A 57,671-nucleotide genomic window follows, 5' to 3' on the forward strand; every position below is an offset into this window, starting at 1 on the left:
CCCCCCCCCCCCCCCCCCCCCCCCCCCCCCCCCCCCCCCCCCCCCCCCCCCCCCCCCCCCCCCCCCCCCCCCCCCCCCCCCCCCCCCCCCCCCCCGCGTCCGCAAGCATGTCGTCCGTGGCGAGGCCCCACCCCAACCCCTCCCCTGAAGGGGAGGGGCTCGCCCTGACTATCGAAATGTCATCGCGGTCCGACCGCAGCACCCATGCGCAAGGTGACGCGCAGGCCGGACCGGGTATTCACGATCTCCACTGCCGCATCGAGGCGTGACGCGGCCGAGCGGACGATGGCGAGGCCCAGCCCGCTGCCCTCGCTGTCGCGTGCGGTCGACAAGCGGGTGAAGCGCTCGCCAAGCCGGGCCAGTTCCGCATCGGGCAGACCCGGGCCGTCATCGGCCACGTCGATCCTGACCGCCTGCCCCGCTTCGTCCGACACCGTCAGCATCACCTGACCGCCGCGCCGATTGTAGCGGATCGCATTGTCGAGCAGGTTGGACAGGATTTCGAACAGCAAGGTGCGGTGGCTGGCGATCGCGATGTCGGCGGGCGCGTCGAGATGGATTTCGACGCCCGCCTCAATTGCTTGCGCGATACGGCGGTTGATGACCGCGACCGCCACTTCGCGCAGGTCGACCCGTTCGCGCGGCGGCGCGACGCCCGCCTCCTCGGCGCGCGCCAGGGCCAGCAACTGCTTCACCAGATGTTCCAGCCGGTCAGCGGCGTCGGCAATCTCGCCCAGCGCCGCCGGGCTGCCGCGCCGCGCCAGCGCCACCTGCACCTTCAACACCGCCAGCGGCGTGCGCATCTGGTGCGAGGCATCCGCGGTAAAACGCCGCATTCCGGCGGTCGCGCTGTCCAGCCGGGCGAGCAGATGGTTGAACGCATCGGCCAGCGGGCGAAGCTCGACCGGCAGCGGCCCGGTGTCGAGCGGCGACAGGTCCGGCGTCGCGCGCGTGTCCCGCGCCGCCACCGCCCCGCGCAGCCCCGCCAGCGGCCGCAGGCTCCAGGCGAGTGCCGGGCGGATCAGCAGCATGGCCACGCCCACCAGCAGCAACTCGCCCAGCACCAGCGCGATCACCAGCCGTCGTTGCAGCGCGCGGCGACCGTCCAGCGTCTCGGCCACCTGCACGATCACCGGCGCGTCGATCCGCGGCAGCGCGCGGCGCACCTCGGCGATGCGAATATCCTGGTCGCGGTAGCGCGCGAAGCGGAAGCGCGGCGTGTCGAGCGCCAGTTCGGCGATGTTCGGCGCGGACAAGTCGGCATAGCCGGTCAGCAGACGCCCGCCCACCGCGATCCGGTAATAGACATTGTCGCGCTCGCTATTCTCGAGCATCCCGAAGGCGGCGGCGGGCAGGTCCAGCGTCACCTCGCCGCGCTCTACCTGCACCGTCTCGGCCACCGCGCCCAGCGCGCCGCCGAGCACGCGGTCGTTGGTCCGGCGGACCACATCGGCGATCAGCGTCGCCCCCGCCAGTCCCAGCAGCACCGCGATCGCCAGCATCGGCGCCAGCATCGCGGCAAGCAGCCGGGTGCGCAGCGCTACGGCACGCCCGCGCGACGGCTTAATGGGCATCGAGCATATAGCCGACCCCGCGCACGGTGCGGATCGCCGGGCCGTCGGGGGACAGCTTGCCGCGCAGCCGGGTGATGTTCACCTCGATCGCATTGGGCCCGACCGGCTCGTCATAGCCGAACACCTCGGATTGCAGCGTCTCGCGCGGCACGATCTGCCCCGCGCGGGTCGCCAGCGCGTCGAGCACCGCCCATTCGCGGCGACGCAGGTCGAGCGGCCGCTCCCCCACCCGCGCCGCGCCGCGCGAACGATCGAGGACCAGCGCCCCGACGACCAGCTCAGGCGTAGGATCGCCGCCGCGTCGCCGCCCCAGCGCCCGGATGCGCGCCTCCAATTCCTCCGGCGCGAAGGGCTTGCGCAGATAATCGTCCGCGCCCAGGTCCAGCCCGCGCACCCGATCGTCCAGCGCATCGCGCGCGGTCAGCATCATCACCGGCACCCGGTTGCCCTGCCGCCGCAGCGTCTGGAGCACCGAAAAACCGTCGATATCCGGCAGCCCGACATCCAGGACGACCAGCGCATAGGCCTCGTCCGCCGCGACCATCAGCGCATCCTCGCCGGTCGCGACATGATCGACCGCATGTCCCGCCGCGCGGAGCAGCGCGACGATCCCGCGTGCCAGCGCCGCATCATCCTCGACGATCAGAATCCGCATGACGCAGCCTTTCCGTGAAAGGCGGATGACAGCTTGCCGGGATAGTCCATGGCATTGAGCTTACCCGAACTCAGAGGCGGGAAGCGAGAGGACCTGAACGATGCGAATGGTAATTCTATCGATGCTGATGCTGGGTGCCGTCGTGCCCGCTCGCGCCGATGCGCAGCGCCCGGCCGGTTATCCCCGCTCCTATGACACGCTGGTCGCCAATGCGCGCGGCGAGCGTTTGGTGCGCATCTATGGCAATGCCGACACCGCCGCGATGCAGCCGCTGATCGCGGCCTTTCGCGGCACCTATCCCGGCGTCCAGGTCCGCTATGACGATCTGGAATCGAGCATCATCTACGACCGCGTCGTGGCCGAGGCGCGGGGCAAGGCACCAGGGGCCGATGTCGTCTGGTCGTCGGCGATGGACCTTCAGGCCAAGCTGATCAACGACGGATATGCGCAAGCCTATCTCAGCCCCGAAAAGCCAGCGCTCCCCGCCACGGCGGTGTGGAAGAATATGGGTTATGGCGTCACCGCCGAACCGGTCGCCTTCGTCGTCAACCGCCGCCTGATCCCCGCCGGACAGGTTCCGCGCACGCACGAGGCGTTCGAACGACTGCTCCGCACCCGTCGAGCCCAGTTGATGGGCAAGGTCGCCACCTATGACCCCGCCCGGTCCAATGTCGGTTATCTCTACCTGACCGAGGATCACGCGATCACCCGCGACACCCGCTCGCTGGTGCAGGCGATCGCGGCGACCCGGCCGATGCTGTCGCGCACCACCGAGCCGATGCTGGACGCGGTGTCGGCAGGGCGGATCGCCATCGCGTACAATGTCGTCGGCCCCTATGCGCTGACCCGTGCGATGCGCGACCCGAACATCCGGGTGGTCTTCCCGCGCGACTATACGATTGTCGCCTCGCGTGTCGCCTTCATTGCCCGCGATGCCCGGCATCCGGCGGCGGCGCGGCTGTTCCTGGACTTCCTGCTGTCGCGCACCGGGCAGACGCTGCTCGCCCGCCAATGGCTGCTCCCGGTGCGCGGCGATGTCCGCGCACCCCGCCTGTCCGCCGAACAGCAGCGCCCGATCCGGGTCGGCCCACAGCTTCTCGTCAATCTCGACACGATCAAGCGCCGCCGCTTCCTGGCCGACTGGCGCGCCACTCTTGCTCAAGAGGCCCCCAAATGATGACCCCGATCCGAACCGCCACCGCGCTGGTCGCCCTGTTGGCCGCCACCCCCGCGCTCGCCCAGACACCGAGCAACGACGACCTCGCAGCGCTGGTCCGCCAGCAGGCCGCCGAGATCGCGACCCTGCGCGCCCGGCTCGACCGGCTGGAGGGCACGACCGCCGCCGCGCCCGCTCCGGTCACCGCCCCTGCCCCGACCACCCCGCCCGCGCCGCAACTGGCGCAAAGCGACACGATCGGCCGCGATACCGTGACCCGCCCCTTCGCGCCGCAGCTGGTACCCCCCGGCCCCGCTGAACGCGACGTCGCGCAGGCACGCCAGGCCAATGCGGCGGGGGTCACCACCGAATGGGGTGCAGGCCTGCCCGTCTTCCACTCGGCGGACGGAATCTACACTTTCAAGCCGCGCGGCCGCATCCTGACCGATGTCAGCTCGACCTTCGGATCGGCCTATGACGGGCGCAACATCACGACGACCGGCATGCGTGCGCTGCGCCTGGGTCTGGAAGGCGGGGTCGGCACCCATTTCTTCTACCAGTTCGAATCCGACTTTTCCGAGAACGAAGTCGATATCGTCACCGCCTTTATCGGCTGGCGCAACCGCATCCGGCCGGGCCTGGATTACGACCTGCGCGCGGGGCATCTGTTCAACGATCGCGGGTTCGAGGGCTCGACGGGATCGGACTCGACGCCGTTCATGGAGCGCACCGTCGTCTCCACCGCGATCATCCCGCAGCGCGGCTTTTACGGCGTCGGCATCATGCCGCGCCTGTTCTGGAAGACCGGCCACGCCTCGCTGACGCTGACCGGCGACCGGATCGACGGCAACCAGGGCGGCAATGACAGCCGCACGGTGCTGGGCCGCGCGCATTGGAACCCGATCAAGAGCGACCATTCGGTCCTGCATGTCGGCCTCTGGGGCTTCGACGAGGCGTTGTCCGCCAACGCGACCACGCTGACCCGCAATACGGTGATCGGCGGCCGCTTCAACGGCGCGCTGCGCGTGTCGACCGGCGCGCTGCTGGGCGGGCGCAGCACCACCGGTTACGGCGCGGAGCTGGGCGGCTATGTCGGCCCGGTCTGGGTCATGGCGGAAGCGGGCGAGCGCCGCGCGCGCCTGACCGGCGGACGCCCCGATTTCCTCAGCAAGGCGTGGAGCCTGTCGGGCGGCTGGTTCGTCACCGGCGACCTGCCCCCCTATAACCCCCGCCTCGGCAGCTTCGGCCAGCCGCGCGTCCTGAAGCCGATCTTCGAGGGCGGACCGGGCGCGATCGAGCTGACCGCACGCTACGAAAATCTCGACTATACCAGCCTGTTGACCGGCGGGCGCGGCTGGGCCGCGACGGCGGGCGTGAACTGGTATCTCAACAGCTTCACCCGGCTCCAGTTCAACTGGGTCCATTGGGACACCGACAATCGCGCAGGGACCTATACCGGCCCCGACAGCGGCGAGACGATCGGCACCCGCATCGCCGTCACCTTCTAAACACCCCTTTCTCCTCTCACGGAGCATCCTTCGATGGATCTTGCCCTGCTTGGCTTCCTGATGGTCGCCACCTTCATGACGCTCATCATGACGAAGCGGATGACCCCGCTGGTCGCGCTGATCGTCGTGCCCACCGCCTTCGCGCTGATCGCCGGTTTCGCCTCGGGCCTGGGCGACATGATGATCGACGGCATCAAGAACCTCGCGCCGACCGGCGTGATGCTGCTGTTCGCAATCCTGTTCTTCTCGATCATGACCGATACCGGGCTGTTCGATCCTTTGGTCAACCGGCTGTTGCGAGTCGTGCACGGCGATCCGATGGCGATCCTGATCGGCACGGTCGTGCTGTGCGCGATCGTCAGCCTGGATGGCGACGGATCGACGACTTACATCATCACCATCGCCGCGCTGCTGCCGCTCTACAAGCGGTACGACATGAACCGGCTGTACCTGTGCTGCCTGCTCATGAGCACCAGCGGCATCATGAACCTGACGCCCTGGGGCGGTCCGACCGCCCGCGCCGCCAGCGCGCTGAAGCTCGATCCCGCCACGCTGTTCCTGCCGCTGATCCCCGGCATGATCGCGGGCCTCGCCTTCCTAATCGGCCTGGCGATCTGGTTCGGCCGCAAGGAGCGTCGCCGCATCGGCCATGTGAAGTCGAACGAGCCGACCGCCTTCACCGGCATGGCCGTGTCGCAATTCCCCGAAGCGCGCCGCCCGCATCTGCGCTGGTTCAACGGTGCGCTGACCCTGACGCTGATCGCGGGGCTGGTCTCGGGCATCCTGCCGCTGTCGGTGCTGATGATGCTGGCCTTCGCCATCGCCATGATCGTCAACTATCCGCAGGTCGCCGAGCAGAAGGAGCGGATCGCCGCCCATGCCGGTAACGTCCTGTCGGTCGTCTCGCTGATCTTCGCCGCCGGTATCTTCACCGGCATCCTGTCGGGCACCGGCATGGTCGAGGCGATGAGCAAGGAAGTCGTCGGCTTCATCCCGCCGGTCCTGGGGCCCTATATGGCGCCGATCAGCGCAATGCTCAGCCTGCCCTTCACCTTCTTCATCTCCAACGACGCCTTCTATTTCGGAATGCTCCCGATCCTGGCGGAGGCGGGCGCGCATTACGGCGTGTCGCCGATGGCGATCGCGCGTGCCTCGCTGATGGGCCAGCCGGTCCATCTGCTCAGCCCTCTGGTGCCGTCGACCTATCTACTGGTCAGCCTGGCGGGCATCGACCTCGCCGATCACCAGCGCTTCACGCTGGTTCCGGCCGCCATGGTGTGCGTGGTGATGACGCTGGTCGGGATGGCAGTCCTCGCCTTCCCGCTGGTGGGCTGATCCGATGGCAACGCTCTGGCAGCATATCGTCGCCGACTTCGCCGCAATCGGCTCTCCGGCCGCGCTCGCCGCCTTTGCCCAGGTCGTCATGATCGACGTGTTGCTGGCCGCCGACAACGCCATCGTCGTCGGCGCGCTCGCGGCCGGGCTGCCCCCGGCGATGCGGCGCAAGGTGATCCTGGTCGGGGTCATCGCCGCGCTCGTCCTGCGTATCGGTTTCGCGCTGGTGGTGACGCAACTGCTCCAGATCGTCGGGCTGGTGCTGGCGGGCGGGTTGCTGCTGGTCTGGGTCGCCTGGAAGATGTGGCGCGAGCTGCGCGGCGGCGCGGGCGAGGACGATCCCCTGACCGAACAAGCGCCGCGCCGCTTCTGGGCCGCCGCCTGGGCAGTGGCGGTCGCCGACATCTCGATGAGCCTTGACAATGTCCTGGCGGTCGCGGGCGCGGCGCGCGATCATCCCGGCATCCTTGCCATCGGCCTGATCCTGTCGGTCGCTCTGATGGGCCTCGCCGCCAATGTCCTGGCCCGCGTGATCGAGCGCTATCGCTGGCTCGCCTATGTCGGACTGCTCGTTATCCTGTGGGTCGCGGGCAAGATGATCTGGGAAGGGCTTACCGACCCGTCACGCGGCCTCCTGACCCTGTTCGCCTGACGCCTCGACGCAACCTCATTCTTCGGGAGACATAGCCATGATCCGCAATGCGCCGCCCCTCGTGCTCTTGCCCGCCATGGGATGCGACGGCCAGCTTTGGGCTCGGCAGGTCGTCGACCTCAGCGACATCACCCATCCGATGCTGGGCGACCTGACCGTCGACGACACGCTGGAGGCGATGGCGGCGCGTGTGCTGGCCCATGCCCCGCCGCGCTTCACGGTCGCGGGAGTCAGCCTGGGCGGCTATGTCGCGCTGGAGATCATTCGGCAGGCCCCCGAGCGGGTGCAGCGGGTGGCGCTGTTCGGCACCCGCGCCTCGATGCAGATGCGTCCCCGCACCGTCGCCGATCAGGGCCTGCTCGCCACCGCACCGCATGCCGACCCGGCCCTCACCCCGATCGTCAGCGGCCCGGTGCAGGCCATGGCCGAGCGCGTCGGTACGGCGGTGTTCGAGCGGCAGCAGCGCGCCCTGCTCGCCCGGCCCGATATCGGCCCGGCCATCGCGGCGGTCCGGGTGCCGACACTGGTCGCGGTGGGCGATCGCGACCGCATCTGCCTGCCCGCCGATGCGCGCGAATTGGCCGATCGCATCACGGGTGCGCGCTTTCATGAAATCCGCAATTGCGGCCATCTGGCCCCGATCGAGCGCCCCGGCGAGGTGACCATGTTGCTGCGCGACTGGTTGCAAGGCTGACCAGCACTTCGCTGCGCCACCGCAAACCATGGTTGCACCCCCAAGCTATAGACGTTACTGCGAGTCGATAGCGATAAGGGGGTTGAGCCATGAATGTCTTGAACGGTGCGGCCAGCCTGGCCGCCTTGCTGGTCTGTGCCCCCGCCATGGCGGCCACGACGGACCCCATCGGAGACATCCCTCCGCCTGCCGAGGACATCGTTGTGACCGGGCGGGCGCAGCATCTCTACCGCGTTGATACGACGACCGTCGGCAAGACGGCCGAAGACCCGCTGAATATTCCGCAGGCCCTTCAGGTCATCAACGAGGAGCTGTTCACCGATCAGGGCGCGCGCGACGCGACCGATATCTATCGCAACATCTCGGGCGTCAGCGCCTTCAGCTATGCGGGCATCACCTTTCGCGGCTTTCGGCAGGACCAGTCCTTCTATGACGGTCAGCGCGGCAATCCCTTTATCGGCTTTTCGGTGCCGCAATTGTTCACCGTCAGCCGGGTCGAAGTGCTGAAGGGACCGGCGGGCCTGTTCTTCGGCCCCGGTTCGCCCGGCGGCATCATCAACTACGTCTCGAAGACGCCCAGCGAGGTCAGTGCGCTACGCACGGTCGCCACGCTGGGCAATTACGGTCGCGCGGGCATCTCGTCCGAGGCGACGGGCAAGGTCGATGCGAACGACGTCGTCACCTATCGGCTCGGCGGCTTCTATGAGGCGATGACGCCCTTCCGCTACAACACGAAGAACAGGTCGCTGATCGGCGATGGCGGCCTGTCCTTCCGCACCAACCAGGGCGGCAAGCTGACCGTGCAGGCCACGGTCTACGACAATTTCCTGCGCGGCAATCGGCTGCGCGGCGTGCCGGTCGACAATGACGGCAATTTCCTGAGCGATATCCGCTGGAACGCCAACGAACCCACCGACTTCCTCCATTTGAAGTCGCAAGCCTATCAGGCACGTTACGTCACTGACATCGGTGACGCGATCACCTTCGACGCGGGCGCGCGCTACTTCAAGGCGACGGAAACGCAGCAATATCACGAGGCACGCGGTTTCGTGAGCGGCAGTTCCGACCTGATCGCGCGCGAGTTCCGCGACCAGATCCGCGACGTCGACGGTCTGTCCTTCATGGCCAACGCCACCGCCAAGGTGCCGCTGTTCGGCATGGTCCATAAATTCCAGGCGGGCGCCGACTGGTATGACGAGACCAGCATCCTCAACTCGCGCATCCTGCGTTCGGGCGTGACACCACTGAGCCTCAGCAAGCCGGTCTATACCATGACCGGTCGCGACGTGGCTCGCGCTGCCGCCCTGCCCTTCGAAACGTCGAATACGCGTAGCCGACGTACGGGTGCCTATCTGCAAGACCAGATCACCGTCACCGACGCGCTGCTGCTGGTCGGTGGGGTCCGTTACGACCGATTTGACGACACCGTGGCGACCAACCGTCGCCGCGGCGGGCCGCCCACAAACGACTCTTACAGCGATGGCCGCTTCACCTATCGCGCCGGGGCGATCGCCAAGCCGCGCAAGGACGTGTCGCTTTACGCCAGTTGGTCGGGCAGTTTCGAGCCGCAGAGCCCGGCCAGCCAGAATCCCGATGCGGGCGGCCCCTTCGCCCCGGTCACGGGCGGGCAGGTCGAAGGCGGCGTCAAGTCGGTGCTGATGGGCGGGCGGCTTCAGGCCAATGCGGCCGTCTATCGGATCGTCCGCCGCAACATGCTTCAGGTCGACCCCAGCCTGGCCCCCATCAACGGGCAGGACCAGCTCCGCCCGATCGGCCAGGTGACGAGCAAGGGGTTCGAGATCGATCTGGCGACCGACATCACGCCCGACTGGGTGCTGATGGCCAATTACGGCTATAACGACACCCGGATCACCGGCACCGTTCCGGGCCAGTCGCTGACCAACGCGGTCGGCAACCGCTTCGCCAATGCGCCGCAGCACCAGCTCGGCTTCTGGACCCGGTATCAGATCGCGCCGATCGGCACCGCCATCGGCTTTGGCGGCGAATATCTGTCGAGCCGGATCAGCCTCTCTGGCCAGGCGGTGCAGCCCTATACGATCTTCGATGCCTCGATCACCAAGTCGCTGGGCATCATGGAGCTGATGCTGCGCGTCGATAACCTGTTCGACAAGCGCTACGCTGCCTCCGGTTTCTCGCTGCAAAGCGGCAGCTTTCCGGGCGAACCACGGACCCTGCTGGCGGAATTGCGGTTTCGGTTCTGATCGAGCTCCGGTCGGGTCGACCGATGGCCGACTAGAAGCTGTAGGCGAGCCCCAGCGCCCCCAGCCATTGACCGCGAGACCCCGCCTCCGCGACGATCGGGCTGTTGCCGATACTGCCCGTCATCCTTCCGAAGGTGCCGAGCGCGACGAGTTGGACGCCGTGCAGAAGATTGCCGCGTACCGTGCGCACGCCGATCAGGCCGATGGTCCAGTTCTTCAGCCCTCCTCTTGCATCATAGGCGGCAAGGCCGCTTCGGCTGCTGGCGGCGGGTGAGACGCTGTAATAGGTTCGTGCATAGCGATCTTCGGCAATGTCGGCCGATGCGGTGATCGCCACCGCCGCATGGAGCGATAGCGGCGTGAAATAGGTGACGCCGGGCTGCCAGAGCCCTGCGTCATGCACGCCGGTGACATCATGCCGATAAGAGACCGTGATGGTCAGCCTGTCATAGGGGCTGGTCAGCACGCCCGTCTTCTGAACACCTACATAGCCGCCCAGTTCGACCGCGAGGCCCAAGGCCCCCAGCGCCCGGACGCGGGGATCGTGGGTACCGCCGACGGTGGCGCGGTTGAAATTGATCAGGGCGACTGGCCCCGCCTGCACTTCCCAGACCGGCCCCGATCGGTCGCGGAGCAGGTTGAGGCTGGCCTGGTTACCGGCAACGACGAAGCTGTGGCCCTCGACCGATCCGATCGCGGCAGGCGCGACGACCGGGCTGTAATGGTTCGCGCCCTCATAATCGGGAACGACCGCCAGCCCCGCACCGACCGCGACGATGTCACGGTCGAGAGGATCGGTATCCTGGTGGGACTGGGCCATGGCGTGCGCGGGAAACAGGCTCGCGACCGACCATGCCATGGCGGCGGCCATATGGCGTTTCAACATAGGATCGTCCTTTTCGATCAGCCGCCCAGGGCGACGTACAGCTGGATACGGGCCAGCGCGCCCGCGATGGTCTGGCGCAGAAGCGCCCGTTCGGCGGCGACCTGCGCGGCCTGTGCCTCGATCAGCGGAGTCGCGGCGATATCGCCGCGCCGATACCGGGCATCGATCGCCGTTACCGTCTGCATCCGGGCAAGACTGCCCGCCTTTGCCAGGGCGCGCCGTTGGTCGAGCGCACGGATGTTGGTCAGCGCATCGTCCACCTCGCGCCAGGCGTCCCGCACCGTCTTTTGATAGGCGAGCGCGGCGCTCCGCTCTTCCGAGCGGCGAAGCGACAATTGGCGTTGCAGTCGCCCACCCGCAAAGATCGGAATGGACAGCACCGGACCGGCACTGGTGGTGCGTGCATCCCAACCGAAATCGGCCAGGTTCAGGACGTCGATGCCAAACAGGCCGGACAGGTTGAGGCTGGGATAGAAGTCCGCCTGCGCCGCCCCGATTGCCGCGGTGGCGGCATGAAGCGCGGCTTCGGCGGCCAGAATATCCGGGCGTCGCCGGGCGAGATCGCTGGGCAGACCCGGCGCGGGTTCGGCCAGTAAGGGCATGGCGGGTCGCTCGGCGGCCTCGATCGGCGGCGTATCGGGATTGCCGCCCACCAGCACCGCCAGCGCATGGGCGGCATTGGCGATATCGGCGTCGAGCATAAGCAGCGCATCCTGTCGCGCCCGCTGCTCCTGTTCCACCGCGCGGACATCGATGCCCGTGGCCAGCCCGCGCACCTGGAGCGCGGCGGCGATGGCGAGCGTGCGTTGGCCCAGGGCCTGGTCCCGAAGGGCAAGGCGGCGTTCCTCGACCAGCCCGCGCCATTGCCAATAGGTCTGTGCGACCGCCGCCTCGACCGACAAGCGCGCGCCCCGCGTGGCGGCCTCCGCCTGCGCGATCCCGGCGGTGGCCGCCTCGGTCTCGCGCCGGTTCTTGCCCCACAGGTCGATCGCCCAGCTCATGCTGATGTCGCTCTGGTAGAGATCGAACGCATAGGCCTTGGGAATGGCGGCGTCGGCGGCCTCCGGTGACTGGCCCAACAGGGGTGCAAGCACGCCGGCCAGCCCGGCGGTACTGATGCGGTTGCGGCTATAGCCGAGCTGCCCGCCGACCTGCGGCAGGCTGTCGGCGTGCCTGGCGTCGCGGGCGATCCGGGCCGCGACCAGCCGCTCCTCGGCGATACGTAGATCGAGATTGGCCGCCAGCGCCTGGGCTTCCAGCCGGTCGAGCACCGGATCGCCGAAGCCGCGCCACCAGTCCTGGTTCGGTGGAGCCGACGCCTGGGCACTGCCCGGCCACCGCGCAGGCAGGTCGGCGACGGGCGGATGAAAATCCGGACCGACCGTACAGCCGCCCAGCAGCAGCGCCAGCAAGCCCGCGCCGACGATATGACGATCAATCATGCGCGGTCTCCTTGGCGGCGTCCTCGCGCCCGAACAGCAACAGATAGAAGGCGGGCAGTGCGACCAGCGTCAGGATGGTCGCGCCGATCAGGCCGCCGATCATCACGATCGCCATCGGTCCCCAGAAGATGTTGAAGCACAGGGGGATGAAGGCGAGCACTGCGGCCAGTGCGGTCAACACCACCGGGCGGGCGCGGCCGACCGTCGCTTCCGTGACGGCGGCACGTACCGCCATCCCCTCGGCCCGGTGCGCCTCGACCTGGTCGACGAGGATGATGGTGTTGCGCATGATCATCCCCGCCAGCGCGATCAGCCCCAACAGCGCGACGAAACCGAACGGCGCGCCGGTCAGCAGCAGCGCCGTCACCGCACCGATGACACCCAGCGGCGCGGTTGCCAGCACGAGCAATGTTCGGGACAGGCTCTGCAACTGAATCATCAGCAGCACGAGCATGATCCCGATCGTCACCGGCAACAGGTGATAGATCGCCCGGTTGGCATCGGCCGACAATTCGCCATCGCCGCCATCCTCCACGCCATATCCGGGCGGCAGCGCGGCGCGGATCGCATCGATGCGGGGCGCGGCGGCATCGACGATCTCGGACGCCTGGACGTCGCCGATCATGTCGGCCTGCACCGTCATGGTCCGTGCGGCATTGCGCGTCCAGACGATCGGCTGCTCGGTAGCTGGCGACAATGTGGCCACCTCGCCCAGCGGCACCATGCCGTGTGGCGTCGAGACGGGCATGTCGATCAGGCCGCCCAGATCGTGGCGATCCTCGGCCCGTCCGCGCACGATGATGCCGATCTGCTTCGTCCCGCGCAGGACCGCGCCACCGGGCGCACCCGACAGGGTGGCGGCCAGATCGCTCGCCACCTGTGCCCGGTCCACCCCCAGGGCCGCCGCCCGCGCCGGATCGATCCGGTAGCGCGCGACGGGCGCGGCAATGCCCCAGTTGATCTGCACCGCCGTCGTCGCTGGAATGCCGCGCAGCACGGCGGCGATCCGCTCCGCGATCGCGCGCAGGCGCGCCGGATCCTTCCCCGTCACCCGATATTGCACCGGCGAGCCCAGGCTAGGCCCCAGCGACAGGCGACGCACATGCAGGCTGGCGCCCGGAATGCCGGGCATGTGCTCCAGCTTTTCGATCAGGGCGTCACGCGCCGCCAGATCGCGGGTCACCAGCATCACCGTGGCGGTCGCCGAATTGGGCAAGGCCGGACCATAGGGCAGGTAGAAGCGCGGCGCGCCGCGACCGACAAAGCTGTCCATGCTGCGGATGCGCGGATCGCCGTGCAGCAGGCGTTCGAGCCGCTTCGCCGCGGCTGCGGTCGCCTCGATCGAGCTGCCCGGTCGCATGGCGAGGTCGACCATCACCTCGGGCCGGTCGGAATAGGGAAAGAATTGCTGCCGCACGAGGGTCGCGCCCAGCAGGCCCGCCGCCAGCAGCGTGATCGTAATGCCGACGACCAGCCAGGCCCGGTCCAGCGCCCAGTCGATGGCGGTGCGAAGCTGCCGGTAGAGCCGGGACGGCCCGGCGTCATGGCCATGGCTCCGCGCCATGTCCGGCAACAGCTTGACGCCCAGGAACGGGGTGAAGACCACCGCGACGATCCAGCTGACCAGCAGCGCCGATCCCGTCACCCAGAAAATCCCGCCCGCATATTCGCTGGTCGTCGACTGGGCGAGACCGACCGGCAGGAACCCGACGACGGTAATCAACGTGCCGGTCAGCATGGGAAATGCGGTGTGCGTCCAGGCATAGGCCGCGGCCTCATGCCGGTCGACGCCCTGCTCCATCTGGACCACCATCGCCTCGACGCTGATGATCGCATCGTCGACCAGCAAGCCCAGCGACAGGATCAGCGCACCGAGTGAAATCCGCTCCAGCCCGATCCCCGCCACCCCCATATACAGCGCGACGATGGCCAGGGTCAGCGGCACCGACAGCGCGACGACGATCCCGGTCCGCCAGCCGAGCGTGACGAAGGCGACGACGAGCACCACGGTCAGCGCGCAGAAGAACTTGACGAGGAAGGTGTTCACCGCCTCGCGGATATTGGCGCTCTGATCCTCGATCTGGGTCAGATGCGCACCGGCGGGCAATGTGCGCCGCACCTGGTCGGCCGCCGCGCGGATCGCCTCGCCGAAGCCCAGCCCGTCCGCGCCCGGCCGCATCGACACCGCGAGGATGACCGCCGACCGGCCGTCATGCCGCACCACGGCCTCGGGCGGATCGGCATAACCACGCGCGACCGTCGCCACGTCGCCCAGTCGGACCACACCCGCCGACGTGGGAATCGACGCGCCTTCCAGATCGCGAACCTCATCGACCTCACCGTCCAGCCGGACGGGTGTCTGCATCGCGGCCCGTACCCCACCCGCCGGACCGATGGCCTGACGCTGTGCCAATGCCTGGGCGAGACGACCGGCCGACAGGCCCATGCTGGCCAACCGCCGGGGATCGACATCGACGAACAGGCGCTGGGGCAATTCGCCGATGATCTCGGCCTTGCCCGCGCCGGGCACGCGCAACATGGCGTCGCGCGCCTGCTCCGCCAACTGGACCAGCCGGGCATTGTCCGCGCCGGTCAGGGCGAAGACGTAACCATAGACATCGGCATTGTCCTCGCTCGCCGCCAGCGACGCACCGCTAGGCAGCGCGGGCGCGATGTCCGTCAGCTTGCGCCGGACCTGCTGCCACACATCCTTGACCTCACCGGGGGGTGCGGCATCCTTCAGCTCGACGGTGATGACGCAGGCGCCCTCCAGGCAATAGGTCTGGAGATAGTCGAGATGGTCGATGCCGCGCAGCGTGCGTTCGACCGGATCGGCGATCTGGGCCTGCATCTGCGCTGGACTGGCCCCGTCCCAACGAGCGGAGACGATCATCTCCTTCAGGGTGAAGCCGGGGTCCTCGTTGCGCCCCAGCGCCAGGAACTGCGCCGCCCCCGCGACGAAAAGCAGGGCGATCAGGAAACCGACCAGCGCGGGGTGACGGATGGCCCATCGGGACAGGTTGAAGCGGTCCATGGATCAATGGAATCCCGGCTCGATACCGGCATCGACGACACTCTGCCCATCGACCAGCGTGTCGGCGGCGGTGGCGACGATCGACTGGCCGTCGCGCAAACCCGTGACCAGCGCATCCTGCCCGAGCCATGTGGCGATCCGCACCGGCTGGCGCCGGATGCGGCTGTCGGCCCGAAGCGTCCAGACATAAGGTCGGTCGCCCCGTTCCGCGATGGCGGACAGGGGAACGCGGATGGCCTGGTCCGGCATGGCCGTGCGCAGCGTGAGCGTGACCATGCTGTTATAGGGCGGCGGCGATCCCGTTCCGTTCAAAACGAAACGGGCATTGCGCAGGTGCAAGCCCGGGTCCCCTTCCGGCGAGACGAGGCGCAGCCGGGCGGTGAGCGCCGTGCCCCGGTCGGACATACGGACATCGGCCAGCATGCCCGACGGCAGGGAAAGAGCGGCCGGTGCGTGGATTTCGACCTCGGGCGGGCCGCTCGCCAGCTTCAGCACGGGGCCACCCGCATCGATGACGCTGCCCGGTTCGGCCAGCCTTGCGGTGACGATCCCGTCCTGCGGCGCGACCAGCACGGCGTCGGACAGCATGTCGCGACTGCGCCGGACCGCAGCGGCGGCGGCGGCGACCTTGGCCTCGGCGGCACGGGCCGTCAGCGCCCGCTGGCGGACCTCGGCACTCGACAACGCGCCGACCCCATCCAGCCCGCGCGAACGGTCAGCCGCATCTTGCGCCGCCCGTGCGTCGGCCCTTGCGGCGGCCAGCTCGGCCTCGGCCTGTGCCGCCCCGGCATTGGCCTCTGCCTTGCCCAGGCGACCCAGCACCTGTCCGGCGCGCACCATGTCGCCGACCTGGGCGGTCAGCGTCAGCAAACGTCCGGGCCGTTTGAACGCCAGCATCGTCTCGCGATAGGGCCGCACGACGCCGCTGAACTGGCGGAGCGTGCCGCCTGCGGCGTGGACGGGGACGATATCGACGATCGCCACGTTGCGATCGGGCTGACGCGGCGGCGGCGACGAGCAGGCGGTCAGGGTCATGCCCAGCGCGGACACGGGCGACAGGATAGCAAAGAGGTGACGGCGGCGAGGAAACGGCATGACGGCCCCCAGAAATCGGAATGGGCGCGCCATGGGGGGTGATGCGCCCCGCGCCTCCCCTATTTCCGATTTCGACCGATCGATTTCGGAATCGATCAGTCCATGGGGGGCGAAATCTCCAGATGGCGGCGGCGATAGGCGCTGGGCGTCTCGCCCTGCCGCGCCTTGAAGCTACGGTTGAAGACCGCCAGGCTGCCGAAGCCCGCATCCATCGCGATGGTCAGGATCGGCACCTGGGCCTGTTCGGGATCGGCGAGCGCGGCGCAGACCTCGGCCACGCGCAGGCCGTTCAGATAGTCGCTGATATTGCGATGCCCGAAGCGGCCGTTGACCAGCCGACGCACACGATATTCCGGCACGCCCAGCCGCATGGCGATCGCACCGATGGTCAGCTCCGGGTCGCGATACAGGCGCTCCTGCGTCATCGCCACGTCCAGGGCGCTGGCAAGCGGCTCGTCCGCATCGGGCATCGGGGCGGGATCGACGACCGCCGCCGGGGACGGTACGCCGACAGGCGGGGCGGATGCGAACATCTCCCGATGCCTCAGCCCGAATAGCAGCAACGCCAGGCCGAATGTCCCCATCAACATGCCGATCGTGCCGACGATACCGGCCAGCACAAAGCCGCCAAAGGCCCGCCCGACGATCTCCGCGCCGATCGTCCAGAGCACGACGATGGTGACGATGACGACAAAGGCCACCCGCGCCCGACGCCGCGCCTCGATCAGATCGCTGGCCCGGTTCGACCAGGCATGGCGCAGCGCATCGACGGTAAGCGCGATGCCCGCGACATAGAGCAGCCCGTCCAGCGCATGAAGCGGCGCGTGCGTCCCGCGCTCGCCGCCGATCACGGTCGCACTCAGACCGAGATAGCCCATCGCCAGGGCCAGTTCGGCGAGCCCAGGCCGGAAATCGTCATCGAACCAGGAGCGGGCGAACAGCCAGAAGAGCGGCAGGCTGGCCGATCCGCCGACCTGTAGCAACGTGGCGAGCCCGGCTCGGTCCTGCACGAAAGGCAGTCCCGCCACCTCCGCCAGCAGCGCGGCAAAGGCCAGGGCCGCGCCATAACGACCAGCACGGCTGGGCGCCTCGCTGAGGAAAAGCGCGATTGCCAGAGCCAGCAAGGTCGCAATGCCACCGTGCAACGAGGCTTCCATGAAGGGCAAGCGGTTCTCTCTTGGCCAGCGGTGATCGAGAGCCGAAAATGCAATCGGCGGGGCTGCTAGAAAACCGGAATTCCATGGTGTCAATGGGGGCTGCACCTGCCAAGCGCAGGGCCAAGCCAACGAGCCTGCCGCCGCTATCTGCGTTCAGCCATTCGGTCCCGGCAACTGGTGGATCGGGTCCACGATGAACCGATCTGGCTCTGACGTCCGGATCCTCGCGATATATTCGCAGGGCGGGCGCCCGCTAAGCGACTCGTGGCTGGCGAGCGGCTCGCAGATCGTGTCGAGGCGCATTTGGCGGGACTAGGCGGTGCGACGATCGCGGGGCTGACGTACCCGTCCCATTCGACATCCCGCCATTTCAACGAAAGAATCGCACCGTCAAACCGTGGGATCAAACACCTGGCTCCACGGAGCCGATCAGCGGCGTCGGTCAAGCGAGGGCGGCTTCGACATGCGATCACCCATGCAACAGGGGCAAACTCGCATCCCACTTGCGCAGGAACAGCGTCGCGCATTCCGCTTCGGACAGATCCTGCCAGTAGGCCTCTCGGCTGACCCCCTCGACGATATCGAGCAATATCCTCGCGACCGTCTCGGCGGACCGTTCGGACTGTTCGTCGGAGAGGACCGCCGTAACGTATCGCCGGTAAAAGGCGAAGTGCTTGTCGCGCCAGGAGCCGAGCCAATGGCGCACGGCGGTGTCCTCCAGCGCCTCCGCCATGAGGATCGTCATGCTCCGTTCGCGTACCCCGCCGTCCGGCTCGCACATGCGGCGGGACAGTTCCCTCAGGGCGAGGAAGGCGTCGTCGGGCAAATCTCGGGTCAGATTGGAATGGACCCTCGCCATCACCCGGTCCATCACGTCCATCAGGAGCTGAATCTTGCTCGACCAGCGGCGATAGACGGCCTGTTTGCTGACGCCGACCGACTGGGCGATCTGCTCGATCGAAATATCCAGCCCCTGTTCGACAAAGGCCGTGATCGCGGCCTCGACGACCAGATTGCCGATCTCCGCCGCCCGTTCGAGACTGGGGCGTCCGCGCGAGGCGACCGGCATGGCCGGGCCGCCATGGCGCGGGGACAAGGTGTCGGCGTCGCCCATATCGCCTAGTTCAGCCCACCGCCCAGTGAGCGGTACAGCTCCACCATGTTGCTCTCGCGGTTGAGGCGGGTGGTCACCAGCAACTGCTGCGCCGAATAGGCGGTGCGTTGGGAATCCAGCGTCGTCAGGAAGGATTCGACGCCCGTCCGATACCGCGCGTCGGAAATCTTCAGGGCGACGTTCGCCGCCTCGACGCGGGCCGTCTGCGCCGCGATCTGCTCGTCGATGGTGCCGCGCTGGGCCAAGGCGTCGGCGACCTCGCGGAACGCCGTCTGGACGGTCTTTTCATAGGTCGAGACGGCCGCCTGCTGCTGCGCGCGCGCGGCGTCCAGATTGCCCCGGATCCGCCCACCGTCGAACAGCGGCAGCGAGACCGACGGCGCACCGGTATAGGTGAAGCTGCCGCCCGCGAAGAGGCCGCTCAGCGCGGTGCTGATCGTCCCCAGGGTCGCGGTCAGCGAGATGCGCGGGAACATCGCCGCGCGCGCCGCGCCGATATTGGCGTTCTGCGCGATCAGCTGATGCTCGGCCTGCAACACATCGGGGCGGCGCAGCAGGATGTCGGAGGACAGGCCGGTGGGCAGCAAAGGCAAGGCGGCGTTCCCGTCGCCCAGACCCTGCGGCAACAGATCGCTCTGCACCGGCGCGCCGACCAGCAGGTCGAGGGCATTCTTGTCCTGCGCCACCCGCGTCTTGAGCACGGCGATGTCGTTGCGTGCGCCCTGATAGGTGGTTTCGGCCTGCCGCGCCTCAAGCTCGGAGGCGACGCCGATCCGGAACTGCGCCCGCGTCAGCTCCAGCGATTGCGCGAAGGATTTCAACGACTCCTGCGAAATGCGAAGCTGGTCCTGGTCCGAGGCGTAGGTCAGCCAGGCCGTCGCGATTTCGGCGATCAGGCTGATCCGGGTTGCGCGCTGGGCTTCCTCGGTCGCGAAATACTGTTCCAGCGCGGCGCGGTTGAGATTGCGGACGCGGCCGAACAGATCGAGCTCGAAGGCCGAGAAACCGACATTGGCCGAATAGAATTCCAGGTTCTGCGAGGAGGAGCCGACACCCGTGCCTAGGCCGGCGCCGGTTCCGCCGGTACCGGTACCGGTCCCCGCCCCCGCGCCGGTTCCGCCACCCGCCGCTCCACCCAGAGCGCCTGCGGCGCCCTGAATGTTGTTGGTATAGGTGCCCGAGCCAGACAGGTTGGTCGAGGGGACCAGGTCGGCGCGCTGGACCCGATATTGCGCGCGCGCCTGAAGCACATTGGCCGCCGCGACGCGTAGGTCCCGGTTATTCTCCAGCCCCAGCGCGATGGTGCGGCGCAGGCGATCGTCGGTGAAGAAGGACTGCCAGCCGATCCGGGTGACGTCCGGCGCATCCGACGCGGCGGCCGGATAGATGCCGTCCTGAGGCAAGGTCGCGGGGACCGCGCCCACCGGCCGGACATATTTGGGGGCAAGATTGCACCCGGCGAGCATCGTGGCCGCCAGCAGCGCGAGTGCGGATTTGGAACGGATCATGGATCAAACTCCCTGCGGCACGGACGGCATGTCGGGGTGACCATCGTCGTGGGGATGCGTATCGCCCTCGGCCTTGCGCTGCTTGCTGCGATCGAACAGCCGCATGACGACGACGAAGAACATCGGCACGAAGAAGATCGCCAGGATCGTCGCCGACAACATGCCGCCCACCACGGCGCGACCGATGGCATTCTGCCCCCCTGCCCCTGCGCCATTGGCGATGGCCAGCGGGAACACGCCGAACACGAAGGCCAGGCTGGTCATCAGGATCGGACGGAGGCGAAGCTTGGCAGCCTCGATCGCCGCATCGAACGCACTCAGCCCCTCGCGCATCTTCTCCTCGGCAAACTCCACGATCAGGATCGCGTTCTTCGCCGACACGCCGATCGTGGTGATCAGGCCGACCTGGAGATAGATGTCGTTGTTCAGTCCGGTCAGCATCGCGGCCAGCAGCGCACCGACGACGCCCAGCGGCACCACCAGCATGACCGAGATCGGCACCGACCAGCTTTCGTACAGCGCGGCAAGGCACAGGAAGACGATCAGCAGCGACAACCCATAGAGCGCAGGCGCCTGACCACCGGATAGCTGCTCCTCATAGCTGAGGCCGGTCCAGTCGAGCCGGGTGCCGGGCGGCAGCTTGGCCTGCATCTCCTCCATCGCCTTGATCGCGGCACCCGACGAGACGCCCGGCGCAGCCTGGCCCAGGATTTCCATCGAGGGCTGACCGTTATAGCGGGTCAGCTGCATCGGCCCCTGATGCCAGTCGAACGAGGAAAAGGCGGTGAACGGCGCCATCGTGCCCGTGGCCCCGCGCACATACAGGTCGCCGATATCCTCGGGCGCCATGCGATAGGCGGCATCGGCCTGGATATAGACGCGCTTCACCCGGCCGCGATCGATGAAGTCGTTCACATAGGAACCACCCCAGGCGGTCGCGATCGTGCTGTTGACGGTCGACAGGTCGAGGCCTAGCGCACGCGCCTTGTCCTGGTCGACATTGACCTTGAGCTGCGGCGCGTCGTCGAGCGCATTGGGGCGCACGCCGACCAGCGACTTGTTCTGCGACGCCATGCCGAGCAACATGTTGCGCGCGGCGAGCAGCTTGTCGTGTCCGATGCCGCCTTCGTCGACCAGCTGCATGTCGAAGCCGGTGGCGTTGCCCAGTTCCTGGACGGCGGGCGGGATGACCGCGAAGATCAGGCCGTCATTGTAACGGGCGAACGCCCCCATGGCGCGGCCGATGATCGCCTGCGCCTTGTTCTGCGCACCGGGGCGGTCCTTCCACTCCTTCATCGGGATGAAGGCGATACCGCTATTCTGGCCCTGGCCCGCAAAGCTGAAGCCGTTGATCGTGTAGACGCCGCGAATGGCATCGCCCGCATCGCTCAGGAAATGGTCGCGGACGAGGTCGAGGCCCTTCTGGGTCCGCGCCGTGGTCGCCCCCGGCGGGCCCTGAACCAGTGCGATCATCACGCCCTGATCCTCGTCGGGCAGGAAGCCGCTGGGCAGTCGCATGAACAGGAAGGCCATGCCGACGACGATCAGTGCATAGACGATCAGCGACCGCCCCCAGCGCCGCGCGGTCGAGCGGACGCCCTTTTCATAGCGGTCGCGCCCACGGTCGAACCGGTCGTTGAACCAGCGGAAGAAACGCGCCAGCGGACCATGGCCTTCGGCCTTGTTCGGATCGTGCGGCTTCAGGATGGTGGCGCACAGTGCGGGCGTCAGGATCAGCGCGACCGCGACCGACAGCACCATCGCCGACACGATGGTGATCGAGAACTGGCGATAGATGACGCCGGTCGACCCGCCGAAGAACGCCATCGGCAGGAACACGGCGGACAGCACCGCCGCGATGCCGATCAGCGCACCGGTGATCTCGTCCATCGACTTGCGCGCCGCTTCCTTGGGCGACAGATGCTCGGTGGTGATCAGCCGCTCGACATTCTCGACCACGACGATCGCGTCGTCGACCAATAGGCCGATGGCCAGCACCATGCCGAACAGGGTCAACGTGTTGATCGAATAGCCGAACGCCGCGAGCACCGCGAACGTCCCCGTCAGCACCACCGGCACCGCGATCGTCGGGATCAGCGTGGCGCGGAAATTCTGGAGGAACAGGAACATGACGAGGAAGACGAGCACGACCGCCTCGACCAGCGTTTCGATCACCTGCTCGATCGACAGCCGCACGAACGGCGAGGTGTCGTAGGGGAAGATGACCTTGACGTCCGACGGGAAGGTCTTGGCGAGTTCGTTCACCCGTTCCTTGACCGCGACGACGGTATCGAGTGCGTTGGCACCGGGGGCCAGCTTGATGCCGATGCCCGAGGCGGGCTTGCCGTTCCACTGTGCCGAGAAGGCGTAGTTTTCGGCCCCGATCGCGACGCGCGCGACATCGCCCAGTCGGACGATCGAACCGTCGGTGTTGCTCTTCAGGCGGATCTGGGCGAACTGCTCAGGGGAAGTCAGACGCGACGAGACCGAGACGGTCGCGTTGAGCATCTGCTCCTTGGGCGCGGGCTGCGCGCCGATCTGGCCCGCCGAGACCTGCGCGTTCTGCGCCGTGACCGCGTTGGTCACGTCCGCCATGGTCAGCGCATAGTTGTTGAGCTTGATCGGATCGACCCAGATGCGCATCGCATATTGCGACCCGAAGATCTGGGTATCGCCGACGCCGGTGACGCGCGACAGCGGATCGGAAATCCGCGAGGCGACGATGTCGGCCAGATCGTCCGCGTCATGCTTGCCGTTCTCGGAATAGAGGCCGACGAACAGCAGGAAATTCTGCGTTGCCTTGGCGACGATGATGCCCTGGCGCTGGACCTCCTGCGGCAGCAGCGGGGTCGCCGCCTGCAGCTTGTTCTGGACCTGCACCTGCGCGATGTCGGGATCGGTCCCCTGTTCGAAGGTCAACGTGATCGTCACGCTGCCCGCCGAGGACGACGAGGACGAGAAGTAGCGAAGGTGGTCGATCCCCTTCATCTGCTGCTCGATGATCTGGGTGGTGGTGTTCTCCAGCGTCTGGGCGTCTGCGCCCGGATAGTTGGCGGTGATCGAGACCGCGGGCGGCGCAATCGCCGGGAACTGCGCGATGGGCAGCGAGCGCAGGGACAAGAGCCCCGCGATGACGACCATCACCGCCAGCACATAGGCGAAGATCGGGCGATCGATGAAATAGCGTGACATGGCCGTTTACTTCGCCTGTGTCTGCGCCGAGCCCTGTTGCGGCTGCGCGGCCGCGGGCTTGGCGTTGGGATTCCACGGCTTGCCCTGCACCGGCATGCCCGGGCGCAGCATCATGCCGCCTTCGACGATGATCTTGTCCCCGGCCTTCAACCCGCTGGTGACCAGCCAGTTGTCGCCGACCGACCGCCCGGTCTGGAGCGTGCGCCCCTCGACCTTGTTGCCCGCGCCGATCACCATCACGGTCGCCTGGCCCTTTTCGTCACGGCTGACCGCACGCTGGGGCACCAGGAAGGCATTGGACTGCGTTCCCTCGACCAGCGAGGCGCGGGCGAACATGCCGGGCAGCAACAGCCCGTTGGGATTGGGGAACAATGCGCGGATCACCTGCGATCCGGTGGTCGGGTCGACGGTGACGTCGGCGAAGCGGAGCGTACCCTGCGGGCCATAGTCGCTGCCGTCCTCCAGCTTCAGCCGGACCCGGGCATTGCCGTCGCGGGTCAGCTGACCGCTCATGATCTGGCGCCGCAGCTTCAGCAGTTCGGCGCTCGGCTCCTGGATATCGACATAGATGGGGTCGATGCGCTGGATCGTGGCCAGCGCATCGGCCTGCGACGCGGACACCAGCGCACCGGTGGTGAACACCGAACGGCCGATCCGGCCGGTGATCGGCGCGCGGATGGTGGTGCGCGCCAGATCGATCTGCGCCGAGCGGAGCGCGGCCTGCTGCGCCGCGACGTCGGCACGCGCCTGCGCGGCGCTGGTCTGCGCGTTCTCATACTCCTGCCGGGCGATCGCGTTGATCTTGACCAGTTCGCCATAGCGGCGCGCCAGCGCGGCGCTCGACGCGATGCTCGCCTGCGCACGGGTCAGCGCGGCGCGGGCACTGGCGACCTGAGCTTGGTAGGGTGCCGGATCGATATGATATAGCGGCTGTCCCTGGCGGACCATGTCACCCTCGACGAACAGCCGCTGGGTGATCAGGCCGTTGACCTGGGGACGAACATCGGAGGTTTCGAATGCGGTGGTCCTGCCGGGCAATTCGGTCGTGAGGGTGACAGGCTGCTCGCTCGCCACCACATAACTGACCGGCGCCGGTCCCTGCGCCGCCTGCTGCTGCTGTTGCTTGCCACCGGCACCGCAAGCGGCCAGTGCGAGCAAGGCGGCAGATGCCAACACACGACCCATAAGCCGATTGGAAGACATATCATTTCCCGCTTGAAAAATTGTTTGAGAGCGATCACTCACAAACAGCGGAGTTAGGCCCGCCGATCGAGCGCGTCAACTGATTAGAAGAGGCCCCATTGTGACGAATATCGATTGCACTGCCCCCACGCGCGCAGACCTGCGCCGGAACACCATCAAGGAGGTCGCCCGTCGACTGTTCGTCGAAAACGGCTTTCATGCCACGGGGATAGCCGCAATCGCCAAGGAGTCCGGTGTCGCCGTGCAGCAGCTGTACCGCGACTTCCCCTCGAAGGAGGACATCATCGCCGCGATCGTGGCGGCGGACTGCGAACGGATCGCGGACCAGAACACGCTCAACACCGCGCTGACCAACCGCGACCGGGCCGGGATCATCAGCTGGCTGGTCTCGACGCCCTGCCGCAAGGACGAATGCGGCGATCGGCTGTTCCTGGAGATTGCGGCGGAGGCGGCGCGTAACGAACGGATCCGGGCGATCTTCCTCGACGTGCGCGCCCAGGCCTTCGAGAATATCAGTCGCGCCTTCGCCGGATTGATGGGCAGCGACGTGGTGGAGGACGAACACCGCACCTTGGCTCAGGCCTTCATGATCATCTCGCTCGGTTCGGTCTGCGCACGGACGCTTCATCAGGAAGAGGTAAAGCCCGCCAGCGACAAGTTGATCGACTGTCTGATCGAAGGCGCGAAATAGGATCACGCCGATCCGGGGCGTTCGGTCGGGGCGGAAGGCATGCCGTGGGTCCGTCCGTCAGCCCCCGTTGTTGCGAGCATCGCGATCTGATTCAAGCTCTGCGAGTAAACTGGGGTAAGCGACCTGCCTTGGCGACCGGCTGCGCATGTCGGGCGGCTGATTTCCCTCTTTTCCCGGTGAGTTCCAGCGAGCCTTCGTGAACGACCGGGACTGGGGCAATTTTGCCGTTCGCCACCGACATATTGAACGGCAGACCTGGTTTAGAGCAGACGCGCTATCTCACTGCCAACACCACTGCCACGCAGCGGCTTCGTACAGTGAAGCAGGTTCGCTCCTTTGCCAGCATTCTTTGCCGCCGGAGCTTGGTGGTTTATTGAGCGCAGCGAGTGTGATCTACGCTGCTTTGGGCCGCTCGCTGCGCTAGCATGTCGGTGATGGCATCCCGACGAACCCTATATGCCTCCAGGAGCCGCCATGCTCGGCGCGATGTTGCCGCGGAGCGCTGGCTGTTGCTGCTTATTGTCGTGGCAGCCGTCGCAATCGCCGCTGGCCTTCTGGATACGGTCGGCACTGCTCCGAAGACGAGGCCGCCCAGGACGATGACGATGGCGCAGGCACGCGCCTCGAACGCCAGGGTACCCATCGTTGCTGCCGCGCGGGTCCGCGCAAAGCCCTATCGCTTTGGAGGCGGCTCCGCCGAGCGCGCGCAAGCCGTCGACTGCCTGGCCACCGCAGCCCTCTATGAAGTAGGTGATGACCCGCGAGGACAACGTGCCGTCATTCAGGTCATTCTCAACCGCGCGCGTGCACCTGGTTTTCCGCGCACCATTTGCGGCGTCGTCTACCAGGGTTTCGACCGGACCACGGGCTGCCAATTCTCGTTTACCTGCGATGGCTCGATCAAGCGGCGCACGAGACATTTCGGATGGTCTGCGGCGCGACGCGTGGCGAGAGAAGCACTTGCAGGCCATGTCTTTGCGGATGTGGGCCGCGCGACGCATTATCACGCCGACTGGATGGTGCCGTATTGGCGGGACACAATGATCAAGGTGGCGAAAGTCGACACCCACCTTTTCTATGTACGCCTCTAAGTGGTTTAATTATCTCTGCCTCGCTCCGCGCTAGAGCGCATCAACACATCGGTCGAAACAATTAGTCCCTTGACGCCATATCGTTATTGCTGCTGCAAGGCCGTCGCTGTGACATGGCCGTTTACGGTTCTTCGGAACCGCGCAGCGTTTTAACTCTCCTGCCACTCCCATCTGGATTGACCATGGCTGACGAAACCATCACTGATACCGCGCATGCGGTCGAACTCGCCACCGAACTGACCATTGCCTGGCTGGGCAATCCCAACACGCGCATCGATGCCGAGCAGGTCCCGGCTTTTCTGGGCAGCATGCACAGCGCCATCCTGAAGCTGGCCGGCGGCAGCGAGACGGTGGCAACGGATGCCGTAGACACCACCGAATACACCCCTGCGGTGTCAGTGCGGAAGTCGCTGGCCTCGAAGGACCACATCATCTCGATGATCGACGGCAAGCCCTATAAGACGCTGCGTCGTCACCTCGCGACCAACGGTCTGACGCCCGAGCAGTATCGCGAGCGCTATAATTTGAAGGCTGACTATCCGATGGTGTCCGAAACCTATTCGGAAAGCCGCCGGGCGATGGCCAAGAAGATCGGCCTTGGTCGCAAGCCGGGCACCAAGGTCGCGAGCGCAGCCAAGCCGAAGGGCGTGAAGGCCGCCAAGAGCGCCGCGGCAGCGCATCTGTCGGGCGAATAACCGGTCAGGCAGGGCTGGCTTCGACCAACCAGCCCTGCCCGCTACTTTCGGTGACGCCCGAGGCCTCATCAGCCACTGCCGCCACGGCTATGTCACTTTGGATAAACCTGGCCCAGTCCTCGAGCATGCGCTGACGCGGAGAAATATAGAGCGCAGCGTCATAGGCCCCCTCACCTCGTCGCGTTCGAGCGCCATCTTCATGCGCTGAGCCTGCACCCGCCAGAGCGGCGCAGGCCCGTCGAGATCTTCGAACTCCTCCCAACGAGCATGACGCGTCTCGTTGGTCCGCGCCCAGGTCAGCAGCGTGAACAACAGCGCCGCCCGGGTCGTCGCGCGACGCCGTGGCGTCTCCTCGCCATCATAGCCTTCAATCGCCCGGATGAGCGTCGGCAACTCGCTGCGGCCAATAAGCGCCATATGCCGGTTACGCGGTTTGGGCTTGAGCAACTGCCCAAGATGCTCGGCGGGATCACGCTCGGCCCAGCCATGCGCGATGGCAAACGGTAGACCTGGCTGATATGCTGCTTGAGGCGGCGAGCGAACCACGCGCCTCGACGCGCAGCACTATCGCCAGCACATCGGTCGGTGTGATGACGGACAACCCAAGCTTGCCAAGCACCGGAAAGGTATCGCGCTTGAGCCGAGTGAACAGCCGGGTGGCATGCCCGGCATCAAGCGCGTCAAGGCGGTCGCCATGCCATTTGCGCGCCGCTTCCTTGAAGGTCATCTGCGCCCTGGGCTTGTTGGCGGCACCTGGGTCACCCCCCTCGCCCAGCACCACTCGGACCTTGGCGCGGCGCAGCCGCACCTCTGCCAGCTAGACCGCGGGATAGGCGCCAAAGCTCAGGAGCTTTTCCTTGCCGCCATAGCGGTACTTCATCTGCCACTGCTTGAAGCCGTTGGGGCGGACGAGAAGATAGAGGCCTTCGCCATCGGTCAGTTTATAATCTTTTGCCCGCTTCGTGGCGTAGCGGACTTCGAGCTCCTTGAGGGCCATGGGGGTATATCCTGCCGAGGCAGCGATGAAAGCCCCTGAACGAGGGCTAATTTGCACAAAAACAGGCACAAAAAACCCAGCGGGATGCCCGGGGCGGTTGTGGTATCGGAAAATATGGTCGCGGGGGCAGGATTTGGCCGCTGCAGAACGCGCATTCGGATTTCTGGCATCGACTGGTTCTGCCCAGGACTAGCAAAGCCCGGATCGGCTGCGGATTAGCAGATCGCACGTTCGCCGACGATCTTAAGACCATAGCCCTCCAGCGCGATCAGCGTGTGATGACTGTTGGTCAGCAGCACGATGTCCTCCACGCCGAGTTCGGTGAGGATCATCGCGCCGACGCCGTAATCGCGCAGTTCTTCCATGTCGGGGATCGGCGCGCCGCTGCGTGCATGGATCGCCAGCGTCAGGCCGTCGGAGCGGGGCCGGTCGATCACGACGACGACCCCTGCCCCCTCCTCCGCGATGATCCGCATCGACTTGGCGAGCAGCCCGGCGCGTGGTCCGGTTTCGCCGAACATGTCGGTAAAGGGCGACAGCGAGTGCATACGCACCAAAGTCGGTTTGTCGGGCTGAACCTGCCCCTTGACCAGTGCGACCTGTTCGCTGCCCGTCGCCTTGTTCCAGAAGGTCATGACCCGCCATGCGCCACCCCATTCGCTCTCGAACACCGTCTCCGCGCGTTTTTCGACAAGGTGATCGTGACGGCGGCGATAGGCGATCAGGTCGCGGATCGTGCCGATCTTCAGGTTATGGAGCTGCGCGAAGGAGACGAGGTCATCCATGCGCGCCATCGTCCCATCCTCGTTCATGATCTCGCAGATCACACCCGAGGGGTTCAGCCCGGCGAGGCGGGAGACGTCGACCGCCGCCTCGGTATGGCCCGCCCGCACCAGCACGCCGCCTTCGCGCGCGATCAGCGGAAAGACATGGCCCGGCGTCACGATCGAGGCGGCGTCATGGTTCGCATCGATCGCCACCGCGATGGTCCGCGCGCGGTCGGCCGCAGAGATGCCGGTGGTGACGCCCTCACGCGCCTCGATCGACACGGTAAAGGCGGTTTCGTGGCGGGTGCCGTTGGTCTTGGTCATCGGCCCGATACCCAGCTGCTCGACCCGCGCCCTGGTCATCGCCAGGCAGACCAGCCCGCGTCCGTGCCGCGCCATGAAGTTGATCGCGTCGGGGGTCGCCATCTGCGCCGGGATGACCAGATCGCCCTCATTCTCGCGATCCTCGTCATCGACCAGGATGAACATACGGCCGTTGCGGGCCTCGTCGATGATTTCTTGCGGGGTAGAGAGAAAGGCGTGGCAGACGGGCGCCAGTTCACATGTTTCCATGGACCTACTCCTTGACCAAAATGGGAAGCGCGGGGCGAAGCATCTCGAACTTGTCGCTTTGACGGCCATACCAACCCGCCCCGTGCAGCCGGGAAATCAGGTTCATCGCGCTGATATCGAAGTGCAACCGCGTGGCATCGGTCACGAAGGCGTCGGCAATATGGGCATGGACGATCTCGGCCAGCACTGCGATCTGATTGGGGCCGGTTTCGATGATGTGCCGCGCCCGACATTCGAAGCCGACCGGCGCGCTGGCGATGCGGGGGGCCGCGACGGCGACGCCCGGCACCATGTCCAGGCCGACCAGCGCGCCCTCATCGACGCCCGCCGGATGGTCGATGCTGGTGTGGTTCATGCGTTCGGCATGGGCTTCGTCGACCAGATGGACGATGAAATTGCCCGTCTCACGGATATTCGCGGCGGTGTCCTTCGTGCCCTTGGTGGGATGCGCGACCAAGCCCAGCACGATCATCGGCGGGTCGTTCCCGATGGCGTTGAAGAAGCTGTAGGGCGCGAGGTTGGGCACGCCCCCGGCCGACACGCTGGACACCCAGGCGATCGGCCGGGGCGTGATGCAGGCCCCGATGATCTTGTACCGGCTGGCGGCATCCAGCGTCCGCATGTCGACCTGCATCGCGGCCGCTCCCCTCAGTACCGGCCGCTGAGCAGCGCACCGGCATCGGGCACGCGCCGCTCCAGCCCCAGCCGGTCGAGCATCTGGTGCGTGGTGCACACCGCCGCCGAGACGACCGGAATGCCGATCGCATCCTCCAGCCGCTGGACGATCGGCAGCGAAGGCATCTGCACACAGGCGGAGGCGACGAAGGCATCGACGCCGGTGCGGTCGACGCGCTTGTAGATTTCCAGCAGCCGCTCGGGATCGTGCCGCCCGACCTCCAGATTGTCGGGGATTTCCAGCGCGGTGAAGTCGTGGACGGTGATCCCCTCATGCTCGATATAATCGACCACCAGCTGGGTCAGCGGCTTCATATAGGGGCAGATGACCGAGATTTTCTTGGCGCCCATCCGCTTCAGCCCGTCGACCAGCGCGCCCGCGCTCGTCACGACGGGTGCGGCGGCGTGGTTCTCGACGGTGCGGGCATGGAGCCGCGCTTCCGACTCGCGATGATAGCCCTTGCCCATGCTCATGATCGCGACGAGACAGGCATAGCCCAGCACATCGACCCGCGCGTCGGACAGCTCGGTGGCGCAGCGATCGCTGTCGCGGTCCATCGCCTCCAGCTCTTCCTTGACGACCTTCTTCATCCGCATCCGGCTGGAGTGAAAGGTGAAGCGCTCCGGCAAAATCCCCTCGCGCGCGCGCAGCATGGCGGGGATTTCGGTTTCCATGGTGGTGTTGGACGACGGCACGATCTGGCCGATGCGATAGCTGCGGGCGGTCATGGTAATCCTCTCGAGGTTTTTGTTCAGGATTGGACGTCGGCGCTCGGTTCGGGCTCGGCGGCGGGCGCGGGGCCGGTGTCGATCCGCACCGGCTGTTGCGGCACGGCGTTCACGCGCAGGTCGAACACATCGAAGCGGTTATAATGGCCGATGATGTCGTGCATCTGCTTGGGCTGGATGCAGCGTGACAGGTCGATTTCGCCATAGACGATGCCTTCCTCGTCGATCAGCGGCTGGCCGACGACGCGCCCATCGGGACCGAGGATGCCGGAAAAGGCACTGTTCTTGCGCTCCAGCCGCGCGCGCGCGTCGGGGACCAACGTCTCCATCGCCGCGATGATCTCCTCCGACACGGTCGAGCAGGAGACGATGGTGAACAGCTTGCCCTCGAAACAATGCGCGGCGGCGCGCACCTTGATCGCCTCGGCCATATCGTAATCGGCGGGTGCAACGGGCAGCGCGATATAGCTGGCGACATGGATCAGTTCGCCCTGCGCCAGCAGGCTGAACCGCGCGAGCGTGTTGGTGTTCTCGCCGCACGCCAGGCCACCCAGCGGCCCGATCGCAGTGTCATAGACCTTCAGCGTCGACCCGTCGCCATGCGCCCAGGTCAGCTTCTCCGCCCAGGTCGGCACCAGTTTGCGATGCTTGCCCAGGATCGTGCCGTCGGGGCCGATAAAGACCAGCGTGTTGTAGAGCGTGCCAAGCGACACTGGGCTGCGTTCATTGACTCCGATGACGACATGCACCCCCGCCTCGCGCGCGGCGGTGCAGATCCGGTCGATCTCCGGCCCCGGTATCAGGATCGAGGCACGGGCCAGCTTTTCGAACCACGGGCTGCCCGACACCGGATCGGCGATCCAGCTCCAATAGGGATAGCCCGCGACGAACACCTCCGGAAAGGTGACCAGTTGGGCGCCGTTCGCCGCTGCCTCGCGAATCAGGCTGGCGGCCTTGTCCACCGTCGCGACGGGATCGAGGAAAACGGGGGCGGTCTGGACCGCGGCGGCCTTGAAACGGGGCAGGTTCAGCATGGTGCTCCCTCACGGCATTCATTGCATTTGCAAGTTTTCTCTAACCCCGATTGACAGAGATTGGCAAGATATTTTAAGCCTGAACTAATTCGACGCGACAAGGAGATCGAACATGTCGACGGAGAGCTTTGACGCCTATCGTGAGGATGTCGCCGGGCGGGCCAATGTCAGCGACACGGCCGAGCTGGTGGACTTCTACCGTGATCTCGAAGACCAGCACGCGGGCGCATTGTGGACGGTCGCCAACAAGATCGAACCCTGGGAGCCCAAGTCGCAGTCGGTGCCGGTCGTCTGGCACTATGACCGCCTGCGCGATCATGTGCTGCGCGCGCTCGATCTCGTCAGCCCTGAAAAGGCCGGGCGCCGCGTCGTCTATCTCGCCAATCCGGGACGTCGCGACGTGTCGGCGGCGGTCGGCTGGCTCTACACCGGCCTTCAGGTGATGGGGCCGGGCGAGGTCGCCTCGGCGCATCGCCACTCCGCATCGGCATTGCGCTTCATCATGGAGGGGTCGGGCGCGTTCACGAACGTCGATGGGCACAAGATGACGCTGGGCCGCAACGACTTCGTGCTGACCCCCAACGGCACCTGGCATGAGCATGGCGTGTCGGAGGACGGCTCGGTCTGTATCTGGCAGGACGGGCTGGACATCCCGCTGATGAACGCGCTGGAGGCCAATTTCTACGAGGTCCATCCCGATCTCAACCAGGCGGTCGGCTATGCGGTCGACGATTCCACCGCGACCTGGGGCAATGCCGCGCTGCTGCCGGCCGGGGAAAGCTGGTCCAAGCGCTATTCGCCGCTGCTGAAATACGAGTGGGAGCCGACCTATGAGGCGCTGCTCCGCTATGCCCGCGCCAGCGACGGGTCGCCCTTCGACGGTATCCACATGAACTATGTGAACCCGTTCAACGGCGGCCCGCCCATGTCGACCATTGGTGCGTCGATGCAGCTTCTGCGTCCCGGCGAGCATACCAAGGCGCATCGCGAGGTCGGCAGCTTCGTCTATCAATGCGCCAAGGGCTCGGGCCACTCGATCATCGGCGGCAAACGCTTCGACTGGAAGGAGCGCGACATCTTCGTCGTGCCATCCTGGATGTGGCACGAGCATGTCAACGGATCGGCCAGCGACGACGCCTGCCTGTTCTCGTTCCACGACCTGCCCGCGATGCGCGCGCTCAATCTCTATCGATCGGAAGCCTTTGCCGACAATGGCGGGCACCAGCCGGTCCTGTCCTGATCCCCCTGTTTTCTGAAAGGAATGCCATGCGTCTCGTTACCTATCGCGTCGATGTCGAAGCCGAAGGCCGCTTGGGCGTTCTGGTCGATGGCCTGGTCATCGACGTCGCCAAGCTTGGCGCGCGCGCCGGTGTGCCGCTGCCGTCGCGGATGCTCGACTTCATCGATCTGGGGCCGGTCGCGGTCGCGGAGCTGAAGCTGCTGCTCGACGAGGCCAAAGGCCGTTGGCCGGTCGATGGCGCGCGTCCTCTCGCCAGCGTGAAATTGCTCGCGCCGATCCCGCGCCCGCGCAAGAACGTCTTCGGCATCGGCCTCAATTATATCGATCACGTCGCCGAGAGCGCCGCCGCGCTCGATACCTCGGCCGATCTCCCAAAGAAGCCGGTGATCTTCTCCAAGCCGCCGACCAGCGTCATCGCGCCGGGCGAGCCGATCGTCCACCGTGCCGACATCACCCAGCAGTTGGACTGGGAAATCGAACTGGGCGCGATCATCGGCACCACGGCGCAGCGCGTGTCGCGCGAGGACGCGTTGAAGCACGTCTTCGGCTATACCACGCTAATCGACATGAGCGCGCGCGACTGTCGCCGGGCGGGCCAGTGGATCTATTCCAAGGGGCAGGACAGCTATTGCCCGATGGGTCCGTGCATCGTCACCGCCGACGAGATCCCCGATCCCCAGACGCTGGACCTATGGCTGACGGTCAACGGCGTCGAGAAGCAGCGCAACAACACCAGCCACATGCTCTTCAAGGTCGACGAACTGATCGCCGACATCAGCCAGGGCATCACCCTGGAGCCCGGTGACATCATCGCGACCGGCACCCCCGAAGGCGTCGGCGCGGGCCGCTCGCCGCAGGAATGGGTGTGGCCGGGCGACGTGATCGAAGGCGAAGTGGTCGGCATCGGCAAGCTGCGCCATTCCATCGTCGCAGGGTAAAGCCCGCCCCTTAGCGGTATAAAGACCGCCCCCGATCGTCGAGATCGGGGGCGGTTTTGTTTCTATCGCGCTTATTCCTCTCCTCTGGAAAAGAGGAGCTGAGACGCAAAAAAACGGCGCGCAGGCCGGGGACCCATGCGCCGTCGATCAGCCCGGTGCGAAAGGTCAGGCCGCGACGCTTAGCGCCTTCGGCCGCATGTCGGCGGGCCATTCGGCCGAGCGGCCTTCCTTCAGGTTCATGCAGACCAGCACCACGGTCGCGCGGAAGCGCAGTTCACCGCCACATTCCACCTGCACCGACATTTCTGCCGAGCTGCGCCCGACCCGTAGCGGCGCGACCAGGAAGTCGAGCATGTCGCCCAACCGGCTGGGCGTGGCGAAGTCGGCCTCCAGACGGACGGTGGGTACGCCCAGCCCGCGGTCGCCATGCATCTCGGCGAAATCGACGCCGACCGCATGGGCGAAATAATCCTCGATCGCGGCATTCAGCATCTCGAAATAGCGCGGATAGAAGACGATGCCCGCGCCATCGACATGCGCGAAGCGGACCTGCTGCGTCGAACGGAATGTCATTCGTTATCCTCTCCTTCGGCCCCCAGCGACTGTTTCAGGACCGCCAGAAGGTCATAGAGTTCGGCCATCTGCGCATCCGGCACGTGGTCGAACATCGCCGCGATCCAGCCATGATGCGCGGCGGCCAGTTCCTCGAAATGCGCTCGCCCCTGCGGCGTCAGCGCCACGATATAGCGGCGCCGATCCTCGGGCGCGGGCTGGCTGGAGACATAGCCGTCGGCCTCCAGCTGGCGGACCAAAGCGGTGACGTTGCCGTTGGACACCAGCAGCGAGCGGGACAGCTCGCCCATGGTGATGCCCTCATGGTGCCGCTCCAGCGCCGCCAGCACGTCGAAGCGCGGCAGGGTCGTGTCGAACTGCTCGATGAAGCGGCGACGCAGCCGCTTCTCGATCGTCATCGAACAGCTCAGCAGGCGCAGCAGGACCTTGATGTCCATCCGCCCGCCCAAGGCCCCGTCATGCTTTTCGCGAATGCGGTCCGTCAAAATCAAGGTCTCCATGCGCGTCGTCACGCCGTCTCGGACTGGCGTTGGACGTTGCGCATAAGCTGTGCCTGGCCAAGGGCATAGGCCGAAGGTACCGGCATCTTGTGCCCAGCTGCCGCCGCCGCATGGAGCGTCCAGTTGGGATCGGCCAGATGCGGGCGGCCCAGCGCCACCAGATCGGCACGCCCCGCCGCCAATATGCCATTGACGTGATCCGCCTCATAAATGTTGCCGACCGCCATGGTCGGGCAGTCCAGCTCGTTGCGGATACGGTCGGAGAAGGGCGTCTGGAACATGCGACCATAAACGGGACGCGCATCGGGCACGGTCTCACCGGCCGACACGTCGATCAGATCGGCGCCGGCTTCACGCAAGGCGGCGGCGATCTCGACGGCCTCGGCCGGGGTCACACCCGCCTCGCCCGCCCAGTCATGGGCGGAGATACGCACCGCCAGCGGCCGATCCTCGCCCCAGACCGCCCGCACCGCGCGTACCACCTCCAGCGGGAAGCGCAGCCGGTCTTCCAGGCTGCCGCCATAGTCGTCGGTGCGCTCGTTCATTAGGGGGGTGATGAACGACGACAACAGGAAGCCATGTCCGGCCTGGATCTCGATCATGTCGAACCCGGCCTCGGCGGCGCGGGCGGCGGCGGCGACGAAATTCTCGCGCACCCGGTCCATGTCGGCGCGGGTCATTGCGGAGGGGCGCTGGCTTTCGGGCAGGTACGCCTTGTCCGACGCGGCGAGCAAAGGCCACCCGCCTTCGGGCAGCGGGCGGTCGGGCTGAACCGATCCTGGCAGCGTCGCGCCGCGCGGCCCCGCATGGCCGAGTTGGATGCACAATTTTCCCGAGCCTTGCGCATGCGCAAAGTCGGTGATCCGTCGCCACGCGGCCGTCTGCTCGTCATTCCACAGGCCGGGACAAGACGGCGTGATCCGCCCCTCCGGCGACACGGCTGTCATCTCGGTCACGATCAGCCCCGCCCCGCCCATGGCGCGCGCGCCGTAATGGACCAGATGGAAGTCGCCCGGCACTCCGTCGGCGCCGGCGGCATAGGTCAGCACCGGCGACACGACGACGCGGTTGGGCAAAGTCAGCTCACGCAGGCGATAGGGCGCGAACATCGGCGGCACCGCCTCGTTCCCCCCGGCGCGCGCGGCGAACCATTGTTCGATACCGTTCAGCCAATTCGGATCGCGCAGGCGCAGATTTTCGTGGCTGACCCGTTGCGACCGGGTGAGCAGCGAATAGGCGAACTGTTTCGGATCGAAGTCGAGATAGCGGTCGAGCGTCTCGAACCATTCGGTCGAGTTGCGCGCCGAGTTCTGGATCTTCAGCACCTCGACATGGCGTTCGTTGCGATATTCCGCCAGCGCGGCGGCCATGCCCGCGCGGTCCTGTGCGATGTGGGGCCGGCTCATCACCTCGGCCAGCTTGATCGCATCCTCCAGCGCCAGCTTGGTGCCGGAGCCAATCGAGAAATGCGCGGTGTGCGCCGCGTCGCCCAGCAGCACGACATTGTCGAACGACCACTGCCCGCACAGGATACGCCGGAAATTGATCCACGCTCCCGAGCCGCGCTGATGCGCCGCATTGGTCAGCAGCGGCTCACCGTTCAAATGCCGGGCGAAGATGCGCTCGCACGCGACGATCGCATCGGCCTGCTCCATCGTGTCGAAGCCCAGCCCCTTCCACGTCGCTTCCGAACATTCGACGATGAAGGTCGAGCGCGTCTCGTCGAACCGGTACGCATGCGCCCAGATCCACCCTGCCTCGGTCTTCTCGAAGATGAAGGCGAAGGCGTCGAACAGGCGCGGCGTGCCCAGCCAGATGAACTTGTTGGCGCGCGTGTCGATATCGACGTCGAAGCGATCCTCGTTGGCCGTTCGGACCCGGCTGTTGATGCCGTCAGCCGCGACGATCAGGTCGTAATCGGCCCATTTCGTCAGGTCGGCGTCGAAGTCCGTCTCGAACTGCAACCGCACGCCCAGTTCGCGCGCCCGGTCCTGCAGGATGTTCAGCAGGCGCTTGCGACCGATGCCGATAAAGCCGTGTCCGCCGGACCGCTCGACATGGTCGCCGACGACCACCTCGATATCGTCCCAATGCGCGAACTCCGACTCGATCGTCGCTGCACTGATCGGATCGTTGGCGCGCAAGTTGGTCAGCGTCTGGTCCGAAAACACCACGCCCCAGCCGAACGTGTCCCCGGCCTTGTTCCGCTCAACGACCAGCACGTCGTGCGACGGGTCTCGCAGCTTCATCGAGATCGCGAAGTAGAGCCCGGCAGGCCCGCCACCCAGACAAACGACACGCATCGGCATCTCCTCTATTTGTTTTAGACTTAAAATATATGGACCCGCCAATCAAGGGGGTTTCGGGCAATCAGCCTTCCAGATTGCGGTACACGCGGTCGAGCAGGCTCAGCAGCCTGTCAAAATCCCGCGCGGAAAGTCCTGTAATCACCTGCTGATAGACGGGCGACGTGGCCATCCGGGCTTCAGCCAGTTTTGATTCGCCGGTGGCGGTCAGCGCGACCATGGTGACGCGCGCATCCTCCGCACTGGGGGTCAGCGTGACCAGATCGGCGGCAGCCATGCGCTGGACGATGCGGGTCATGGTGGACAGCGGAATCACCGCCGCCTCGGCGATGTCGCGTACGCCGCGCGGGGCCTGTTCGCCCAGGATCATCAGGACGCGCCAATTGGGAATGTCGAGGCCAATGGCGCGAAGGCGCGGCTCGATCGTCGCATTGTAGCGACTCGCCAGACGGTTGATCAGGAAGAAGGGGTAACGCTCCACCTGGAACGCTGTCGTTCCGGGATCGCCCTGCGTACGATGGTCCAATCCGATAGCTCCCAATTCCACAGGGCCTTAACCCCTGCCCCAGTCCGTCGCAACCGGCACCAAAAGAATTTAGTTGCACATGCACGTTTTATTCGGCAGCTTTCGGTCAACAAATTCGAAATCGGAGAGCGACTATGGCCGAATCCGCCTTGTCTCGTTTCGCGGCCGCCCTGATCGGCGGGTCGATCGAGATCGTCGACCTGACGCAGGAACTGTCGGAAGACACGCCGGTCCTGATCCTGCCCGAACCCTTCGGACAGACCGCCCCGTTCAGCCGCCAGGAAATCTCGCGTTATGACGAACGCGGCGTCGCCTGGGCCTGGAGCAACTTTACCACTGGCGAGCATACCGGCACGCATTTCGACGCACCGCTCCATTGGGTGACGGGCAAGGACCTGCCCAACAACAGCGTCGACACCATCGACCCCGCGCATTTCGTCGGCCCGGCGGTCGTGATCGACGCCTCGACCGAAAGCGCAGCGAACCCCGACTTCCTGCTGACCGTCGACTTCATCACGCGCTGGGAAGCCACGCACGGCCGCATTCCATCAAAGAGCTGGGTCCTGCTGCGCACCGACTGGTCGAAGCGCGAGAGCGATGCCTATACCAACCGGCGCGAGGATGGCCCGCACACCCCCGGCCCCGACCCGGACGCGGTCCGCTTCCTGATAGAGCAGCGCGACGTGATCGGCTTCGGCGTCGAGACAATCGGCACCGATGCTGGCCAGGCGCATGGAATGACGCCCCCCTACCCCGCACACACCCTGCTGCACGGTGCGGGGCGTTACGGCCTGCAATGCCTCGCCAATCTCGATCGGCTGCCGCCGACCGGCGCGGTCGTCGTCGCCGCGCCGCTGAAAATCCGTGGCGGCTCGGGCAGTCCGCTGCGCGTCCTTGGGCTGGTGGAGCGCTGAGCCATGGCCGAACGGTCGTTCAAAAAGGAAGTCGAGAAGCTCCGTCTCGGCGCGGGTGACGTCTTCGAGGGCGAAGGCATTCTCGCCGTCACCAAGGCGCTGCTCCAGGCCGGGGTCGCCTATGTCGGCGGTTATCAGGGATCGCCGATCAGCCATCTGATGGACGTCTTTGCCGACGCCGACCCCCTGTTGCGCGAACTGGGCGTGCATTTCGAATCCAACGCCAATGAGGCGGCGGCGGGCGCGATGCTCGCGGCGTCGGTCAACTATCCGTTGCGCGGTGCCGTCGCTTGGAAGTCGGTGGTAGGCACCAACGTCGCCTCCGACGCTTTGTCCAACCTCGCCAGCGGCGGCGTGACCGGCGGCGCGCTGGTGATCGTCGGCGAGGATTATGGCGAAGGCTCCTCGATCATGCAGGAGCGCACCCACGCCTTTGCGATGAAGAGCCAGATGTGGCTGCTCGACCCGCGCCCCAATTTGCCGACCATCGTCGGCATGGTGGAGAAGGGCTTCGAACTGTCCGAGGCGTCGAATACCCCCGTGATGATCGAGATGCGGGTGCGCAGCTGCCACATGACAGGCAGCTTCGTCGCCAGCGACAATAGGCGCCCGGCGATGACGGTCGGACAGGCCGCCGCCAACCCGCGCCGTGCGCTCGACCGCATCGTCCTGCCGCCCGCCATCTTCCAGCACGAGATCGAGAAGATCGAGCAACGCTGGCCCGCCGCGCAGAAATTCGTTCGCGAACAGCGGCTAAACGAATGGTTCGGGCCGGAGCGCGACGATATCGGCATCATCGTGCAGGGCGGGCTCTACAACACGCTCAACCGCGCATTGGAGCTGGCTGGCCTCTCCGACACGTTCGGCGCGACGCGTATCCCCATCTATTGCCTCAACGTCGTCTATCCGCTGATCCCCGAAGAGGTTGTCGCCTTCTGCGCAGGGAAACGCGCGGTGCTGGTGCTCGAAGAAGGCCAGCCCGAGTTCATCGAGCATGAGTTGAGCACTCTGCTGCGCCGCGCCGATATCCAGACGAAGCTGGTCGGCAAGGACGTGATGCCGCGCGCGGGCGAATATTCGGGACAGGTGATCGGCGACGGCCTCGCCAAGTTCCTGCGCGACCACGCCCCCGAACGTGCGCCCGAACCCCGCGCCATCGTGCCCGTCCCGGCCGATGTCGCCGCCACGGTGCCGCAACGCCCTGCGGGATTCTGTACCGGCTGTCCCGAACGCCCGATCTTCGCCGCAATGAAGCTGGTCCAGCGCGAACTGGGCGAGATGCACGTATCGGCCGATATCGGCTGCCACCTCTTCTCGATCCTGCCGCCGTTCAGCATCGGCAACACGACGATGGGCTATGGCCTCGGCGCGGCGGCGGCCTCCGCCTTCAAGCCGGAGGGCAAGCGTGCCCTCGCCGTGATGGGCGATGGCGGCTTTTGGCATAACGGTTTGACCTCCGGCATCGGCAATGCCGTCTTCAACCAGGATGAAACCGTTACCGTCATCGTCGACAATGGCTATTCGGCGGCGACTGGCGGCCAGGACGTGCTGTCCTCGCGCGCGAAGAACGACACGCGCATCACCAACCACCCCATCGAGAAAGCGGTGCGCGGCATGGGCGTGAAGTGGGCGCGCACGCTGACCCGCACCTATGACGTGGCAAAGATGCGCGACCTGATCCGCGAGGCGATGACCAGCCCGGAAAAGGGCCCGAAGGTCATCATCGCCCAGTCGGAATGCATGTTGAACAAGCAGCGCCGCGAAAAACCGCTGCTGGCCAGGGCCGCCAAGGAAGGCCAGCGCGTCGTGCGCGAGCGCTTCGGCGTCGATCCCGACACCTGCACCGGCGACCATGCCTGTATCCGCCTGTCGGGCTGTCCCTCGCTCAGCATCCGCGACAATCCCGATCCCCTGCGCCAGCATCCCGTCACCCATATCGACAATAGTTGCGTCGGCTGTGGCAATTGCGGCGAGGTCGCCCATGCCGCCGTGCTCTGCCCCTCATTCTGGAAGGCGAGCATCGTCACCAATCCGGGCCGCTGGGAGATTTGGCGTCACCGCCTGAGCCAGCGCGTCATCGGCTGGCTGCAACAGCGCCATGGCCGCCACCTTGCCGCGAGGGCTTTCTGATGGAACTGGTTCTTCCCGATTGTGACCGCATCACCATCGCCATCCTGGCGCTGGGCGGCGAAGGCGGCGGCGTGCTGGCCGAATGGGTGCAGCATATCGCGCGCGCCAATGGCTATGTCGCGCAAGGGACGTCAGTGCCCGGCGTCGCGCAGCGCACCGGATCGACGGTCTATTATATCGAACTGGTCCGCACCCGCCCCAGCGGCGGCAATCGCCCCGATCCCGTCCTGGCGATGATGCCGGTGCCGGGCGACGTCGATATCGTCATCGCGTCCGAACTGATGGAGGCGGGCCGCGCCATCCTGCGCGGCTTCGTGACCGAGGATCGCACGACGCTGATCGGCTCGACTCACCGCGTCTATGCCATTTCCGAAAAGGCGGCGCTGGGCGACGGCACCGGCGCCAGCGAGCGCATCCTGGCTGCTGCCGAGCGTCGGTCGCGCCGCTTCATCGGCTTCGACATGGCCGCTGCTGCGTCCAAGTCGGGCAGCGTCATCAGCTCGATCATGCTGGGCGCGCTGGCGGGCAGCGAGGCCCTGCCCTTCCCCCGAGAGGCGTTCGAGGATGCCATCCATCACGGCGGCAAGGCGGTCGAGACCAATCTGAAGGGCTTCGGCCTGGGCTTCGATTCCGCGCAGAAGGGTGAGGCGGCGAAGGACGCCGCCCCCGCCGGGCCGCCGGTGCCGACCACCGCAGCAGGACGCGCGCTGGCGGCGCGGATCGCGAACACCCTGCCCGCTCCCGCCCAGGCCACCGCGACCGAAGGCGTGCGCAAGCTGATGGATTATCAGGACGCCGATTATGCGGGCGACTATCTCGACCGGCTGGCGGCGTTCGTGCCGCTCGACGAACCGGACGGCGCGCTCACCGAGGTTGCGGCGCGGCATCTGGCGCTCTGGATGGCCTATGAAGACACGATCCGTGTCGCCGACCTGAAGGTCCGCGCCAGCCGCAGCGAGCGCGTCACGCGCGAAGTGCGCGCCAAGGACGACCAGCTGCTCAGCGTCACCGAATATATGCATCCGCGTTTGCAGGAGGTGTGCGAGACGCTGCCCGCTGGCCTGGGCCGGTTCATCCTGCACCGCGACGGGCTGCGGCAGAGGCTGGAGCCGTTTTTCACCAAGGGCCGCCATGTGCGGACGACGGGGCTGCGCTGGTTCCTGATGCTGCGGCTACTGGCGGGGATGCGCGGCATGCGCCGCCGGACCTTGCGCTATATCGAGGAACAGGCGCGGATCGCCGCCTGGCTCGACCTCGCCCTGCAGGCCGCGCGCACCGATCGCGCCGCCGCCATCGAAATCTTGCGCTGCCAGAACCTCATCAAGGGCTATTCGGATACGTTCGAGCGGGGCCTGGCACATTTCCAGATGGTGATGGACGCCGTCCCGGCCGCCCTGCGCGGGCCGAATGCGGCGGCGCGGATCGCCGCGCTCCACGACGCGGCGCTGGCCGACGAAAAGGGCGAGGCGCTGGGCTGCGCATTGGCGGCAACCGGATAATCCAGCAGCCAGCGAACAGGCCCGGCACTGGCTGCATAACGCAGGGCCGCTGCCGGGTCATAGACTGCCACGATAGATTGCTGGGAAGAGGATAACCGCATGGCCATGCTGGACGGAAAGGTTGCGATCGTCACCGGGGGCGGCGCATCGATCGGCGGTGCGATCACGCGCAAGCTGCATGCCGAGGGTGCGAAGGTCGTGATCGCCGCGCGCAACCAGGATCAGGGCGCGAAACTCGCCGAGGAACTGGGTGACGCCGCGCTGTTCGTCGCGACCGACATCACCGACGATGCCGCCATCGCGCATCTGGTCGATGCCACGATCGCGACGTTCGGGCGAATCGACATATTGGTCAACAACGCCTGCTCCTATGGCGATGACGGACCCGCCACCCCGCGCGAAACCTGGCTCCAGACGTTGAACGTCAATGCGGTGTCGGCGGCGATCCTGGGCGAAGCGGTCCGTCCGCATCTCACCCAGTCGCGCGGTAACATCGTCAATATCGGCTCGGTCTCGGGCAAGTTCGCGCATATCGGCCGCTGGGCCTATCCGGTATCGAAGGCGACGCTGGCGCACCTCACCCGCTCGCAGGCAATGGACTATGCCGCCGAGGGCATCCGGGTGAACATGGTCACGCTGGGCCATATCTGGTCCGACCCGTTCGACGGCCTGACCGCAGGCGACCGTGCCCATGCCGACAAGGTGGCGAGCGATCTGAATCTGATCGGGCGCGTTGCCGATGCCAGCGAGGTCGCGCAGGTCGTCGCCTTCGTCGCCTCCGACGCGGCATCCTATATGACCGGCAGCGAGACGTCGGTCGATGGCGGCTACGGGATGCTCGGACCGGAGCGGCGGGTGCCGTTGATGCCGCTGCTCGCCGCGCACGGCTGACCCCATGGCCGCCCCAAATCGAGACGCCGATATCGTCATCATCGGCAGCGGGATCAACGCACTGGTCTGCGGTGCACGCCTCGCGCTCAAGGGCAAGCGCGTCGCGCTGTTCGAGCGGGAGGCGGTAGCGGGCGGCTGTATCCGCACCGAGGAGCTGACGCTTCCCGGCTTCCGCCACGACACGCTGTCGACGCTCTATCCGCTGTTCGTCACCTCGCCGCATTATGCCGAGCTTGGGCCGGAATTGGCGCGGCATGGACTGCGCTTCCGCAATACGCAGACGCCGACCGCCTCGGTGATGGATGATGGCCGCAGCGTGATCTTCCGCACCGACCGTGCTGCCAATATTGCCGCGCTGGACGCCTGCGCGCCCGGCGATGGACAGGCCTATGCCCGCGCCATGGCCGAGGTCGAGGAAATCGCGCCGATGGTCTTCGGGCTGTTGGGAGGCGAACTCTGGTCCTGGCCGACCGCCAAGCTGTTGCTCGGTGAGGTGAAGCGGCGTGGCCCCAAGGGGCTGGGTCGGCTGTTCGGCGGCATGTTGCGCGCCTCACGCGACTGGTTGCGCAGCGACTTCGCCTCGCCGCTGTCACAGGCCCTTTTCGCGCCCTGGGTCCTGCATGTCGGCCTGTCGCCCGAAAGCAGCGCATCAGCCCTGATGAACCGGCTGGTCCTGATGTCGCTGGAAGCGGCGGGCAGCCCGATGGTCGAGGGTGGCAGTGCCCGGATCGTCGAGGCGTTTGTCCGGCTGATCGAGGAAAAGGGCGGGCGAGTCCATACGAACGCGGATGTCGTCGAAATCCTCGTGGAAGGCGGCCGTGCCACCGGCATCCGGCTGGGCGATGGCGAGATCGTGCGCGCGCGCAAGGCGGTCGTCGCCTCGGTCACGCCGACCCAGCTTTACGAACGGCTGCTTCCCGCCAGCGCCACGCCCGAGCGCGCGCGGAGCGAGGCCAAGGCCTATCGCTATGGTCGCGGCGAGATGCAGATCCACCTCGCTCTGTCCGAGCCGCCGCAATGGCCCGACCCGACCTTGCGTGACGTGGCGATGCTGCACCTCAGCAACGGCCTGGAAGCGGTATCCCGCGCGGTCAACGAAGCCGAACGTGGCCTGCTGCCCGCCGAGGCGAGCATCGTCGTCGCACAACCCATCGCCGTCGACCCCAGCCGCGCGCCGGACGGCAAATGGATTTTCTGGATTCAACTACAGGAACTGCCCCGCGACGGCGCGGTGAAGGGTGATGCCTCTGGGCTGATCCCCACACCCGAGCACGGTCGATGGACGCCCGAACTGCGCGAGGCCTATGCCGACCGCATCGTCGAGAGGCTGTGCAAGCTGATCCCCAATTTGCGTGAGAGCATCATCGGCCGGCACGTCATCAGCCCGGCCGATCTGGCGGCGCTGAACATCAATCTGGTTGGCGGCGATCCATATGGCGGCGACTGTTCGCTCGACCAGTTCATGCTCTGGCGGCCCCGCGCGACGCCGGGCAATCATGAAACCCCGATCAAGGGCCTCTACCAGATCGGCGCCTCGACCCATCCTGGCCCCGGCCTGGGTGGCATGTCCGGCTCGATGGTCGCCGACCGGCTGGCCTAAAATTTTTTCCTCTGCAAGGAGAGGTGGCAGGGCGAAGCCCTGACGGGGGGGGGGGCCGCTATCGGGGGCGTAACACCCCTCCACCATGCTGCGCATGCTCCCACCTCCCCTTGCAGGGGAGCAATAGGAAAGCCCAAAAAAAGGCGCCCCGCTGGATAAGCGGAGCGCCCAGTGGGCCAGAGCCTGTCAGCGGCCGATCGGAATGATCGCCTTTAACCAGAATTTGTCGCCCTGCGGACGATTCTCGGCGTGGAATTCATGCTGCCAGGTGCCGATCAGCTGCACCTTGCCCGCCTGATAGCTGGCGGTCGGGCCGACGCCGATCACCTGTCCCTTGAAACCGCGCATCCGCTCGATGAACGCCTGCGCGGTCGGGTCGGACACCTGGTCCTTGGTCGTCTGCTTGTAGACATAGCCCGACGCGCCCAGCTTCCACTTGCCGATTTGCTGGCCGACCGCGATATCGGCGTGCAGCTCGTTGCCGCTGCGATAGCTGGCCCCCGTGGGGTTGAAGGGCGTGAACACCGCCTGGTTGTTGCGGGTGTTGATGTCGTACATGACCTTCACGTCGAGCGAGAAGCCCTTCTTGCCATAATAGGCGAGCGCGACGACCGGCTCGAAATTCAGATAGTTGCGGCTGATGTTCGACAGCTTGCGCCGGTCATAGGCACCCAGGGGCAGGTTGATGTCGACGCCCGCACTGACATGCACGCCGTTCTGGAAATGCCAGCCCAGCAGGATCGGATCGATGGTGATGTCGCCCAGCCCGGTCGTCTCGTCGCCCAGGCCCGCCGCGCCGACCTTCAGCTTCACCACCGGCACGATCGCCTGCATCCCCCAGGTTGCGCCCAGGATCTTCACCGGCGTCATATGCACCATTCGCACGATCGCCGCGTCCGACCGCACGCGAAAATTGGGCAGCAGCCCCGCTTCGCCATCCGGCCCGTTAAAGCGATCCGCCTCATAATGCTGGAGATAGCCGAGCAGATAGGTGCCCGGCGGCGGCATGGCGGCACCTGAAAAGCCCTCCGCGCCGTTGGGATAGACACCGCCGCCCAGTTCCGACGCCAGCGCCGGAGCCGACACCCCCATCGCCAGAGCAGCCGCCATCGTGGCGAAAATTCTCCGCATATACTCCCCCTTTTGTTGTTCGTGATCTGGTGCCGGTGACCGCCGGATCAGGCGGCCATCTCATGCAGCTGGCGATACGCCCCGCCGTAAAAGAGCAACGGCGGCGTCGCCTCGTCCTCGTGACGATGGTCGACGACCTCGGCGACGAACAGGCAGTGGTCGCCCGCCGGGAACACGTCCTTCACCCGGCACGCCAGATGCGCCATCGCGCCGCGCACCAGCGGGATATCCTCATGCCAGTCGAAATCGATCGGCTGGTCGCCGGGACGACCTGCAAAATGGTTGGACAGTGCCATCTGCTGTTGAGACAGGATATTCAGGCCGTAATGCCCCGCCTCGCGCAGCCGGGCGGCCATCTTGGCCTTGTTGTCGATGCTGATAAGCACCAGCGCGGGATCGAGCGAGACCGAGGTAAAGGAATTGGCGGTCATGCCATGCACCCCCTCCCCCGTCGAGCAGGTCACGATCGTGACCCCGGTGGCGAAGCGGCCGAAGGTCCGGCGAAGAGCCATGCGGTCCATGTTATGCAGCCTCCTTGATGAAGTCCTCGGTCAGCGCGGGCGCGGTGATGGTCGGGAAGAAGCCGCGCGGATCGTCGAAATTGTTCGCGAACCAGTGGGCCACGCGCGGCTGGGCCGAGGCGGCACCGAGCAGCTGCACCATGTGCGGGGGCGGCGGCTGCAACATGCCGTTGGTCCAGCCGACGACGAACTGCGCATAGTCCCAATAGCGGTCGAAGGTCGCCTGCATCCAGGCGGCATCGAACGGCTTGCCCTCGTTCGCGATGATCGAGTCGAGATAGATGGCCGCGCTCTTGGCGGCGTTGTTCGCCCCCTGCCCCGTGATCGGGTCGTTGAGGCAGACCGCGTCGCCCAGCCCCAGCACCTTGGCGCCCGACGGCAGGGTCAGCACCGGCTTGCGCACCGTCGGCGGAAAACGCCCGGTCAGCCAACCCTGCTGGTCGGTCAGCGTGCAGTTGCGGGCGCGTTCATACTCTTCCGGCACATAACGCTTCAGGATGTGCAGGCTCGTTTCCAGATGCTCCTCGGCCGAGGCGCGCGGGTCCCACAAGTCCATCGGACCGCCGGGCAGCGACTCGAACACCATGATCTCGCACGGGCCGTTCAGCGTCAGCGCCGGGAAGACGAAATACTCGCCCATGCCGGGAATGAGGTTGAAGTTGACCGCGCTATGCTCCGCCCGCGGGGTCATGCCGTTGACATAGGTCAGCGCCAGGCTGCGCATCGGCTTGTCGAAGGGCGATTTGTCGGCATCCCTCTCGAACAATTTGCCGATCTCGCCCTTGCCCGAGGCGACGAGCACCAGATCGCATTCGCGCGCCAACTCCTCTAATTCGGCAATGCCCGCGTCACAGATGCGCAGTTCGCCGCCGCGCTTCTCGAACTCGGCCAGCCAGCGCGGCATCTTCACTCGCTGATCGACCGATTGGGCAGCCGCGTCGAGGCGCGAGGCCCAGGACATTTGCGAAGTGCCGTCCTCGCCGACCAGCGAGAAGGCGATGCCTTCCACCGGTGGACAGGCCTCGTCCCAGAAGTTGATGCCCAGCTTGCGCTCATGCTCGCGCGCCTGGTCGAACATGCACTGGCTGGAGGTGACACGGCCGCCCGCAATCTGCTCGGCCGTCTGGTTGGACAGCATGATGACTTCATGCCCCCGCTCCAGCAAACCCATGCCCAGTTGCAGCCCCGCCTGACCTGCACCGACGATCCCGATCCGCGTCATCTCTCCGGTCTCCCACATGCCTTTATAATGGAGGCAGGATAAGTGGGTGTGCCTCGCCGGGACTATGCAGCGACCGCCGACGCTGTTCACGGATTGCATATTTTAAGTTTGAAATGTTATGGTCGTTGCCGAGCCGGGCAAACCGGCCGCAGCTTGCAGGCGGACATCACCCATGGCTTAATCCTTGCCTGCAGGCGGGACTGGTGGAGAGTCGATGCTGAACAAGAGCGCAGCCGATCAGGGCCCTGACCCGGTAGCGGGAAACCCGCTCGACAAATGTCGCGTGTTCGGATCGTCCGATGTCGACGAGACGCGAGCACAGGTGGCACGTCTTTATTGCGATCATCGGCTGAACCCCGTCTCTCCCAATGCGCGGTTGCAGGCGTGGCAGAATGCCGTGACGCTCAAGCAATCCTGTCTGGCGACGATGGGTTATGGTGCCGAAGTCCAGATCGACCCCGGCAAGTTGAAGGACTTCTATCTGCTGATGCTACCTTATGCCGGGGAGGCGATGGTCGATGCCGGTGGCCGCATGGTCCAGGCGTCGTCGACACTGGGCACCCTGCTGTCACCGGACGATCTGGTGACGATGCGCTGGTCCCCCGACTGCGCCAAATATATGGTCCGTATCGACCGCGCGGCGCTGGAACAGCATGTAGCATCACTCTTGGGCCATCCGCTGCGCCGCCCGCTGAACTTCCGCCTCGCCATTCCGCGCGAGGGACTGGGGGCGGAGTGGTGGCGGCTGGCCGAGTTGCTGGTCGGCCTAGTCGAATGCCAGGATCGAGCGCATCCCCAGAATCTGGCCATCGACCAGCTCGAACAGGCACTGCTGTTCAGCCTGATCGAGGGGCAGGAGCATAATTACAGCGACGCGCTGCGCGACCGCGACCGCTCGATCGCGCCCAAGCATGTCCGGCTGGTCGAACATTATATCGAGGAACATGCCGCCGATCCGATCACGATCGAACAGTTGGTGGCGGTCAGCGGCGTCAGCGGGCGGGCGCTGTTCGACGGGTTCAAGCGCTTCCGCAACACCTCGCCGATGGCGCATTTGCGCGCCTGCCGGATGCGCCGGGTGCGCGAAGCGCTGCTGAAGCCGACACCTGACGTCACTGTGTCACGACTCGCGCAGGACTGGGGCTTTTACGAATTAGGACGCTTTGCGGGCCAATATCGCAAGCTCTATGGCGAGACACCTTCCGAGACACTGCGCCGCGCGCGATGATATTGCGGCCATCGGTGGTGTGACAGGGGTATTTGGGTCAAGTGCCCCGCGACCGTTTGACTTGCTTAGTAGAGGGCATGCGCAGCACGCCATTCCCAATCGGACAATGGCATGATTTCCCGGCATTAAGTCAGTTAGGGTCCAAACCCAATCGGTATCTTGAGGCAATTTGGACTTTCCCCGCTTAATTGGAGACGCAGGTGCTCAGCGTGACGCATTTCGTTCAAGCTGCGCTGGGCTGGTGTATTCGAGCGCGGAATGCTGCCTGACGGGTGCGCTTCAGCCGGCCGCGCAGGCCATTCTCGCGCATCAGCCGCGCCGTGCGCCGGTGCCCGATGGCAAAGCCGTCATCCTGCAACTCGCGCGTCATGCGCGGGCTGCCATAAGTGCCGTTCGACAGTGCAAATGCCGAGCGGACATGCGCCAGCATCACCATGTCGTCGCGCTGGCGCCGGCGGCTGGCCGGGCGATCCTTCCGGGCGAAATAGCTACTCTGGCTGACGCCGAGCATCCGGCAGAGGCGGTGGATCGGGAATCCTCTCGCCCGGCCGATGAGCTGGAACCTTATCGATTTTCCTCCCGGGCGAAAAAAGCGGGCGTCCACCTCAATATGTCGCGCGCCTGCCGAAGGATCTCGTTCTCCCGCCGAAGGCGCTTCAAATCAGCAATAATATCCGCCTGCGGCGCTTGATCGGGTGTCGCCGCCAGACGGTCCTGGCTGCGGCTGACACGGCCACGATCCGGCTGCAGCAACTGGAGCGCGAACTGAGCAATCGGTACGAAAATCTGCGGGCGGGTATCGCGGCCCCTGCCCTGCGTCAGATGATCGACGAACGGGAAGCGGAAAAGGCCCGCCTGATCTGGCGAACCGCTACCGTCGACAGAAGGGTGGTTCTGCCTCCCCCGCTTCCAACGCCATCGGTTCTGCAGGCTCAGTTTCGGGCGCGGATCGCCGCCCTGCGCAGCACGCTGGCAGATCCTGCGGTACGCGGGCAGGCCGCATTGATCGTGTCGCGGCTTATCGAGAGGATGACGATCTATCCGGATGAACCGGAGGGTCCCGCAGCGGACGTGGTGGCCAGCGGGTGCGATGTCGGTGGCGTATGCCACAAACGACAACGCCGCCCGTGGGGGCGGCGTATAGCGTTGGTTGCGGGGGCGTGCTCTAATCATAACTTGCGGCACACCGACCTATTCCCTGTTGTGAAGAGTTTAGTGGGATTGGAGGGGCGTATCGGGCTCTTTTCTACCGTTGCGTAAAAGTGTTCGCGGGGACTGGAAACTTATTTGTCCATTCGCCAATGAGCGTTAGCTTGCATCGTTGGTGCCACTAGCGAACGCACGAAGAGGTAGAGATCGACGGACAGTTTCGAGAATCTCTCGCTCAAAGGGCTGGAGACCAAGGCGCCCAAAATCGATATTCGCAAGGATACGAAGCCCCTCGTCAACGCTGTCTATAGCGCCACTGTCTGCCACGATCTTTCGAGCTATTTCTGACGGAACGCCATACTCATCAAGCGCAAATAACCCCGCCGGCATGAACAGCGAATCTGAGTGGGCCGCAAACATCGAATAATCCCCGGGCGCCGCCTTCTTGTAGCGTGAAAGTACATCAGCTTGGATGCGGCTAAGTGCCATCAACTGCCTCCCAAACTTATAGCCGACATAGTTCCTAAGAAAAGAAAGGGCCTGTTCGACCGCATCGCTTATGGAGTCTTCCGCGGACTTCGATGCAACACGTTGCTCTATGAATGCCTTGAAATTATCGGCGGCCATAAGGCTCACCAATACGGCCTGCAACTGGTCACCGGCAAAAATATTATGCTTACGGAGGGAATCCCCGTGATCAAGATGATCATAAATGAGGTTACAGGCTGCAAGCAATTGGGCGGACTTCGGAATTCCCTTCCATTGAATGTGCTCAGGATGCTTGTCGAAAAGCTCTGACACTGCTTCGAACAGCGCGTTTTGATCGTCAATCGGGATGTACCGATTTTGTCGTATTGTCGCCTCGCTTAGCTTAGACTGCTCGAAGACGGCGGCAATTCGCTCTCTCGACAAATCAGTCAGGCTTCCGCGCGGAAGGTCTAGTATGAGAGATAACGGAGTTATTTCATCCTGCTGTGCGACGGGCAAATCAACGACGTGATCGCCTTCGGCCACAGCCTCCTCCAACACGAATACCTTGCCAATGAAATAGCGGTTCATTCGGCCCGCCCTGCCTGCGATATTCCTAAAGGTAAAATCATCTATCGTTGTAGTGTTAGCACGACGATCAAATATTATAACATTCTCAGCAACGGTGTTTACACCCTCAATAATGGTCGACGTACATACGAGAGTTTTTATCTTCCCCTCCTCGAACGACCTGACCATATATTGCTGTATTGCTCTAGGCACATTTCCATGATGGATGCCAATGCCGTACTTCAAAGCTTGAATGACCTCCCATTCCGAGGGAAAATACATTTCAAGCCACTCTACGGCGTCCTTTGTTGTATCAGTAAGCGGCGCCTTCGAACCCTCGTAAATCGTCCTGGCCGCATCGCGGGCGCTGCGTGGCGACTGGCAATACACAAGAGTTGGACTTGTCAACGATCCGCAGAGTTCTATTAATTTTTGATTCCGCTCCTCACCCCTCTGCTTCAAATTGAAGTACTCTACATCAAGAGCCACCGTCGAAAAGTCGGACGGCATGAAAACATGCTTATACTCAGACGCCAGCCCCTTCACGTTCGAAATATTTGGGCCAATCAGATAAAATTGCGCGCCATTTTGAGCCAACCGGTGAAAGCAGATGTTTAGATCGATTGCCCTTTCGTCTCGAACATCCCGAAGATCTAACTTGTAGAACTCATCGATGACGAAAAAGTCGACATCAGCGAGATCATTCCGGCCGAGCGCTCGCTCCTGTGTAAGAATATAAACCGTCGGCCTACCGTCACCGAGGCTTTGCTGGGTTGGGTGGGTAATTATGTCATGAGTATTCCCCAACGTGGCTGTGATACGCCGCCTAGTTTCATCGATAAGTGCGATCGTCGGAACGATTATAACAGCCTTCTTGTGCTGCTGGGTGGCGAGGACAGCATCAATCACAAGGCTTTTCCCAACGCTGGTGGGAGCACTTAAAACTACATTTCGCCCTCTTATGATCTCCTGAAAGACGGCAAGCTGCAAACTATGAAAAAACCTCTCCTGCCCTACACCATGTACTCTGTGAGCCTCAAACAGCATTTGCTCCAAGATGCCAGCATTTTTTTCCTGATCTGCATACGGATACAAGCCAACTTCTCGCACCAAGGCTTCCAGCAGTTCGTCGTACCCATCCGCGAGAAGAGCTTTGTGAGGCAACAACCGTATGATCAGATCACGGGCGATCGAACTCGTCTGCTCCCTGTTGGCTAGGCGCGTCACCTCGCGGAAAATAGGGAAACGGGCTTTGAGCATTCTCTCCGGATTGGCGATGCACTCGCGGACGTCTTCAAGGTCCATCGTCATTTCCTCAATTTCGTCTCAAATTCGTCAGCAAGCGTGTCGGCACATTCGATTGGAACAAGAAACAGTGAGATTCGAACCGAGTCCAGTTCTTCGCCTAATAACGCCTTGATCCTTCCGTATTCATTTTCGACTTCGACTTTTAGCTTGGTAAGGTAGCCTGTTTCGAAGCCCGCACTGAGCGTCGCACTGTCATAAGCGACGAGGAACGGCAGACGGAGAATTTTCAAAAGCTCAGACGTCTTGCCGGTATTCGATAGTATGGCGTCGAGCTTGTCGTTTCTAAGATGCCTCGGCTCGCGAAGCTGAATGATTATGTCACGTTCTTCCTTTAAGACATCCCTTGTTAAAGCAGTGCGCAATTCGGCAAGCACCTCGGCAACAACAGCTTCATGCGAGGATGCATTAACCAGCCGCGATCGACCGAGCCAAACCTCTTCTCCTTCGGGCAACTGCACGATGTGGGCGCTGCTAGACCTCATAGCCCCCTTTACCGAAAAGAAAATTCGGCACGCTATCGGTTCAGCTCCGAAATGGAGACGGAGGATGGCATGTAGCATGAGCGATGCTATCAACTGCGGGATGTCGGTGGAGCCGCGCTGCTCCCAAGCCTTCAATGCCTCGCCAGGCAACCGCCTTGCCGCGAGATGGCTGAAGTTTGCCAAGGTCTGCGGCGAAAGCGCGATTTCAGGAAGCCAATCCAGAAGGTGGTCGACCAACTCATCTCTTCGCCAGATATCGCCATCGAACTCCACGTCGAAGGCATACAGCGCACGGCGGATTGTATCCTCATCCATCGAACAAATTTCTGAGAAAAACTCCGGTATTCCCGAAATCTGGTAGACCTTTACGGTGGCGATGTTCGCCTTTCTGATATCGTCAATCTGAGCCGACCACCACTTTAAACATTCTTGCCGCGTCCAAATCTTTTCATCAGCATCCACCGATGGCTTATCACCCATTGTTCGAACTTTTTGGGCAAGCTCAAAGTATATCTTTTCCATGGCTTCGTAGCTGGGGTTGACACCCTGTCCGCCTGAAAGCTTTAGCAGCGCATTGATGTTACGCGATATCAGTGCATCTTCTTCGCCCTCAACCTCCCATAGCATGTTTTTTGCCCAGTAGGCCAAAGTCCGGCCAGATTTCGAGATCGTTGTTTTGTACTTGTTTGAAAAGCTATTTATCAGAGGGGCTAGGGCTGTATAATTCCTGCGCTTGCTACGAGGACGTCGGAATGGCTCCAAACTACTTATAACTGCGCGCGTTGAGACGAAGCGGAACCACGCTATCTCTCCATGCTTGTCGCACAGGAGAGATTTTTCGCAAACTGAACTTCCCACCTTTTTATCTGTACGGGCCTGCAACTCCTTGATCGACCATTTCGTGTCGGCTTCGGTCGTTTTGACCTGGACATATTCAATGACAGATTGTCCCTCACTGATCCTACGCAGGACAATGTCATCACCGGTTTCGCATTCTAGTTGCAGTATGGTGGAGTCATGAATCATCTCGAGTGCCAGCCGAGCGGCGACATGGTCTTGGATGCGAAACCCTTTACGGGCAGCAATTCCACCGGCATCTGACGATGAAGCGATAATACTCAAATCGTTAGGCACGCAGCCGCTCTCCTGACTGGGCTGAGTGCAAGATATCTGCCGATTCAAGGCTTTTCAACATGAACTCCCCCGCGAAGACATATCCTGCCACGTCCTATTTGCATAGAGATGTGCGGCAACGAGGCTCAGAATAACCAGTACCGATAGAAATTAGTATACTAATATACGTCGACATCGGGATACGATTCACTGAGTGAGTCCTATCGACGCTACGGCTGCTTGCTACAGCTAGGTTGCAACCTTTGGCTTAGCAAGCTTGATTCTCGGGGCAGCCGGCTTGCGCACTACTTTGTCGCCCGCAGCTTTCCACCGACCACTATCGATGAGCTGTGAACGCGCAATAGGCAGCTTTGAACAGCCAGGAATTTCGCGCAGCGTCACTTTTAAGCTATCTGCGATCGGCGCCGGAAGCCACGGATTCAGATGAATACGGCCAATTAGGCTGATCGGAAAGTCGATCGATAACGCGGGTCGCTGTACCTCTTTCGTCTCAGCGATAATTCGATATTCACACTCCGGCCCAAAGCCCCATCGTTTGACAAAGGGAAGACGATCACGATCGCCTGGGCGCAGTTTTTCTACGTTTCCCAGAACCAAATAGTCGACGTCACCAAACGAGATGCCGGGCAGTTGGCGAAGCCGCTCCTCTAAGGGCTCGCGACGTATTTCAATACAAGCACCATCGGCGTTGTTTGTAAAAACGCGCCAGTGATGATAAGTCTCTTTACAGGTGGCAGCGCATAGGCCGTACAGCCCACCGAGCGCGCCACTCTCCTTGTATATTGACATGAAGTAGCGGTCATTCCGATCGTCCCATGTCTGGGGGTCGAGCAATGGCAGCTCCTTGCGTCGAAGGATATCGATCACAGCCGTGATCGACGTATACCGGCGCAAAAAAGTTGTTTCCGAGGAGGCACCGTTCCCGATCGCGTTTGGCACTTTCTCAATCCCCTCGCTCTTAACTTTGTGCACTGAAAAGGACAGTAGCGGGATTCGGCACCGAAGCCAGCGATCGATTTGGGAACGCATAGTTATCGAATCTAGATTGGATGTTGTACCAGCTCAGCCTCGAATACGATCGGCCCGCCGGATCACCTCGTCAATGTTATGCGATCTACTCCAGCAGCGTTCTGGCCACGGGCGAACGGCCAGACAGGGGCTGAGCTACGCTGATCTGGCCCCCGTTTCACGGGACGGATTTAAGCGGTTTGCAGAAACGAGTGTGCGATCCTCGTGCGGGGATCGCAATTTGAGCCCTGAATGGGGGTGGTCGTCGTTGTAGACCTCGATCCATCCGGCAAGCGATGTCAACGCGGTGAGCGGATCGGCTAGCGAGGAGACGCGGACGCAATCGTGTTTGAGGGTATGCACAAAGGCCTCGGAGATGCCGTTGGACTGCGGGCTGCGGACAGGGGTGAAGCAGGGTTTGAGCCCGAGTAGCCGGGCAAAGGTCCGTGTTTCGCGGGCGGTATAGGCTGAGCCGTTGTCTGACGGCATCTCGACCGGCGTTGTAGCGCGCATGGCGCCGAAGCGGGCTTCCACGACTTCCAGCATGATGTCGCACACATCCGAGCCGGTGATGCCGGCACTGGCGGCCGCGCACCCGGCGATGATCCCGTGGTCATGGGGATCGATGGAGCGCCAGGCATTAGATAAGTGGTAGCAAGTCGCCAAAGGCCCAGATGAGGTTTCCAAGAAATGCAACGCCTAGCGCTGGTCCAACGAACTCACGCAATACGTTTTCATATAAAGTTGGCAGAACACGGTTAACCCGCTTGTACGCGCGCGCTTTGACCGCCTCCTCTGACGCGGCGTCGCCTAATTTCTCTCGCTCTATTCCTGTGAATAGGTCGACTTGGAATTGTGTTATTCTCGGCAGCATTTTTTGATATTGAAGCTGCCGCCAGGACTGAATGATAGCAAGGAGCGTTACGGCAGCACCATATCGAGGAAAAACGGTGTGACTGCCAGACCAGTTAGCATGGATAACGCCAATTACTACTGCGGCCGCACTTGCTACAAAAAGCTGCCTATTCTTACGGCCAACCAGATACTTTGCCGTTGACGTTGCATCAAGGGCGATTGGAGTTAGATCGTATTCATCGATCGATTCAGGCATCATGCGTTCCATCAATAGTTTCACACCGAAACATGTGACCACCTTCTGTTCCATGGTCAATTCGACAGAAAGGTCGCCGTTAGTATGAATACCGTCCAACCGACGCGGACACGAACCAATTCGCGTTGCACGCTATTTTCGTGAACCCCTCGAACGTGGTTGCGCCCGAGAGGCGATGTTGAGCGAAGTGATCTGAAGATTAATGTCCTGCTGTTGGGGCTGAGCCCAAAGGCGGTGATCTGTCCCAAGCCGCCATTGATCGGATGCTTTCCACCCAAAGAGCCGCGTTGAGGACATCCACGATGCGATACCAAGCCCCCCCCTTTATGATCTACAGGTCTAGATACCGAGCCAATGTTAGAGGTGTCGTGGTATTCGGGATAGCTCATTGACAGGTCCACCGTCTTACATAGTCGTAATCGGCGGAACGGTGAGCTATCGGAAATCACGCGTCTTCACCTTGATGGTATCGAGGTGAAGATCACGAATATAGATGTCCCTCGTCCCGAGCCCCTTCGGCGGCTCACCGCGCGGGTCCGGGGTCTGCGAACCGCGGTGGAACTCGTCGCCACGTCCATGCGGCAGGGAAAACGCACTGCCGCGCTCACCGACGCTGGCTAGTTCCGCGGAAAGATCGGTCAGGCGCTGGGCGACAAGATGAACAACCTCCCCTTCCCGCTGCACGCGGCCGCGCACGGCGATCATGCCGGCCGAAAGGATCGTCCGCCGATTGGCCTCGAACACCTTCGGCCAGACTACGAGATTGGCAATACCGCTCTCATCTTCAAGCGTAATGAACATCACCCCCTTCGCCGAACCGGGACGTTGCCGCACCAACACCAGGCCCGCCGCCTCGACCCATCGCCCGTCACGCGCTTCCATCGCTTCCCGACAGGTGACGATCCGCCGTCGGCGCAGGTGTCCCCGCAAGAAGGTCACGGGATGGTCGCGTAGGGATAGGCCTGAATGGCGATAGTCTTCGACCACCTCGCCGCCGTCAGCCAGCGGGCGAAGCGCCACCTCCGGCTCGGCAAGTTCGTGGACCGTTCGGGCTTCTCGCGCTGATGCCGCAGCGAAGAGCGGAAGGGGTTCGTCCCGCAATCCCTTGAGCGCCCAGAGCGCCTCGCGGCGCGCAAGCCGGAAACAGGGGTGGAAACCGTCGGCCTCGGCGATCTGGGTGAGGGCCACGACCGGAACGCCGGCACGTTGCCAGAGATCGTCGATCGAGCTGAATGCACCCCCTGCCCGCACTGCCACAAGCCGGGCGGCATGGGCATTGGACAAGCCCTTGACCATCCGCAGCCCGAGCCGCACGGCAAAGCGCCCCTCGTCCTGCGTCGGCTCCAGCGTGCAGTCCCATCGCGAGGCATTGGCGCAGATCGGTTGAACCTCGACGCCATGATCGCGGGCGTCGCGGACGATCTGGGCTGGGGCATAGAATCCCATCGGCTGGCTGTTGAGCAGCGCGGCGCAGAAGACGTCCGGGTGCCAGCATTTGAGCCAGGCCGAGGCATAGGCGATCAACGCAAACGACGCGGCATGA

At 64.6% G+C, this 57,671-nt stretch carries 47 protein-coding genes and 2 pseudogenes (1 of these 49 running past the window's edge); 17 read left to right on the forward strand and 32 right to left on the reverse strand.

Annotation, left to right across the window (positions count from 1 at the left end; all coding sequences use genetic code 11):
* Positions 1-179: 179 nt before the first annotated feature.
* Both GGQ89_RS15525 and GGQ89_RS15530 read right to left on the reverse strand, forming a co-directional pair.
* Positions 180-1,574 (reverse strand): sensor histidine kinase, encoded by a 1,395-nt coding sequence (locus GGQ89_RS15525; RefSeq protein ID WP_184106331.1) that lies wholly within the window; start codon positions 1,572-1,574, stop codon positions 180-182.
* Positions 1,564-2,229, reverse strand: coding sequence for a response regulator (locus GGQ89_RS15530; protein WP_184106332.1), 666 nt, complete (start codon positions 2,227-2,229; stop codon positions 1,564-1,566). The genes GGQ89_RS15525 and GGQ89_RS15530 overlap by 11 nt, the downstream gene beginning before the upstream one ends.
* A 100-nt stretch (positions 2,230-2,329) precedes the next feature.
* Here GGQ89_RS15530 and GGQ89_RS15535 point away from each other — a divergent pair, with 100 nt between their 5' ends.
* The 6 genes from GGQ89_RS15535 (at position 2,330) to GGQ89_RS15560 (ending at position 9,796) form a co-directional block, all read left to right on the forward strand.
* Positions 2,330-3,406 carry an ABC transporter substrate-binding protein gene (locus GGQ89_RS15535; protein ID WP_184106333.1) on the forward strand — a complete coding sequence of 359 codons (1,077 nt, stop codon included), beginning with the start codon at positions 2,330-2,332 and terminating at the stop codon, positions 3,404-3,406.
* The gene (locus GGQ89_RS15540) at positions 3,403-4,893 is read left to right on the forward strand and encodes an OprO/OprP family phosphate-selective porin (RefSeq protein ID WP_380772962.1); all 1,491 of its coding nucleotides are present in this window, start codon (positions 3,403-3,405) and stop codon (positions 4,891-4,893) included. Before GGQ89_RS15535 ends, GGQ89_RS15540 begins: the two co-directional genes overlap by 4 nt.
* 33 nt (positions 4,894-4,926) lie before the next feature.
* A complete protein-coding gene (locus GGQ89_RS15545; RefSeq protein WP_184106334.1) occupies positions 4,927-6,228 on the forward strand; it encodes a CitMHS family transporter in 1,302 nt (433 codons plus the stop codon).
* Positions 6,229-6,232: 4 nt separating this feature from the next.
* Entirely contained in the window at positions 6,233-6,880 is a 648-nt protein-coding gene (locus GGQ89_RS15550; protein ID WP_184106335.1) for a YjbE family putative metal transport protein, read from the forward strand.
* A 37-nt stretch (positions 6,881-6,917) separates the two neighbouring features.
* Complete coding sequence (locus GGQ89_RS15555) at positions 6,918-7,574, forward strand: alpha/beta fold hydrolase (RefSeq protein ID WP_184106336.1); 657 nt, start codon at positions 6,918-6,920, stop codon at positions 7,572-7,574.
* A gap of 89 nt (positions 7,575-7,663) precedes the next feature.
* Entirely contained in the window at positions 7,664-9,796 is a 2,133-nt protein-coding gene (locus GGQ89_RS15560; RefSeq protein WP_184106337.1) for a TonB-dependent siderophore receptor, read from the forward strand.
* 31 nt (positions 9,797-9,827) lie between these two features.
* Here the strand turns inward: GGQ89_RS15560 and GGQ89_RS15565 are convergent, their stop codons facing one another.
* The 9 genes from GGQ89_RS15565 to GGQ89_RS15605 form a co-directional block, all read right to left on the reverse strand.
* Positions 9,828-10,682 carry a MipA/OmpV family protein gene (locus GGQ89_RS15565; protein WP_184106338.1) on the reverse strand — a complete coding sequence of 285 codons (855 nt, stop codon included), beginning with the start codon at positions 10,680-10,682 and terminating at the stop codon, positions 9,828-9,830.
* Between the two features lie 17 nt (positions 10,683-10,699).
* The gene (locus tag GGQ89_RS15570) at positions 10,700-12,124 is read right to left on the reverse strand and encodes an efflux transporter outer membrane subunit (RefSeq protein WP_184106339.1); all 1,425 of its coding nucleotides are present in this window, start codon (positions 12,122-12,124) and stop codon (positions 10,700-10,702) included.
* Positions 12,117-15,158 (reverse strand): efflux RND transporter permease subunit, encoded by a 3,042-nt coding sequence (locus GGQ89_RS15575; RefSeq protein ID WP_184106340.1) that lies wholly within the window; start codon positions 15,156-15,158, stop codon positions 12,117-12,119. The genes GGQ89_RS15570 and GGQ89_RS15575 overlap by 8 nt, the downstream gene beginning before the upstream one ends.
* 3 nt (positions 15,159-15,161) lie before the next feature.
* Complete coding sequence (locus GGQ89_RS15580) at positions 15,162-16,253, reverse strand: efflux RND transporter periplasmic adaptor subunit (protein ID WP_240456468.1); 1,092 nt, start codon at positions 16,251-16,253, stop codon at positions 15,162-15,164.
* Between the two features lie 95 nt (positions 16,254-16,348).
* A complete protein-coding gene (locus tag GGQ89_RS15585; protein WP_240456469.1) occupies positions 16,349-17,410 on the reverse strand; it encodes a helix-turn-helix domain-containing protein in 1,062 nt (353 codons plus the stop codon).
* A 469-nt stretch (positions 17,411-17,879) separates the two neighbouring features.
* Positions 17,880-18,524: a TetR/AcrR family transcriptional regulator gene (locus tag GGQ89_RS15590; RefSeq protein ID WP_184106343.1), complete on the reverse strand. Its 645-nt coding sequence runs from the start codon at positions 18,522-18,524 to the stop codon at positions 17,880-17,882.
* Between the two features lie 5 nt (positions 18,525-18,529).
* Positions 18,530-20,032, reverse strand: coding sequence for an efflux transporter outer membrane subunit (locus GGQ89_RS15595; RefSeq protein WP_184106344.1), 1,503 nt, complete (start codon positions 20,030-20,032; stop codon positions 18,530-18,532).
* 3 nt (positions 20,033-20,035) lie between these two features.
* On the reverse strand, positions 20,036-23,224 hold the full coding sequence (locus GGQ89_RS15600; protein ID WP_184106345.1) for an efflux RND transporter permease subunit: 3,189 nt from the start codon (positions 23,222-23,224) through the stop codon (positions 20,036-20,038).
* Between the two features lie 6 nt (positions 23,225-23,230).
* Positions 23,231-24,427: an efflux RND transporter periplasmic adaptor subunit gene (locus GGQ89_RS15605; protein ID WP_156884223.1), complete on the reverse strand. Its 1,197-nt coding sequence runs from the start codon at positions 24,425-24,427 to the stop codon at positions 23,231-23,233.
* A gap of 100 nt (positions 24,428-24,527) precedes the next feature.
* Here GGQ89_RS15605 and GGQ89_RS15610 point away from each other — a divergent pair, with 100 nt between their 5' ends.
* The 3 genes from GGQ89_RS15610 (at position 24,528) to GGQ89_RS15620 (ending at position 26,904) form a co-directional block, all read left to right on the forward strand.
* The gene (locus GGQ89_RS15610; protein WP_056439816.1) at positions 24,528-25,118 is read left to right on the forward strand and encodes a TetR/AcrR family transcriptional regulator; all 591 of its coding nucleotides are present in this window, start codon (positions 24,528-24,530) and stop codon (positions 25,116-25,118) included.
* 605 nt (positions 25,119-25,723) lie between these two features.
* Entirely contained in the window at positions 25,724-26,209 is a 486-nt protein-coding gene (locus tag GGQ89_RS15615) for a cell wall hydrolase (protein ID WP_168371585.1), read from the forward strand.
* A 182-nt stretch (positions 26,210-26,391) separates the two neighbouring features.
* A complete protein-coding gene (locus GGQ89_RS15620) occupies positions 26,392-26,904 on the forward strand; it encodes a Ros/MucR family transcriptional regulator (protein WP_184106346.1) in 513 nt (170 codons plus the stop codon).
* 87 nt (positions 26,905-26,991) lie between these two features.
* Here the strand turns inward: GGQ89_RS15620 and GGQ89_RS15625 are convergent, their stop codons facing one another.
* The 7 genes from GGQ89_RS15625 to GGQ89_RS15655 form a co-directional block, all read right to left on the reverse strand.
* Positions 26,992-27,321, reverse strand: a complete 330-nt coding sequence (locus tag GGQ89_RS15625; RefSeq protein WP_184106347.1) for a hypothetical protein — start codon at positions 27,319-27,321, stop codon at positions 26,992-26,994.
* Positions 27,322-27,373: 52 nt separating this feature from the next.
* Positions 27,374-27,631, reverse strand: coding sequence for a phage integrase central domain-containing protein (locus GGQ89_RS15630; RefSeq protein ID WP_184106348.1), 258 nt, complete (start codon positions 27,629-27,631; stop codon positions 27,374-27,376).
* A gap of 90 nt (positions 27,632-27,721) precedes the next feature.
* On the reverse strand, positions 27,722-27,901 hold the full coding sequence (locus tag GGQ89_RS15635) for an Arm DNA-binding domain-containing protein (RefSeq protein ID WP_184106349.1): 180 nt from the start codon (positions 27,899-27,901) through the stop codon (positions 27,722-27,724).
* Positions 27,902-28,116: 215 nt separating this feature from the next.
* Positions 28,117-29,241, reverse strand: coding sequence for a 3,4-dihydroxy-2-butanone-4-phosphate synthase (gene ribB / locus GGQ89_RS15640; RefSeq protein WP_184106350.1), 1,125 nt, complete (start codon positions 29,239-29,241; stop codon positions 28,117-28,119).
* A 4-nt stretch (positions 29,242-29,245) separates the two neighbouring features.
* Positions 29,246-29,875, reverse strand: coding sequence for a flavin reductase family protein (locus GGQ89_RS15645; RefSeq protein WP_184106351.1), 630 nt, complete (start codon positions 29,873-29,875; stop codon positions 29,246-29,248).
* Between the two features lie 14 nt (positions 29,876-29,889).
* Positions 29,890-30,645 carry a maleate cis-trans isomerase family protein gene (locus tag GGQ89_RS15650; RefSeq protein WP_076715536.1) on the reverse strand — a complete coding sequence of 252 codons (756 nt, stop codon included), beginning with the start codon at positions 30,643-30,645 and terminating at the stop codon, positions 29,890-29,892.
* Positions 30,646-30,668: 23 nt separating this feature from the next.
* On the reverse strand, positions 30,669-31,679 hold the full coding sequence (locus tag GGQ89_RS15655) for a carbon-nitrogen hydrolase family protein (protein WP_184106352.1): 1,011 nt from the start codon (positions 31,677-31,679) through the stop codon (positions 30,669-30,671).
* Between the two features lie 112 nt (positions 31,680-31,791).
* On the opposite strand from GGQ89_RS15655, the gene GGQ89_RS15660 reads away from it, so the two are divergent.
* Both GGQ89_RS15660 and GGQ89_RS15665 read left to right on the forward strand, forming a co-directional pair.
* A complete protein-coding gene (locus GGQ89_RS15660) occupies positions 31,792-32,919 on the forward strand; it encodes a cupin domain-containing protein (RefSeq protein ID WP_076715533.1) in 1,128 nt (375 codons plus the stop codon).
* 26 nt (positions 32,920-32,945) lie between these two features.
* A complete protein-coding gene (locus GGQ89_RS15665; protein WP_076715531.1) occupies positions 32,946-33,857 on the forward strand; it encodes a fumarylacetoacetate hydrolase family protein in 912 nt (303 codons plus the stop codon).
* 165 nt (positions 33,858-34,022) lie between these two features.
* Here GGQ89_RS15665 and GGQ89_RS15670 read toward each other — a convergent pair whose 3' ends face one another.
* From GGQ89_RS15670 to GGQ89_RS15685, 4 genes are all read right to left on the reverse strand, one after another.
* A complete protein-coding gene (locus tag GGQ89_RS15670) occupies positions 34,023-34,430 on the reverse strand; it encodes an acyl-CoA thioesterase (protein ID WP_056435277.1) in 408 nt (135 codons plus the stop codon).
* Positions 34,427-34,915: a MarR family winged helix-turn-helix transcriptional regulator gene (locus GGQ89_RS15675; protein ID WP_240456470.1), complete on the reverse strand. Its 489-nt coding sequence runs from the start codon at positions 34,913-34,915 to the stop codon at positions 34,427-34,429. Before GGQ89_RS15675 ends, GGQ89_RS15670 begins: the two co-directional genes overlap by 4 nt.
* A 23-nt stretch (positions 34,916-34,938) precedes the next feature.
* Positions 34,939-37,233: a bifunctional salicylyl-CoA 5-hydroxylase/oxidoreductase gene (locus GGQ89_RS15680; protein ID WP_184106354.1), complete on the reverse strand. Its 2,295-nt coding sequence runs from the start codon at positions 37,231-37,233 to the stop codon at positions 34,939-34,941.
* Between the two features lie 67 nt (positions 37,234-37,300).
* Positions 37,301-37,762 (reverse strand): MarR family winged helix-turn-helix transcriptional regulator, encoded by a 462-nt coding sequence (locus GGQ89_RS15685; protein WP_221238990.1) that lies wholly within the window; start codon positions 37,760-37,762, stop codon positions 37,301-37,303.
* A 134-nt stretch (positions 37,763-37,896) separates the two neighbouring features.
* Between GGQ89_RS15685 and GGQ89_RS15690 the strand changes: the two genes are divergently transcribed.
* From GGQ89_RS15690 to GGQ89_RS15710, 5 genes are all read left to right on the forward strand, one after another.
* Positions 37,897-38,676: a cyclase family protein gene (locus GGQ89_RS15690; protein WP_184106355.1), complete on the forward strand. Its 780-nt coding sequence runs from the start codon at positions 37,897-37,899 to the stop codon at positions 38,674-38,676.
* 3 nt (positions 38,677-38,679) lie between these two features.
* A complete protein-coding gene (locus tag GGQ89_RS15695; protein ID WP_184106356.1) occupies positions 38,680-40,806 on the forward strand; it encodes a ferredoxin family protein in 2,127 nt (708 codons plus the stop codon).
* Entirely contained in the window at positions 40,806-42,305 is a 1,500-nt protein-coding gene (locus GGQ89_RS15700; RefSeq protein ID WP_184106357.1) for an indolepyruvate oxidoreductase subunit beta family protein, read from the forward strand. The genes GGQ89_RS15695 and GGQ89_RS15700 overlap by 1 nt, the downstream gene beginning before the upstream one ends.
* A gap of 99 nt (positions 42,306-42,404) precedes the next feature.
* A complete protein-coding gene (locus GGQ89_RS15705; RefSeq protein WP_184106358.1) occupies positions 42,405-43,196 on the forward strand; it encodes an SDR family oxidoreductase in 792 nt (263 codons plus the stop codon).
* 4 nt (positions 43,197-43,200) lie between these two features.
* The gene (locus GGQ89_RS15710; protein ID WP_184106359.1) at positions 43,201-44,796 is read left to right on the forward strand and encodes a phytoene desaturase family protein; all 1,596 of its coding nucleotides are present in this window, start codon (positions 43,201-43,203) and stop codon (positions 44,794-44,796) included.
* Positions 44,797-44,982: 186 nt separating this feature from the next.
* Here GGQ89_RS15710 and GGQ89_RS15715 read toward each other — a convergent pair whose 3' ends face one another.
* From GGQ89_RS15715 to GGQ89_RS15725, 3 genes are read right to left on the reverse strand one after another with little or no spacing between them, the layout of a single operon-like run.
* A complete protein-coding gene (locus GGQ89_RS15715; protein WP_240456471.1) occupies positions 44,983-45,927 on the reverse strand; it encodes a SphA family protein in 945 nt (314 codons plus the stop codon).
* Positions 45,928-45,974: 47 nt separating this feature from the next.
* Entirely contained in the window at positions 45,975-46,448 is a 474-nt protein-coding gene (locus GGQ89_RS15720; RefSeq protein ID WP_076715518.1) for a flavin reductase family protein, read from the reverse strand.
* Position 46,449: 1 nt separating this feature from the next.
* Entirely contained in the window at positions 46,450-47,688 is a 1,239-nt protein-coding gene (locus GGQ89_RS15725) for a styrene monooxygenase/indole monooxygenase family protein (RefSeq protein ID WP_240456472.1), read from the reverse strand.
* A 196-nt stretch (positions 47,689-47,884) separates the two neighbouring features.
* Between GGQ89_RS15725 and GGQ89_RS15730 the strand changes: the two genes are divergently transcribed.
* A complete protein-coding gene (locus GGQ89_RS15730) occupies positions 47,885-48,898 on the forward strand; it encodes an AraC family transcriptional regulator (protein ID WP_184106360.1) in 1,014 nt (337 codons plus the stop codon).
* Positions 48,899-49,172: 274 nt separating this feature from the next.
* Here GGQ89_RS15730 and GGQ89_RS20080 read toward each other — a convergent pair.
* The 7 genes and pseudogenes from GGQ89_RS20080 to GGQ89_RS15770 form a co-directional block, all read right to left on the reverse strand.
* Positions 49,173-49,633, reverse strand: a pseudogene (locus GGQ89_RS20080) (IS3 family transposase); the annotation flags it as partial.
* Positions 49,634-50,206: 573 nt separating this feature from the next.
* Positions 50,207-52,390, reverse strand: coding sequence for a DEAD/DEAH box helicase (locus GGQ89_RS15745; protein ID WP_184106363.1), 2,184 nt, complete (start codon positions 52,388-52,390; stop codon positions 50,207-50,209).
* Positions 52,391-52,392: 2 nt separating this feature from the next.
* Positions 52,393-54,009, reverse strand: a complete 1,617-nt coding sequence (locus GGQ89_RS15750) for a Hachiman antiphage defense system protein HamA (RefSeq protein ID WP_184106364.1) — start codon at positions 54,007-54,009, stop codon at positions 52,393-52,395.
* 228 nt (positions 54,010-54,237) lie between these two features.
* On the reverse strand, positions 54,238-54,876 hold the full coding sequence (locus GGQ89_RS15755) for a hypothetical protein (protein ID WP_206362757.1): 639 nt from the start codon (positions 54,874-54,876) through the stop codon (positions 54,238-54,240).
* A gap of 297 nt (positions 54,877-55,173) precedes the next feature.
* Positions 55,174-55,644: pseudogene (locus GGQ89_RS15760) on the reverse strand (integrase core domain-containing protein); the annotation flags it as partial.
* 13 nt (positions 55,645-55,657) lie between these two features.
* Positions 55,658-56,182: a hypothetical protein gene (locus GGQ89_RS15765; protein ID WP_206362758.1), complete on the reverse strand. Its 525-nt coding sequence runs from the start codon at positions 56,180-56,182 to the stop codon at positions 55,658-55,660.
* A gap of 381 nt (positions 56,183-56,563) precedes the next feature.
* On the reverse strand, positions 56,564-57,671 hold the end of the coding sequence (locus GGQ89_RS15770; RefSeq protein ID WP_184106367.1) for an error-prone DNA polymerase. Its footprint extends 2,165 nt past the window's final position; 1,108 of the gene's 3,273 nt are visible here — the last part of the coding sequence; the start codon falls outside the window, past its right edge — the gene reads right to left on this strand; it ends in the stop codon at positions 56,564-56,566.

This window comes from Sphingomonas yabuuchiae, assembly GCF_014199595.1.
Taxonomy (GTDB): domain Bacteria; phylum Pseudomonadota; class Alphaproteobacteria; order Sphingomonadales; family Sphingomonadaceae; genus Sphingomonas; species Sphingomonas yabuuchiae.

Coding starts and splice junctions, on each gene's coding strand:
- GGQ89_RS15525 (WP_184106331.1), bottom strand. CDS start 1,574: ATGCCCATTAAGCCGTCGCGCGGGCGTGCCGTAGCGCTGCGCACCCGG.
- GGQ89_RS15530 (WP_184106332.1), bottom strand. CDS start 2,229: ATGCGGATTCTGATCGTCGAGGATGATGCGGCGCTGGCACGCGGGATC.
- GGQ89_RS15535 (WP_184106333.1), top strand. CDS start 2,330: ATGCGAATGGTAATTCTATCGATGCTGATGCTGGGTGCCGTCGTGCCC.
- GGQ89_RS15540 (WP_380772962.1), top strand. CDS start 3,403: ATGATGACCCCGATCCGAACCGCCACCGCGCTGGTCGCCCTGTTGGCC.
- GGQ89_RS15545 (WP_184106334.1), top strand. CDS start 4,927: ATGGATCTTGCCCTGCTTGGCTTCCTGATGGTCGCCACCTTCATGACG.
- GGQ89_RS15550 (WP_184106335.1), top strand. CDS start 6,233: ATGGCAACGCTCTGGCAGCATATCGTCGCCGACTTCGCCGCAATCGGC.
- GGQ89_RS15555 (WP_184106336.1), top strand. CDS start 6,918: ATGATCCGCAATGCGCCGCCCCTCGTGCTCTTGCCCGCCATGGGATGC.
- GGQ89_RS15560 (WP_184106337.1), top strand. CDS start 7,664: ATGAATGTCTTGAACGGTGCGGCCAGCCTGGCCGCCTTGCTGGTCTGT.
- GGQ89_RS15565 (WP_184106338.1), bottom strand. CDS start 10,682: ATGTTGAAACGCCATATGGCCGCCGCCATGGCATGGTCGGTCGCGAGC.
- GGQ89_RS15570 (WP_184106339.1), bottom strand. CDS start 12,124: ATGATTGATCGTCATATCGTCGGCGCGGGCTTGCTGGCGCTGCTGCTG.
- GGQ89_RS15575 (WP_184106340.1), bottom strand. CDS start 15,158: ATGGACCGCTTCAACCTGTCCCGATGGGCCATCCGTCACCCCGCGCTG.
- GGQ89_RS15580 (WP_240456468.1), bottom strand. CDS start 16,253: ATGCCGTTTCCTCGCCGCCGTCACCTCTTTGCTATCCTGTCGCCCGTG.
- GGQ89_RS15585 (WP_240456469.1), bottom strand. CDS start 17,410: ATGGAAGCCTCGTTGCACGGTGGCATTGCGACCTTGCTGGCTCTGGCA.
- GGQ89_RS15590 (WP_184106343.1), bottom strand. CDS start 18,524: ATGGGCGACGCCGACACCTTGTCCCCGCGCCATGGCGGCCCGGCCATG.
- GGQ89_RS15595 (WP_184106344.1), bottom strand. CDS start 20,032: ATGATCCGTTCCAAATCCGCACTCGCGCTGCTGGCGGCCACGATGCTC.
- GGQ89_RS15600 (WP_184106345.1), bottom strand. CDS start 23,224: ATGTCACGCTATTTCATCGATCGCCCGATCTTCGCCTATGTGCTGGCG.
- GGQ89_RS15605 (WP_156884223.1), bottom strand. CDS start 24,427: ATGTCTTCCAATCGGCTTATGGGTCGTGTGTTGGCATCTGCCGCCTTG.
- GGQ89_RS15615 (WP_168371585.1), top strand. CDS start 25,724: ATGGCGCAGGCACGCGCCTCGAACGCCAGGGTACCCATCGTTGCTGCC.
- GGQ89_RS15620 (WP_184106346.1), top strand. CDS start 26,392: ATGGCTGACGAAACCATCACTGATACCGCGCATGCGGTCGAACTCGCC.
- GGQ89_RS15625 (WP_184106347.1), bottom strand. CDS start 27,321: ATGGCGCTTATTGGCCGCAGCGAGTTGCCGACGCTCATCCGGGCGATT.
- GGQ89_RS15630 (WP_184106348.1), bottom strand. CDS start 27,631: ATGACCTTCAAGGAAGCGGCGCGCAAATGGCATGGCGACCGCCTTGAC.
- GGQ89_RS15635 (WP_184106349.1), bottom strand. CDS start 27,901: ATGGCCCTCAAGGAGCTCGAAGTCCGCTACGCCACGAAGCGGGCAAAA.
- ribB (WP_184106350.1), bottom strand. CDS start 29,241: ATGGAAACATGTGAACTGGCGCCCGTCTGCCACGCCTTTCTCTCTACC.
- GGQ89_RS15645 (WP_184106351.1), bottom strand. CDS start 29,875: ATGCAGGTCGACATGCGGACGCTGGATGCCGCCAGCCGGTACAAGATC.
- GGQ89_RS15650 (WP_076715536.1), bottom strand. CDS start 30,645: ATGACCGCCCGCAGCTATCGCATCGGCCAGATCGTGCCGTCGTCCAAC.
- GGQ89_RS15655 (WP_184106352.1), bottom strand. CDS start 31,679: ATGCTGAACCTGCCCCGTTTCAAGGCCGCCGCGGTCCAGACCGCCCCC.
- GGQ89_RS15660 (WP_076715533.1), top strand. CDS start 31,792: ATGTCGACGGAGAGCTTTGACGCCTATCGTGAGGATGTCGCCGGGCGG.
- GGQ89_RS15665 (WP_076715531.1), top strand. CDS start 32,946: ATGCGTCTCGTTACCTATCGCGTCGATGTCGAAGCCGAAGGCCGCTTG.
- GGQ89_RS15670 (WP_056435277.1), bottom strand. CDS start 34,430: ATGACATTCCGTTCGACGCAGCAGGTCCGCTTCGCGCATGTCGATGGC.
- GGQ89_RS15680 (WP_184106354.1), bottom strand. CDS start 37,233: ATGCGTGTCGTTTGTCTGGGTGGCGGGCCTGCCGGGCTCTACTTCGCG.
- GGQ89_RS15690 (WP_184106355.1), top strand. CDS start 37,897: ATGGCCGAATCCGCCTTGTCTCGTTTCGCGGCCGCCCTGATCGGCGGG.
- GGQ89_RS15695 (WP_184106356.1), top strand. CDS start 38,680: ATGGCCGAACGGTCGTTCAAAAAGGAAGTCGAGAAGCTCCGTCTCGGC.
- GGQ89_RS15700 (WP_184106357.1), top strand. CDS start 40,806: ATGGAACTGGTTCTTCCCGATTGTGACCGCATCACCATCGCCATCCTG.
- GGQ89_RS15705 (WP_184106358.1), top strand. CDS start 42,405: ATGGCCATGCTGGACGGAAAGGTTGCGATCGTCACCGGGGGCGGCGCA.
- GGQ89_RS15710 (WP_184106359.1), top strand. CDS start 43,201: ATGGCCGCCCCAAATCGAGACGCCGATATCGTCATCATCGGCAGCGGG.
- GGQ89_RS15715 (WP_240456471.1), bottom strand. CDS start 45,927: ATGCGGAGAATTTTCGCCACGATGGCGGCTGCTCTGGCGATGGGGGTG.
- GGQ89_RS15720 (WP_076715518.1), bottom strand. CDS start 46,448: ATGGACCGCATGGCTCTTCGCCGGACCTTCGGCCGCTTCGCCACCGGG.
- GGQ89_RS15725 (WP_240456472.1), bottom strand. CDS start 47,688: ATGTGGGAGACCGGAGAGATGACGCGGATCGGGATCGTCGGTGCAGGT.
- GGQ89_RS15730 (WP_184106360.1), top strand. CDS start 47,885: ATGCTGAACAAGAGCGCAGCCGATCAGGGCCCTGACCCGGTAGCGGGA.
- GGQ89_RS15745 (WP_184106363.1), bottom strand. CDS start 52,390: ATGGACCTTGAAGACGTCCGCGAGTGCATCGCCAATCCGGAGAGAATG.
- GGQ89_RS15765 (WP_206362758.1), bottom strand. CDS start 56,182: ATGGAACAGAAGGTGGTCACATGTTTCGGTGTGAAACTATTGATGGAA.